The organism is Streptomyces sp. PA03-5A (assembly GCF_033792725.1).
GTDB lineage: Bacteria > Actinomycetota > Actinomycetes > Streptomycetales > Streptomycetaceae > Actinacidiphila.
The window spans coordinates 113,320-170,990 of the sequence record NZ_JARAVL010000006.1; the positions used below are offsets into that span (position 1 = coordinate 113,320).

Below are 57,671 nucleotides of genomic sequence, written 5' to 3' on the forward strand. Positions count from 1 at the left end.
TCCTCGGGATCGGTCTGCAGCGTGGCGAGGACCATGTCGCCGTTGGTCAGCTTGTAGCGCAGCGTCGGGAAGACCGGCACCTCCGAATTGTTGGTGTAGCTCACCTGCGCGGTGTGCGCCGTGGCGCGGTCCTCGGTGATGGACGCGGTGCTCGCCTTGACGGCGGTGGGCGTCCAGGTCACCGACTTGGTCTGCCCGGTGCGGCCGTGGCCTTCAACCACGGCGAGGGTGGCGGTGAGCTTCCCCGGCCTGGTCTCGACCGGGTCGGACTTCCAGGCGTACCAGGGCAGTTCGCCCGCGTCGACGGCGAGCGTCCGGTCCAGGTAGGTGCCGGAGGCGCCGCGGACGGTGATGCGCACCGTGCCCTTGCCCTTGACGGCCGTGGTCATCGCGGCCAGCGGGTTGCCGTCGAAGGCGTGGGCGTCGGAGTGCTCGGCGTCGCCCAGGACCAGCTTGGCGACGGTGAAGGAGCCGCCCGCGCTCCGGCCGCCGTACCTGACCTCCAGGGTCTGCTTCCCGGTGGCGATGTCGGCCGGGAGGGTGACGAGACGGCCCACGCCGCCGTCGTCGGTGGTGCGTCCGGTCGCCAGGACCCGGCCGCTGCCCTTCACCCGGATCTGGAAGTCGACGGCCGGGGTCAGGTCCTTCGCCACGACGACGGCGGACTGGCCCGGCACGGCGTAGGCGGGCTTGACGGCGACCGTGGGCCGGGCGCCGGGGGAACCACCGGGCGGGCCGGTACGCGGGTCACCGGTGACGGTCACGTACGTGGTCCGTCCGGTGTCCCCGTACGTGACGCGGCCGAGGTACACCGCTCCGGCCCGCAGGCCCTTCCAGGACAGGGTGACCGGGGTGGTGCCGCCCGCGTGCAGGGCCGCCGTGGCGGGCTGCGCGGTGAACGAGCCCTCCGCGCCCTCGTCGCCCAGGGCGAAGCTGGTCACCGTGAAGTCGAGCGGTCCGGACCCGGCGAAGAAGTCCACCTCGACCTCGTACAGACCGGGCTCGGGGTCCTCCAGGTCGAGCTGTTCGTCGGCGGACTCGGTGGCCGCCCGGTCGACCAGCGACGTGTCGCCGTACTCGTTGAGCCGGTACACCGACAGGTCCAGGTCGGCCGAGTCGTCGGCCGCGTCGAGGGCGAAGCGGGCGTGCTCCGTCCCGGCCGGCACCTCCACGACGTGGGTCCGCGCGGGTCCGCCGACCGTTCCCGAGTCCTGGACCCGCAGGCCGCGGGAGAGCCCGGTGAGGTCCAGCGGCACGTCGCGGTCCTCGCCGCCCTTGAGGGTCACGGTGGTCCGGCCGGTGCCGCCCGAAGCGGCGACCGCCGTGGGCGCCACCAGGGTCACCGGTCGTACGGCGAGCGCGCTGCGCACGCTCTGCTCACCGGCGCGCCAGGTGAGGTACCCCGTGGCGTACTCGCCCAGCGGCGCGGTGGTCCGGGTGAACGTCACCTTGAACGTCCTGGACTGCCCCGCCCCGGTGAAGGTCAGGGACCGCGGCTCGACGACGGTGTCCACGCCCGGGATCCGCACGGGGTCGGCGGTGAAGGTGCCGGCCCCCGTCGACGTCACGGTGCGGGTCACGGTCTGCCGGCCCGCCAGCGAACCGACGCCGATCGACGCCAGGTTGAGGTCGGACGGCGCGGGCGCCGTGCGGTCGCCCTTGACGGCGGCGACGTACCGCGCCCAGTCGTCGGGACCGTTCAGGTACAGCAGCCCGGGGTGCAGGTAACGGGTCGCGTCCACCTGGCCGTTGCCCTGGGCGAAGACGTCCTCCGACGCATCCCCCGCGCCCGTCACGGTGGGCCGGGTGGTGGTCATCAGCGCGGACTTGATCTCGGCCGGGGTCGCCTGCGGGTGCAGGCCGAGGTAGAGCGCGCCGAGACCGGCCACGTGCGGGGACGCCATCGAGGTGCCCGACATGAAGGTGAAGCTCGGCCGCCCACCGGCGGCGTTGGCGCCGTCGGCGAGGACGGCCACACCCGGTGCCGCCAGGTCGGGCTTGATCAGGTCGCCGCCGTCGGCCTGGACCGGGCCGCGCGAGGAGAACCCGGCGATCTGCGGGACCGCCGCCGACGCCAGCCGGTGCGGGTTGCCGTCCACCAGGGTCGCCGTGGGCGCGTCGGTGGCGGCGTACGAGACCAGCGCGTCGTAGCCGTCCGCGTCGACGGCGACCGTCGGGACGGCGTGGGTGTCGAGGTCCGTCGAGTCCGGCGAGGGGTTCACCAGGACCATTCCGATGCCGCCCGCACGCTTCACCTCGGCCGACTTGGCCGCCCGGTCGTACGTACCGCGCTCGCACAGCACGATCGCGCCCTTGACCTTGGCGCCGTCCAGGCTGTCGGGACCGCACAGCTGCGGCCGGACGGAGATCGCGGTCCCGGCGCCCGAGGCGGCGACCAGCGGGCCGGTCACCTTGCGGCCGTCCGCCGGGAGCGAGACGGACGCGCCGAGCACGTTCTGGCCGTCGCCGAGCTCCACCGTGGCCTCGCGGGTCGGCATGGTGCTCGCCGCCGCGGTGGTGATCCACGGCGAGGCGTTGTCGACGGTGCTGTCGCCGGGGCCGGAGTTGCCGCCGGCGGTGGCGACGAAGATGCCGCTCGCAGCGGCGTTGCGGAACGCCTCGTCCACGACCGAGTCGGTGGTGAGGGCGCTGCCGGCCGAGCCGATGGAGTAGTTGATCACGTCGACGTTGTCGGCGACGGCCGCGTCGATCGCGGCCAGCAGGTCACCGGTGGCGCAGCCGTCGTCCGTGGTGTCCTTCGCGTCGGGGCCGCTCCAGCAGGCCTTGTACGCCGCCACCTTGGCGGCCGGCGCGACACCGGAGACCGGGCCCATCGGCACGCCGCCGAGGTCGGCGGCGACGCCGTTGGCACCCGCCGCCGTGCTGGCGGTGTGCGAACCGTGCGCCTCGCCGTCCCGCGGCGACAGGTACTCGCCGACCGAGGGGCCGCCGATGTGGGTGGCGCCGAAGTTGTCGACGAAGTAGCGCGCGGACACCAGCTTGGTGGAGCAGTCCGCGGCGGTGAACTGGACGCCCGCGGTGCAGGTGCCGGTGAAGGTCCCGCCGTCCGCCTTGCGGAAGGTGACCACGGAGCCGTCCAGGTACGGCTCCTGACCGGGCGCGGTACCGAGCGGCGCACCGGCGAACGAGGGGTTCTCCGGGGCGATGCCGGTGTCGACGACACCGACGACCACGCCCTTGCCGGCACCTGCGACGCCGCCGTTGGCGGCCCACACCCCGCTCTTCCCGCTGAGGCCCAGGTAGTCCGTCGAGTTGACGGCGGCCAGCGGCTTGCGCAGGTCGTCCTTGACGACCGACACCACCGTGGGGTCGGCGCGCAACGCCTCGACCTGCCGCGGCTGGAGCTCGGCCGTGAAGCCGTTGAGCGCGGCGGAGTACGAGGAGATCACGCGGGCGCCGACCGTCTTGGCCGCGTCGTCCTGACGCTCGCGCAGGTAGGTGCGGTAGGCGCGGACGGGGGCGGAGCCGGCCTTCAGGCCTTCGCCCTCGCGGGGGGCCGTGCGGGCTTTGCCGGCCACGCCGCCGGTGTACGTCGCCGCGGCCGGCTCGCGCAGGGTGACGATGTACCGCCCGGCGGACGGCGGTTCGGCGTTTCCCGGGTCGTGCGCGGCGAACGGCGCCGGGACGGCGGGTGGCGTGGGGACCGGGGCCGCGACGGCCGGTGCCGGGGCGGCCGCGGTGAGGACCGTCAGGCTGACGCCGGCGACGAGGGCCGCGAGTGACCGCGGTATCGCCGACCGGCGCGCAGGCGGATGGGCAGGTGGTGCCACCAAAGCTCCTTCATCAGGGGGTGGCCGGACAGCCCGGCCGGATGGAACGCCGTTCGGGCGCACACAAGTTCTAGCCGGGTGATCCTTTGGTGACCAACGTCCTGCGCTGCCGAAACCGGCCAGTGGCCAGAAGGGGCCACCGCCTTCCGGTCAGATCCAGTTGCGGCGGGCCGCGGCGACGCCCGCGCCGAACCGGTTGGTGGCGCCGAGTTCGGTGAACAGGTCCTGGATCCTGCGGCGCAGCGTCCGGGGCGACATGCCCAGCTGGCGGGCGATCGCCTCGTCCTTGACGCCGGCCGCGAAGAGCGCGAGCAGGTTCCGCTCCTCGTCGGTCGGCGTGCGGGACCCGTCCGCTGCGTCCGCCGGATCCCCCGGGCCCGCCGTCGGCAGGGTGCCGGATCCCGGCTCACCGGTCAACGCGGAGGCGGCGGCCCAGTACTTCTCGAAGAATTCACCCAAGGCCTCCAGCAAGGGCGGCGATTCGGTGTACAGGTACTCGGCGCTCCCGACCGACAGGCTCAGCGACACCATCGCTGCCGACCGGTCGGCCATCGCCAGCTTGATCGGCAGCGCCGGCACGACCCTGGCCTCCTCCCCGCGCGACACGAGGCTGCCCAGCTCCTGCCACCCGCCGTCGGCCTCGAAGCTGGCGGCGGCGTAGACCGCCCGCACCCGCACGCCCCGCCGTACCGCCGCCTCGTCGAGCGGCTCGTTCGGGGCGAGCAGGAACGGCGGGCGGTCCAGGGCGCACAGCTCGGTCCGCGCGGTCTGCTTGAGCCGGTAGTAGCGGTCCCCGACGGCCTCCAGGCCGCTGATCACGGCGGTGCCGGGACCGCCGTCCCTGGCCCTCCTGGCCGCGTCGAAGAGCACCCCGAGCGGGCCGGCCGCCTCGCGCACCGCGGCCAGCTGGCGCTCGCGCGACTCGACGAGCGCGCGCAGCGCGTGCCGGGGGTCCACCGTGAAGAACTCGCCCGAGGAGCGGCGGCTCATCAGCCCCGCGTGGTGGAGCTGCTCGAGGACCGCCAGCCCCTCGCCCGGCGTGACGCCGAGGGCGGCGACCACGTCGTCGACGGTCGTGCTGTCGCGGGACAGCAGGAGGCGGTAGGCCCGCTCCGCCACCGTGTCCACCCCGACCCACGCGAGCGGTGCGTCATTCTCCACGAGAGCATCCATTCCTGCCGTCCACGTCGCCGACGAGATCGAACCAAGAACAGGCGGCAACTTCAAAGCCGTGGGTCAGGTGACGTCGACGACCACCTTGCCCCGGGAGCCGCCCGCGGCCAGCAGGCGCTGGGCGTCGGCCGCGCGTTCCAGCGGGTAGGAGGCGGCGACCCGCACGGACAGCCTCCCGGCCTCGGCGAGCACCACCAGCGCGGCGAGGTCCGCCCGGTCGAGGCGGCAGAAGACCGGTACGACCCCCGGCAGCCCGGTCTCCGCGACGGAGGCCACCCGGGCCCCCGTACGGGCGGCGTCCGCCGTCGCGGCGAGGGTGCCGCCACCGGCGGTGTCGAGCACCGCGTCGGCTCCGCGCGGTGCCAGTTCCCGTACCCGTGCGGCGGCCCCCTGTCCGTAGGCGACGGGTTCCGCCCCGAGTGAGCGCAGGTGACCCTGGTCGGCGGGGGAGGCGGTGCCGATGACCCGGGCGCCCCGGGCCAGCGCGATCTGGACCGCGAGGGAGCCGACGCCGCCGCCCGCGCCGTGCACGAGCAGGGTCTCGCCCGGCCGGACGTCCAGCGCGCGCACCACCGCCTGATGGGCGGTGAGCCCCGCGAGCGGCAGTCCGGCGGCCTCGGCGAAGCCCATCCCTTCGGGCTTGTGCACCAGGGTGCGCACGTCGGCGGCGACCAGCTCGGCCAGTCCGCCGTGCGCGCGCTGCACGTCGCCGCGGATGTACCCGATGACCTCGTCGCCCGGGGCGAACTCCGGGGCGGCGGGCCCGGCGTGCTCCACCACGCCCGCGATGTCCCAGCCCGGGACGACGGGGAAGTACGTGTCGAGGGCGGAGTCGAGCGCTCCCGCCTGGAGTGCCAGGTCGGCGGGGTTGAGCGCCGCCGCGCGCACCCGGACCAGCACCGAGTCGACATGGGTCCTGGGTGTGGGGAGTTCGGTGAGCTCCAGCACCTCGGGGCCGCCGTAGCGGCGGTAGACCACGGCCCGCATCACGCCCCCGGGAGGGCGATCGGCATGTCCATCAGGACGCGGTGGTGGACGATCTTCCACACGCCGTCCACCCGGTGCAGGTCGGTGTCGTAGTAGCCGGACTCGACCGGTTCCACCGTGCCCTGTGCGCCGAAGGCGCCCGCGGGCCACCCGCCGGCGGGCCGCGCGGCGGCGCGCGTCCGGAAGACGACGAACTGGGCGTTCATGTGGGCGCGGTCGCCGTCGACCTCGACGAGGTGGTCGGCGGTCACGTGGTGGCCGGCACCACCCTCCGGGTGCGGCGCCATGTAGTGCTCGACCGCGTAGGCCACGGCCGCCCCGCCGATGAGGGGCTCGCCGACGGGTTCGTGGCCGGCGGTACCGGTCCTGGCGTAGATCTGCACGACGGCGTCGTCGGTGAACAGGGCTCCCTGGCCCTTGCCGTCCCGTCGGTCCGTGGCGCGGACGTAGCGGGCCAGGACCTCCCGGACCTCCCGGACATCGCGCTCCGTGCGCTCCTCGCTGCTCATGTGTGATGGCTCCCTTTCTTCTCTTCCCGGACTCGGGCACCGGAGCGGCCCCCCGAGCCGTCGGGCGTGCGTTCCGTCCCAGTGGACCAGGGGCCGCGCGGGGGAGCCATGACGCTTCTGACATGCGGCGATACTCTGGAGGTATGGATCGCCTGGAGACTCGTGAGCTGGAGTACTTCGTGGCCGTGGCCGAGGAGCTGCACTTCAGCCGCGCGGCGGAGCGTCTGGGCATCGCGCAGCCGCCACTGTCGCGGGCGATCGCACGCCTGGAGCGCCGCATGGGGGTCCGGCTGCTGGAGCGGACCAGCCGCCGCGTCGCGCTGACCCCCGCGGGCGAGGTCCTCCTGGACGAGTGCCGGCGGCTGCTGCGGGAGCTGGACGGGGCCGTGGAGCGCGCCCGGCGGGCGGCCGCACCGGCCCGGCTCACCCTGGCGGTACGGCCCGGTACGGGTTCGGGCCTGCTGGCGGAGCTGGTCAGGTCGTACAAGGGCGCCGCCCCGGAGCTCGTCTTCACCTACGACCGGGTCGGCGCCCTGCGCGACGGCACGGCCGACGTCGCGCTGCTGTGCGTCGGCAGCGACGACCTGACCGGCCTCGGGACGGCCGACGTGGCGGAGGAACTGCCCGTCGTGCTGCTGCCGCGCGGGCACCGGCTCGCCGCCCGCGGTGAGGTGACCACCGCCGAGCTGCGCGAGGATCCCGCCTTCCGGGAGGAGTGCCCGCCGGTGGGTCTCGACGAGATCGTCGACCGGGTGGCGCTGGGCCGGCTGGTCACCGTCGTCGGCTCGGCCGCCGCGGACCGTCTGACCCGGGACGTGGTCGCGGTCGCGGTCGTGGACCTGCCCGCGACGACGCTGGCGCTGGCCTGGCCCCGGCAGGCCGGGCGCCCGGAGGTCGCCGCCTTCGCCCGTACCGCGCGGAGCATGGCGGGCGTTCGCGGGGCGGGCGTTCGCGGACTGGGGGACCGGCCGGCGTGACATTCGTCGCACGGTGGCCGGTGGACAGGGGTGCCCCAATGTTGTTTATTCTTCAACCAGTGAAGCGCGGCCCGCCCTCACGGGCCGCGGTGTCCCTGGACCACGCAACCCCGAATCGCGGGGAAGGTCCTCCCTGAAAGGAACCACCTTGTCGATCAAGCTCGCGATCGTCTACTACTCCTCCACCGGCACCATCACCGAGATCGCGAAGGAGATGGCCGAGACCGCGGAGAAGGCCGGCGCCGAGGTCCGCCTGCTCAAGGCAGCGGAGCTCGCCCCGCAGGCGGCGATCGACTCCAACCCCGCCTGGGCCGCCAACCACGCCGCCACCGCCGACGTCCCCGTGGCCACCCCCGCTGACGTCGAGTGGGCCGACGCCGTGATCTTCGGCACCCCCACCCGCTTCGGCAACATGTCCTCGCAGCTCAAGCAGTTCATCGACACCCTCGGTGGCCTGTGGGCGCAGGGCAAGCTGGCCGACAAGGTCTACAGCGGCTTCGTCTCCACCGCCACCTCGCACGGCGGCCAGGAGTCGACCCTCCTCGCCCTGTACAACTCCATCCACCACTTCGGCGGCATCGTCGTGACCCCCGGTTACACCGACCCCGCCAAGTTCGTCGACGGCAACCCCTACGGCACCTCCCACGTGGACGCCCAGGGCAACAACCCCGTCAACGACACCACCCGCACCGCCGCCCGCATCCAGACCGAGCGCGTCATCAAGCTCACCGCCGCGCTGAACCGCGGCCTCGCGGGCTGACCCCGAGCCGACGGCGCACCCGCTGAGACGGACGTTCACGGGTGCGCCGTCCATCCACTCGGCGGCGCCTCCTCCTGTCGTGCCGGAGGCGCCGCCGACCCGTACCCGTACCCCGTACCCGCGCCGCGTCAGGCGCAGGGATTGCTGAGGTACACCCACCCCAGCGGATCCCACCGCAGGCGGCGCACCTCGACACCGTCGATCTCGGCGTCGTCCTCACGTGCGGCGCGGGACCGGGGGAGCGAGGCCCGCGCCAGCGCGATCGCCACCGCGTCCTCGGCGTCGTCCGCCTCGCCGACGACGAAGAACTGCCGGCCGACGGAGCCCTGGGGCGTGCGGAAGCGGAAGCCCACGAACCACCGGTCCTGGTCCGCGCAGCCGCCGTCCCCGCGGACGTCGGCGGTCCCCCCGTGACGGTCTCCGGTGCTGGACATGGCGGGTTTCCCTGCTCCTCGGCTGCTGAGGTCCATCGGCATGCGTCGCGTCGCCGGTGGGCGACGAGACTTCACGGTGACACGGCGGGAGCTCGGCGAAAAGGGGACAAAGTCCTCCCCCCATCCGGGGAACATTCCCCGCCACCGTCCGGAGGGGCCTCAGTCCCGCCCCCTTCCGGGGCCGGACAGGTGCTCCCGGAAGAAGGGAACGGCCTCGGAGACCGCGCGGTCGACGTACTTCGGTACGTCGTAGAAGTCCATGTGGCTACCGCCCTCGACCACCACGAGCCGCGGCCCGGGCAGGGGTGACGGGCGTCCGCCGGACTCAGCGGCCGTCCGTGGGTGGTCCGACCGGCTGCTGGGCCCACACCGTCTTGCCCTGGGCCCGGTAGCGGACGCCCCACTGGTCGGCGAGGCCCGCGATGATGAACAGCCCCCGGCCGTTCTCGTCGACGGTGCGCGCGTGCTTCACGTGCGGGGCGCCGGGGCCGGTGTCGCTGACCTCGCAGGTCAGCATCTGCTCGAGGACCAGGCGCAGGCGCAGGGGTGGAGTGCCGTACCGCACCGCGTTGCCGACGAACTCGCTGACGATCAGCTCGGTGGTGAACGCCGTCTCCTCCGCCACGCCCCAGGCCGCCAGCTGCCGGCGAGCCGCCGCGCGGGCGATCGGTGCCGCCTCGGCGCCGGGCGGCAGCGCGCAGGTCAGCACCCGGTCCGCGGGCAGCGCCCGCGTACGGGCGAGCAGCAGCACCGATTCTTCGCCCGCGTCCGTGCCGGTGGACGCCGACCCGATGGCGTCGCGCACCTCCGGCAGGGGCCGGGCGCCCGCGCCGTCCAGCAGCGGCCGCAGCGGCGCGGACGGCGCCAGGACCCGCTCCGCGAACGAGGTCGTCGCCATGGCCAGGGTGCTTCCCGGAGGGAGGCCGACGGTGGTCGCGGGGAAAGGGGCGTTGTCCTGTCCGCTGAGCAGGGGACCCGCGGGGACGGCCAGGGTGGCCGAGGTGCCGTCGGGGAGGACGACGACCGGCTCCGGCAGGCCTGCCCGGGCGACGGTGCAGGTGAGTTCCACCGGGTCGTACACCGCGATGGCGCAGCCGATGTCGATCGGCTCGAAGTCCAGTTGCGGCAGTGCGGCGGACGCCGCGGCGAGGCGGGAGGCGGTCTCGCTCAGCCGGGCCAGCAGCTCGTCCGGGGGCAGGTCCAGGGCGGCGAGGGTGTGGAGGGCCGTCCGGACCAGCCCCATCGTGATGGCCGCGACGATCCCCCGCCCGGCCACGTCCCCGACGACCAGCGCGGTCCGTGCGCCGGGCAGCGGGATCGCGTCGGACCACGCGCCGCCGCCCTCCACACCGGGCTGGTGCAGCCGGGCGACCTCCACGGTGGGCCGTCCCGCGGGCTGTCCGGGGAGCAACCGGCGCTGAAGGGTCGAGGCGATGATCCACTCGCGCATGTACTGCCGGGCGTTCTCGATGGAGAGGGCGGCGTGCGCGCACACGGCGGAGGCCACTGCCAGGTCGTCCTCGTCGAAGGGCTCCCGGTCCTGTTCGCGGTAGAAGCTGACCACGCCCAGGGCCTGGTCGCGCAGCGTCAGCGGGGCCACGATCAGGGAGTGGGCGCCGGCTCCCAGAATGGCGTCCGTCCGGGCCGGGTCGGTGGCCAGCCACGGGGTGTGATCGTCGATCGGCACCAAGCGGGCCCTGGCGTCGGACAGGGCGTCCGTGAACGGGGTGCCGGGCGGGAGGGGACGCACCTCTCCGACCGGGTACGCCGACAGGCGGCCCCGGAACGCGGCCCGACGCAGGGGAACGTCCTGGTGCACCGGCACCTTGGGCGGTTCCTCCCCGCGGACGACCTCGTCGACCATCTCGACGACGGCCGTGTCGGCGAAGACGGGCACGACCGCGTCCACCAGTTCCCGCGAGACGAGGCCCACGTTGGGCACGTGCCCCACCTGTGCGCGCACCTGTTCCAGAAGGTCCAGGCGGCCCCGTGCCTTCTCCCGGTCGGTGACGTCGACCGCGGACGCCACCAGCCCGAGCACGTCGCCCCGGGAGTCCTCCAGGCGGAAGTAGCAGACGGAGCGCATGCGGCACCCGCGCCGGTCCGGTGACCCGGGGCCGTGGGCGAGCCGGTTCAGGACCGGTTCCCCGCTCTCCAGGACCTGCCGCGCCACATCCGCCTCCACCTCGGGGCCGGCGAGGTCGTACACCTCGGTGAAGTGCCGGCCCAGCGGGTTCCCCGCCCGCGCGCCACCCGCCGCGGTGACGCCGGCGCTCATCCGGATCACGCGCAACCGCCGGTCGAGGACGAGCAGTTCCATGGGGGAGTCGGTGAAGACGGCCTTCAGGATCGCCACGTCCTGTTCCGACAGGGCCGTGTCCACCGCGGCGCGCACCCGCCACAGCACCGAGGTGCCGCGCAGCACCGGCTCGACCCGTACCGCGACGCCGCCGGGGAACCCGGCGCGCGGACGTCCGGCGTCCGCGGCGATCCCGCGCAGGAGCGCGCCCAGGGACCGGCCGACGGCCTCCTCGGCGGCGCACCCGAACAGCTCCTCGGCCGGACGTCCCCACTCGACCACCCGGCCGTCCTCGTCGACGAGGAGCAGCACGTCACCGCTGGGCATGGACCACGCACCTCCGGCTCCATGCCTGCCCGTCCCGTCCCGGCGGCAGGCCCGTCCGCGCGACAGCTCCGCCGATCGGCTCAGCCCGTACCGCCGCCGGACATGGCACGGCCCTTCCGGGCGGCGCTCCCCGGTACGGGACGCGCCCGGAAGGGCCGGGTGCCGGCGCTCAGCCGCGGCGTACCGTGATCGTCCTCTCGGTGGTCACGCCGTTGACGGTCACGCGGAGCACCGCGGTGCCGGTGCGCAGCCCCTTGACCGTCGAGGTGGCCGGGTCGTAGGCGATGACGGGCGCCCCGTCGTGGTGCCCGTGCCCGTGCCCGTCGTCGGCGCCGGCCACGTCGACGCGGCTGCCGGACCATGCGGCGCCGACCGGCCAGGCCACCGGGACGGTACGGGTCCCGTCCTGGGTGACCGTCGCCGAGGCGTGGCCCACGCCGCCGACGGTGAGCGTGGCCGGGGCGACCATGTCCACCGCGTCGGTGCGGGCGTGCACCTCGGCGCGCAGCCAGGTCCCGGAGTCACCGGAGGGGACGTCGAAGGGGTCGGTGACCCGGCCGTGGCGCGGGTCGATGCCCAGCATCGTCCAGCCGGTGAAGCCGCCGTTGTCGGGCGTGCTCGCCGGATTCTTGCCGGAGTTGCCGTTCACCAGGTACGGGACGCCGTCGATCCGCGTCGCGGAGAAGGCGCCGACGTGGCCGGCGACGAACGCGGCGGACTTGTGGCCCTCGGCCCGGAAGTCGGCGAGCCACTGCTCGACCAGGGCGGCCTCCTTGCGGTCACCGAGCTGGCTGGCCTTGTCCGGCAACGGGTCCTCGGCCGGGTGGTGCTCGAACACCACGACACCGCTGACGGAACGGTCGGCGGCCGCGTCGCGGAGCTGGTCGTGCAGCGTCTGGAGCTGGGCGAAGCCGCCGCCGCGCAGGGTGCCGCTGGAGGAGTCCAGGGTGATGAAGCGGGTGCCCTCGACGTCGAAGACCGACGTGGTGTCACCGAAGGCGGCCTTGAAGTTGGAGGTGTTCCCGGGGCCCATCACCTCGTGGTTGCCCGGCACGTAGTGCCACGGGACGGTGCCCTTGGTGCGGGCGTCGAACTCGTCGAGCAGCGTGCGGGCGAGTGCGAAGTCGGCCGGGGAGCCCTCGTCGACGAGGTCGCCGTTGATGACCAGCAGATCGGGCTTGGCCGCGGCGATCTCCTCCAGGGTCCGGCGGGCCGCGGCGACCAGCGGGCTGCCGGGGTCACGGGCGACGAACTGGGCGTCGGACATGACGGCCACGCGCAGCGGACGGCCGTCGACGGTGCCGTTGGTCACGACCACCGGGTCCTCGACCTTCGGCCGCACCGGCAGCTCCACGTCGGGGGCGACCTTGACCCGCAGGTCGCTGACGGTGACCTCGCCGGTGTAGGAGCGGGCGGCGCTGGTCTCCAGCAGCCGGACCCGCTGGAACGTCAGCGGGTAGGGGGTGCCCACGGGCACGGGGAACTCGACCTTGCGCCAGCCGGTCCAGGTGATGGTGGGGCCGTCCAGGTTGGCGGTCACACCGGCGGCCGTGCGGTACTGCAGGCGCGGCCACTCGCCGTTGCCGTCGCCGTTGATCCACATGGTGACGGCCTGCGGCTGGCCGGGCAGCTGGATCTGCTGCGGCGGCACGGCGTACTGGCCGCGGGTGGCCGTCGACCGGGTGAAGTCGTACGTCAGCTTCAGGCCGGGGGTGCCGTCGTGGCCCTCGGCCGGGGTGACGGAGCCGCCGGGAGCCCGGTCGTTCGCGGAGGTCCAGGAGGCCGCGTCCGACAGGTCCGCGAACGACTTCTCGGCGAGGCCCACGGTGACGGCGACGTCGGTGGTCAGCTTCCCGACCGTCAGGTGCAAGGTGGTGGACGCGCCGTCGGTCAGGCCGCGCACGGTGAAGGTCGCGTCGTCCGCGGGCAGCACCGAGACGACCCCGTCGCCGCCGGTGACCTTGACGTCGGACGCGTCGATCGGGGCGGAGTCGCCGAGCGCGTCGTAACCGGTGACGGTCAGCCGGGCGGTGTCGTCCAGGCCGTCGAGGGCCACCAGGCTGCTGCCCGGCGCGATCCGCACCGCGGGGGCGAGCACGGTCAGCTCCGCCGAACCCGTGGCGCGGTGACCGGAGGATGCCGTCACCCGGGCGGTGCCCGAGCGCCTGCCGGTGACGACGGCGGATCCGTCGTGCCCGGAGCGGACGGTCACCCTGCCGTCGCCCTGCCACCGCACCCGTCCGGCCGGCACCGGCGCGTACGTCTCGTCGTGGGCGAGCGCCCGCACGGTGCGGTGCAGCCCGGGGAAGACCTTCTCCGAACCGTCCGCGGTGAGCGCGGGCCGCACGCGGAAGCCGCGGACCGCGCCCGAGCCGGGCGCGGCGAACAGGCCCAGGCCGTTGGCGACCTGCCGCTCCGAACCGTCCGACGGGCTGTTGACCAGGCCCGTCGTGCTCTCGCCCGGCAGCCGGGCGGCCATGGTGGTGGAACCGCCGCCGTCCATGTTCAGGGCGTTCCGGGCGCCGAGGGCCTTCATGAAGGCGCCGAGCTCGTTGAGGTCCATGCCGCGGCTGTCGGTCTGCTTGCCGTCGATGGCGACCAGGTACATGGTGCGCCCGTCGGCGGAGAAACCGACGCTGGTGCGGGAGGTGGCGGTGACGGTGTCGCCGTCCGTGTGGTGTTTGACCGTGCCGTCCGCGACGAGGACCTGGCCGCCGCCCACCGCGACCGCGACGTCGCCGAAGTCGGCGCGCGGCTTGTAGGCGACGGTGACGGCGTCGCCCGGCGCGAGCCCGGCGAGCGCGTCGGCGCCCGCCTCCCGGCCGAGCAGCACGCTGGTGCCCGCGGGGATCGGGCCGCTGCCGACGGAGGCGCGCACCTCGGTGACCTTGCCGTCGCGCAGCCGGACCTCGGTGACCCGGTCCGCACCGCTGACCGGCTTGGTGCGCGGGGAGACCCCCCACTGGTCGGTGAAGAGCCCGATCCCGCCGGCCGCCAGGACGGGGGAGTTGACCCCGGACAGCTTCAGGTGCTCCGTCCCGCCGACCGTGACGTCGCCCTCCAGGAACACCTGGGCGAGCCGGCCGAGACCGTCCGCGCCGATGGCGACGGTCTGGTTGCGGCCCTCGGTGGGCGAGTTGACCAGGCCGTCCTTGCGCGACACCGCCGCGCCGACCGGGGCCTCGGTGTCGTTCATGTCGAAGTAGTCGCCGTTGACGGCGGCGACGGCGCCGGTGCGCCGGGCCTGCTCGGTCACCCGGGACTTCCCGGTGACCGTGCCGGAGGATATGTGGTCCACGCTGAGCCGGTCCTCGGCGAGGTCCGCGACGAGCACCTGCCCCCGGACCCAGCCGTCGGTCTCGAAACGGTCGAAGCGGGTCAGGTTCAGCCCGGGCGCGATCGGCGTGCGGGTCTCACGGGTGACGATCGACTCGCCGGGGGTGCTCGGGATGAGTCCGTGGCCGGAGCTGCCCGGCTCCGTCGCGCTCGCGGGCGCCGACACGAGCTGTTCGGGCGCGAACGCCTGGGCGGTCGTCATCATCCCGGCGCCGATGCTGAGCGCGGTGGCCAGGGCGAGCACGGCGGCACCGCGTCGTGCCGCGGAACGCGGGCTCGGGACGGCGGGCTGGAGGGGGAACGGCACTTGCTGACTTCTTTCCCTGTTGGGGCGGTGGTCGCCGTTCAGTTGATGTGCCGTCGGTGTCGCAGTGCCGATAAACGGGTGGTCATCCGGGATGTGCAAGGTGAACATCCGTCACCGCCGGCCCTGTGAGCTGCTGCGACGCCCTTGGGTGCCGGCCGAGGGATCAGCCCGCGGGGGTGAGGTACGTCCAGGTCTCCACGAGCCGGAAGCCCAGGGATTCGTACAGGGGGCGGGACATGGGGGAGTTCTGCGTGAACGCGTGGCGCGCCCCCGACGCGACGGCGTCGTGGAGCCGGGCCGTCACCAGTGCGCGGTAGTGGCCGTTGCCCCGGTGCCGCGGCGGCACCGAACCGTTGAACAGCCCCACGTGGTCGCCGGCCAGGATGTTGAACCCGGTCGCGACGGCCTCGCCGTCCACGTCGAGGGTGAACGCGGTCATGTCGGGGGCGTCGAGCAGCGCCGGGCGGGCGAAGGCGTCCGCGACCTCTCCGGGCATGCCGAACCCCGCCGCGAGCGCGGCGGAGTACCGCCCGGCCTCGGCACCGGTGAGCTTGTGCACCGTGCCGCCCCCGGGCGGTACGGCGGGCAGATCGGCGAGCGACGCGGCGTCCCACGCCAGCAGGGGGAGCGTGGGGCCGGCCGTACGGCCGAACCGGGCCGCCAGCGCGGTCAGTTCCGGGCCGGCCTCGCCGCGGACCTGGATGCTCCAGGGCAGACCCGCCGCCGACAGCTCCTCGGCGAGGGCCTCTGTCTCCCGCAGGTCCCGTTCGTGACCCGCGGACACCGTGTTCAGGAGGGCGACCGGCAGGCCGGTGCACACCAGCCGCCCGCCCTTGGGGCCGCGCCGCGTGAAGGCGCCGGGCAGGAGGTCCGTCAGCCGCTCCATGGCCCCGTGCAGGGCGTCCACCGCGGCATGGCTGATCATCTCGGTCACGCCGCGGAGGATACCCGGCCCGCCCGTACGGCTACGCCGCCGCCCGGGCCTTGGACGCGAGGACGCCCCCGCGGCGGCGCGGCGAGGGGACGTTCACGAGCAGGGCGGCGACGAGGGCGCCGGCGAGCGTGAGGCCGCCGGCCCACCCGAAGGCGGTGGTGAAGCCGTGGACGACGCCGGCGTCGGTGATGGCGTGCCGCTGTGCGGCGGTCACCCGGTCCCCGCCGTGCGCGGCGAGGCGCGCCGCGACGTAGTGGCCCGTCGAGGTGGTGGCGACGGTGTTGAGCAGGGCGGTGCCCAGGGAACCGCCCACCTGCTGCGCGGTGTTCACCGCCGCGGAGGCCGTGCCCGCGTCGCCCGGGGCGACCCCGGCGGTCGCCGTGGCCATGACGGGCATGAAGACCAGGCCCATGCCGGACCCGAGCAGCACGGCGCCCGGCAGGACGTGGGTGGCGTAGGCCGAGTGCGTACCGAGGGTGGTGAAGGTGAACATGCCGGCCGCGGCGACGGCCAGTCCCGGCACGATCATCGTCCGCGGCGCCACGCGGGGCAGTAGACGGGCGGAGACCTGGGTGGAGGTGAGGACTATCGCGGCGGACATCGGCAGGAAGGCGAAACCGCTCTTGAGGGCCGAGTAGCCGAGGATGTCCTGCAGGTAGTACGTGAGCAGGAGGAACACCGCGAACAGGCCCGTCATCGCCAGTCCCAGGGTCAGGACCGGACCGCCGTGGGCCCGCGTCGCGATGATGCGCAGCGGCAGCAGGGGATGAGCGGCGCGGGACTGCCACCAGGTGAACCCGGCGAGGAGCGCCGTGCCCGCGACGAGCAGGCCGGCCACCGTGCCCGACCCCCAGCCGTCGGACTCGGCCCTGCTGAGCGCGTACACCACGGTGACCAGACCGCCGCAGCCGAGGACGGCCCCGGGGACGTCGAGCCGCACCGCGCGGTGCCCGGCGCGGTCCTTGAGGAAGGCGACCGCGCCGGCCGCGGCGACGGCGCCGATCGCCACGTTGACGTACAGGCACCAGCGCCAGTCCAGGTACTGGGTCAGGACGCCGCCCAGGAGCAGGCCCATCCCGCCCCCGGCGCCGGCGAGGGCGCCGAAGATGCCGAACGCCTTGGCGCGTTCCCTGCCGTCGGTGAAGGTCGTGGCCAGCAGGGACAGCGCCGAGGGGGCGAGCAGCGCGGCGAAGCACCCCTGCAGGGCGCGGGCCGCGAACAGCATGGCGGGGCCCGTGGCGGCGCCGCCGAGCGCGGAGGCGGTGGCGAAGCCGACGAGGCCGGAGGTGAAGGCGTGCTTGCGGCCCACGAGGTCCGCGATGCGTCCGCCGAGGAGCAGCAGTCCGCCGAAGGCGAGCGTGTAGGCGGTCACGACCCACTGCCGGCTGCCGTCGGTGAGCCCGAGGTCGCGCTGGGCCGACGGCAGGGCGATGCTCACGATCGTGGCGTCGAGGACCACCATGAGCTGCGCCAGCGCGATCACGCCCAGGGCCCACCACCGCCGGGCGTCGCGTTCCGCCGGGGGTTCCTGCCGCGGGGTTGTCACAGCCGGTGTGGTCATCTCGGTCTTCCTCACGGATGTCGACGAGGGCGCGGACGCGCCACGGGCAGGCTGCCAAGTGCTTGACGGGTCAAGTATATCCTGAAGGTGTCGGGCCGGCGTCCGCGGCGGACGTGCATCCGTCACCGCCTTGACAGGTTACGAAGTGCTGGGCCATGCTCGTCACCAGTCAAAGCGGTGACGATTAGAGAACTGGGAGAACCCGATGGACCTGAAGCTCGAGGTTGTGGTGCTGCCCGTGTCCGATGTGGACCGGGCCAAGGACTTCTACGCGGCGCTGGGCTTCCGGCTGGACGTCGATTACGTCGGCGACGACGGCTTCCGCGTCGTCCACTTCACCCCGGAGGGATCCGGGGCCTCGATCCTCTTCGGTGACGGCGTCACCACGGCCGCCCCGGGCTCCGTGCAGGGCCTCCACCTGATCGTCGAGGACATCGTGGCGGCCCGCGCCGAACTGGCGGCACGTGGCGTCGACATCAGCGAGGTGTTCCACGACGCGGGCGGCGTCTTCCACCACGCCGGCGAGACCGCCCGGGTCGCGGGCCCGCACCCGGCGCGCGCCAGCTACGGCTCCTTCGCGACCTTCGCGGACCCGGACGGCAACGGCTGGGCGCTCCAGGAGGTCACGGACCGTCTGCCGGGGCGCTGACCCCCGACCACCCCACTCGACGACCTCCCGACCTTCCCCGACCACCCGACCCCCGGGCTCCCGCGGTGCCGCGGATCCCCCCTCCGCGGCACCGCGGGCCCGTGACCGGGTCCCCTCCGGCCCCCTTTGGAAGCAGGTTTTGACTTCCCCCCTCCTTGAAAGGAGGGGGTTCCTACGGCTCGCGCTGTAGGGGTTCCTGCTTCATCGCCGACTGCTCGCCCGGAGTTCTCCGTTGAGGTCTTACACCGGCTCCACAGGCCGACACCGTCAGTCCGACGGCCAGCAGGTTCTTCGCGGCGTTCACGTCCCGGTCGTGGGTCGTGCCGCAGTCGCAGGTCCAGGTGCGGACGTGCAGCGGCATCTTGTCCTGCAAGGTGCCGCAGGCGGAGCACAGCCTGGACGAGGGGAAGAAGCGGTCGACCGCGATCACTTCCCGCCCGTACCAGGTGGCCTTGTACTCCAGCATGCTCCGGAACTCGGCCCACGACGCATCGCTGATGGGGCGGGCCAGGCTCCGGTTCTCGGCCATGTTGCGCACGGCCAGGTCCTCGATCACGATCGTTTGGTTTTCACGAACGAGTCGGGTGGTCAGCTTGTGCAGCCCGTCACGGCGCCGGTCGGCGATGCGGGCGTGGATCTTGGCGACCGTCAGCCGGGCCTTGCGACGGTTGGCCCCGTCGCCCTTGGCCTTCTTCGCCAGACGCCGCTGCGCCAGGGCGAGCCGGGCGCGGTCGCGGCGTTCGTGTCGCGGGTTGGTGACCTTCTCTCCTGTGGACAGGGTCAGCAGGTGGTCCAGGCCGACATCGACGCCCACGGCGTTGCCGCCCGCGGGCAGCGGCGCAACGGATGGGTCCTCGCACAGCAGGGACACGTACCAGCGGTCGGCCGCATCCTGGGACACGGTCACGGTGGACGGAGACGCGCCTTCGGGCAGCGGCCGGGACCACACGATGTCGAGCGGCTGCGCCATTTTCGCCAGGGTCAACCGGCCGCCCCGGAAGCGGAACGCGCTGGTGGTGTATTCCGCCGACTTCCTCGACTTTTTCCGCGACTTCAAGCGCGGGTACTTGGCTCGCTTGGCGAAGAAGTTCGTGAACGCCATCTGAAGGTGGCGCAGGGCCTGCTGGAGCGGTACGGAGGAGACGTCGTTGAGGTACGCCAACTCATCGGTCTTCTTCCAGGCCGTCAGCATCGCCGACGTCTGGTTGTAGTTCACCCGCACCTGGCGCGTCCACGCCTCGGTACGTGCCGCAAGGGCGAGGTTGTAGACCTTCCGCACGCAACCGAACGTGCGCGACAGCTCGGCCGCCTGCGCATCGGTCGGATAGAAGCGGTACTTGAACGCCCGCTTCACGAGGGTGGCCACGACTCACATGTTACCGCGTCAGTTTGCGGATTCTTTGGCGGAGCTGGGAGAAGGGGCCGCTCCGCCGTGGCGGCGAAACGGCTTTCGTTGCCCTGTTCCGCAGCGGTGCGATTCTTCCCCGCCTTGAAGGGCGGGGTTTCCTCGAGGGAGATGCGATGAAGACCGACGAAACGACGGATCAAGTGATGAGCGGTTCCTCCCGGGAGTACGACGTCGTCGTCATCGGCGGCGGACCGGTCGGCGAGAACGTCGCCGACCGGACGAGCGCCGCCGGACTGGCCACGGTGCTGGTGGAGGCCGAACTGCTCGGCGGCGAGTGCTCGTACTGGGCGTGCGAACCGAGCAAGGCGCTGCTGCGGCCCGTGGTGGCACGGGCCGACGCCCGCCGCATACCCGGCCTGAGGGGCGCGGTCGAGGGGCCGCTGGACGTGGCCGCGGTCCTCGCCCACCGCGACCGGCTCTCCGCCCACTGGAAGGACGACGGCCAGGTCGAGTGGCTGGACTCCGTCTCCGTCGACCTGGTGCGCGGCCACGGCCGCCTGGACGGGCCGCGGCAGGTCGTGGTGGACACGCCGGACGGCGGGACGGTCCGCCTGACCGCGCGGCACGCCGTCGTCGTCGCCACCGGGACCACGACGCTGCTCCCGGATCTGCCGGGGCTTGCCGAGGTGCGTCCGTGGACCAACCGCGAGGCGACGAGCGCCCACGAGGTACCGGGCCGTCTGGTGGTGGTCGGGGGCGGCGTCGTCGCCGTCGAGATGGCCACCGCGTGGCGGGCGCTCGGTTCCGAGGTGACCGTGCTGGTCCGGGGGAGCGGCGGACTGCTCGCCCGCATGGAGCCGTTCGCCGGGGAGATGGTCGCCGACGCCCTGCGCGACGCCGGTGTGGACGTACGGTTCGGCGCCTCCGTGACCGCCGTGGCGCGTGAGGTCGGCCCGGACGGTCCCGTACGCGTCACGCTGGCGGACGGCGGGACGCTGGTGGCCGACGAGATCCTCTTCGCGACCGGACGCGCCCCCCGCACCGCGGACATCGGCCTGGAGACGGTCGGCCTGGCCCCCGGCGACTGGCTGGCCGTGGACGACACGTTCCGGGTGACGGCCGTCGCCGACGGCTGGCTGTACGCGGCGGGCGACGTCAACCACCGCGCCCTGATGACGCACCAGGGGAAGTACCAGGCGCGCATCGCGGGAGCGGTGATCGGAGCACGGGCCAAGGGCGAGCCCGTGGACGACCGCAGGTGGGGCGCGCACGTCGCGACCGCCGACAACGACGCCGTGCCGCAGGTGGTGTTCACCGACCCGGAGGTCGCCTCCGTCGGCCTGACGACCCGGGAGGCGGAGGCCGCGGGTCGCCGGGTGGACGTCGTGGACTACGACATCGGGCGTCTCGCCGGGGCCGTGCAGTACGCCGAGGACTACCGGGGCAAGGCCCGCGTCCTGATCGACCCGGACCGCGGCACGGTCGTCGGCGTCACCTTCGTCGGCCCGGGAGTGCAGGAGTTGCTCTACTCGGCGACCGTCGCCGTCGCCGGTGAGATCCCGGTGGACCGGCTGTGGCACGCCGTCCCCGCCTTCCCGACGATCAGCGAGGTCTGGCTGCGCGTCCTGGAGACCTACCGGGACATGCGAGCGGCCTGACGGCGCGTCATACGGCGAGGACCCGCCTTCCCGAGGGGAGGCGGGTCCTCGGTCACCGTACGGGTTCGGTGCCGACCGGGGTCAGCGGTGATGACGGGTGACGACCCGGTGCACGGCGCCGGCCATGGCCGCCTCGCCCTGGGCGTTGGGGTGCGCCGGTGCCGCCGGGGTCGCGGGGGCGAGGGACTCGATCCAGCGCGTGCCCGCCGGCGCGCACATGTCGTGCCCGATGGTCGGGGTGTAGGTGTCGGCGTAGCGCGCGCCCGCCTTGCGGGCCTGGGTGGCCAGCATGGCGTTGAGCGCCTTCTCCGTGTCGCGCAGGTAGGAGAAGTCACCGGCCGCGAAGGGCACCGTGGCGCTGGTGCAGGCCGATCCGTCGTCAGGGAACAGGTCCGGATACCCGGCCACCACGACGCGGGCGTGCGGTGCGCGCCGGTGGATGTCGCGGATGACGGTGGCGACCTTGGGTGCGGTCTGCGCGACGCGCTCCGCGAGCTGGTCGTGGCCGCCCGCGGTGAAGTGGGCCCGGCAGGGGGCTCCGGTGGGGTCGGCGGACGTCAGGCCGGCGCAGGTGGCGATGACGCTGCTGAAGCCGATGTCGTTGCCGCCGATGCTGAGCGTGACCAGGTCCGTGCCGCGCTTGAGGGCGGCGAGCTGCGCCGGTGCGGCGCCCTGGGGCGCGATCATCTCCGCGGTGGTCGCCCCCGAGCAGCTGACGTCGGTGAGACGGGCGTTCTCGCGCGCCGCGACGAGCGAGGGGTAGTTGCTGCTCGACCGCAGGCACGTCGGGTCCACCTGGTCGGGGATGAGCGGGCCGGACGCGTAGGAGTCGCCGAGCGCGACGTAGTCCCGTCCACCACCCCCGTGGCCGGCCGGTGACGCGCCGGCGGTCCCTGCTCCGAAGCCCAGCAGCGTCACCATGCCCGTCAGGGCGGCAGCACCGAGTGCGACCCCGCGACGGGTGCCGGGCCGGGTCAGTGTTCTCTTCATCTGTGTCCGTTCGTCGTGGTTCCTGGCCGTCCGGGCCGCCGGACGAGGCGGCCCCCGGCTTCGCAGCGGTTCCTGCGGCGGCACCACGCCGCGCCCGCAAAATACTTGCTGCGCCAAGCAAGTAGATCATCGTGCCTTCGGGAGACGCAAACGCCGGTGCCCGGCGTGCCACCTGCCGGGCCGGCGCCCTGCACATCCCCGGCGGCCGTTCAAGCCACGCGATCTCGGGGCATGACAGCGCCTTCCGTCACCTGTCTGCTGGTGGCGAGAGAGCAGACAGGTCGACGGCCCCGCCACGACGAGGTGATCCCCATGAGCACGGACGATCCGGCACGGCTCCACGGTGCGCACCGCAAGGACCGGAGCGCCCACCCTCCCCGGCCCCCATGGCGGCGCGGGCTGCTGGCCTGCGTGCGCGCGCCCTGGACGGTCGCCTGGCTGGTCGTGGGGCCGGTGTACGAGTGGACGGTCCCCGGCCGGGCCCGCAGGCGCCGTGCCGGGGGACCGCTGCCCGCGCCGGCCTGAGAACCGGCGGCCGCGTGCGTCGGGTCAATCCTCGGCGGGTGTCTGCGCGTTCCGCCAGACCGTCAGGTCGACCGTGGCGTAGTCGTTGTCCGCATCCTCAGGGGAGTAGCCCCGTACCGTGACGAGCGCGATGTGACCGGCGGCGGTGACCACGCAGATCCGGCTGCCCCTGACCGCGTTCTTCCGTGAGATCTCCTGGGAGTACCGGGTCACGGAGCGGCACGTGGCCAGCGACCCGGTCTGACGGCTGGTGAGCAGCACCAAGGTGTTGCCTTCGGGGGTGGCGAAGCCCCAGCCGCGCGCGCCCCAGGCGTACCCGAAGTCCCCTTCGTAGTACGGGCCGACCCTGGGGTGGTACGGCTTGGGCGGCAGCTCGGAGAGGGAGATGGTGTACTGGTAGGGCACGTCGATGCCCTTGTACGACGTGGACGGCGGGTCCGCGTCCAGTGCGGCGCTTTCGCCGCCGCCGCCCGGAGCGGTCCGCGACGCGGAGTCGCGGTCCGGCGCTCCGGCCCCGCCCGGTTCGCCCGCCCCGTCCACGGTTCTGCCGTACAGAAGGAGCGCGCCGACGCACGCCGCCGCCAGACCGGCGATGACGGCCACGACGAAGCCCGGTCCGCGGCGCCGGGCCGAGCCGGGGGAGCGCGGTGGGGCGGGCGGGGCGGGCATGGTGGTGTGGCGGCCGATGTCGGCGGCGACGGCCGGCGGGAGCCAGCCCTCGGGGCGGCGCAATTCCGTCCGCGGTGAGATCCGACGGCAGATGTCGATGACCTCGGCGGGGGTGGGGTGGGCGGCCGGATCCTTCTTCAGGCACAGCCGGGCCAGTTCTGCGAGCTCATCGGGTACGCCGGACAGCTCGGGCTCCGCGTGGACGATGCGGTAGAGCGCGGCGTGCGGGGTGCCCTCGCCGAAGGCGGGCCGGCCGGTGGCGGCGTAGACGGCGACCTGGCCGAGGGCGAAGACGTCGGTGGGGGGCAGACAGGGGGCGCGGGAGGCCTGCTCGGGGGTCATGAAGGGGGGGTGCCGACGATGACGCCGCTGCGGTGAGCGAGGTCGCGTCGGCGGCCCGGGCGATCCCGAAGTCGATGACCCGCGGTCCGTCGGCGGCCAGCAGCACGTTGGACGGTTTGAGGTCGCGGTGCACGATGCCGACGCTGTGGATGGCCTGCAGGGCCTCGGCGATCCCGGCGACGGTCAGCGCCACGGCAGGCACCGGGAACGGCCCGTGCCGGCCGACGGCCGCCTGCAGGGAGGGCCCGGCCACGTACGCCGTGGCGAGCCAGGGGCGGTCCCCATCGGTGTCGCTGTCGATGACCGGGGCGGTGTAGAGGCCCTGCACCTGCTGGGCGGCGTGAACCTCCAGTCGGAACCTGCGGCGGAACTCGTGGTCCCCGGCCAGGTCCGGCCGGATCACCTTGATGGCGACCGGGCGCCCGCCGGGTGTGTACGACAGGTACACCGTCCCCATGCCCCCCTCACCGAGGCGGGCGGCGATCCGGTACCCCGCGACGGTGGCCGGATCGCCGGGTGCCAACGGCTGGAACACCGGGATCACCCGCTCAGTCCGCATCGAACCACCCTTGATGACCGGCCAGCCCCGCACGCGGTGGGGGGTCGCGCCGATGCCCGCACCGGAGGGGCGCTTCGCGGGACCGGGCCACGGCTGACGGGGGGCGACCGATGTGGCTCTGGGGATATGAGCATCGGGCACGCCGGCCGTCGACAGCAAGGGCGTGGACGGCCTGGGTGCGTCGGTGCGACACGCCGACCGAAGCACGTGGTCGCGCCCCACGAAGCGGCGCCCCCGGGCCGCCACCCGCGTCGGGACCGGACCGGTGGCGGCCGGGCGTGGCCCGCCCGACGTGCGGGGGCCCCGCCCCGCGCGCACGCTGGACCGTGGACGCACGGGGACGTCGCCCCGGCCGGTTCCCGTGGAGCGGCCTCCCGGAGTGACGCGCCCGAGGAGCAGTGATGGCACGCACGGTCGACGTCGTCGTCGTCGGTTCCGGTGTGAACGGCCTGGTCGCCGCCACCGAACTGGCCAAGGACGGCTGGTCGGTGGTCCTGCTGGAACAGGGCGACCGGCTGGGCGGCTTCATCGCCACCGAGGAACGCACCCTGCCCGGATACCTGCACGACACCTACTCCTCCTGGCACCCGCTGTTCGTGTCCGGAGGGGCCTACGCCGTCCTCGGCGAGGACCTGCACCGCCACGGCCTGGAGTACCGCAACGGCGACGGCTTCGTCACCGGCACCGTCACCGACGACGGCCGTGTGCTCCTCGTGCACCGCGACGCGGCCACCACGGCGGAGGCGTTCGGCCGGGCCGAGGACAGGGCTGCCTACCTGGCGATGCTGGGGCGCTTCCTCGACAACGCCGACGCCATCGGCGGCATGCTGAGCGGCGAGCCCCGCTCCCCACGGACGCTGCGGCACATCGCGAAGCTGGTGCGCCGCGAACGGTTCACCGGCACCGAGGCCTGGCTCCGGTCGGCCGTCACCAGCGGACGCTCCTACTGCCGCGGCGCGTTCCGGGGCGACGAGGCGGACCTGCTGTGGGTGCCCTGGCTGCTGCACGCGGGGCTGTCCCCGGACCACGCCGGGGGCGGCCTGCTGCTGCCCGTGCTCGCGGCCTCGCTCCACGGCTACGGGGTGCCCGTCGTGGCGGGCGGCGCCGGCAACTTCGTCCGGGCCTTCGAGACGCTCCTCGGGGAACTCCACGTGGACGTCCGCACCGGGTACCCGGTGGAGCGGCTGCTCCTCACCGACGGCAGGGTCACCGGAGTGGCCGGCGGCGGTGAGCACATCCACGCCCGCCGTGCCGTCCTCGCCTCGGTGACCCCGACCGCGCTGTACGGGGAACTGCTGCCGCAGGACGCCCCGGTCCCCGCCGCGGTCCGCGACCAGGCCCGGCACTACCGCTACGGCCGCGCCGCGATGCAGCTCCACGTCGCCCTCTCCGCCCCGCCCGGCTGGAACGACGACCGGCTGGCCGGCATCCCGCTGTTCCACCTGAGCGACGGATCGGCGAGCACCGGGATCGCCTGCGCGGAGGCCGAGGCGGGCCTGCTGCCGCGCCGGCCCACGGTGGTCGTCGGCCAGCAGTACGTCCTCGACCCGTCCCGCGTGCCGGAAGGTGCCGCGTCCCTGTGGATCCAGCTGCAGGAACTGCCCTTCGCGCCCGTCGGCGACGCGGCCGGCGAACTCGACGTCGGCGGCGGCTGGACGGAGGCACTGACCGAGGGCTACGTCGGCCGGGTCCTGGCCCGGGTGGCCCGCCACGCCCCCGACCTGCCCGGCAAGGTGCTCGCCTGGGACGCCGTCACCCCGGCCGACCTGTCCGGGCACAACCCCAACGCGGTGGCCGGCGACCCGTACGGGGGCTCGGCCGAACTCGACCAGAGCCTGCTGTGGCGACCGCTGCCCGGCGCGCCCCGGCACGCCACACCCGTCCCCGGGCTGTGGCAGATCGGCGCCTCCACCCACCCCGGCCCCGGCCTCGGCGGGGGCTCGGGCCACCTCGCCGCGCAGCAGCTCATCCGCGGCGCACGACGACCCGGGCGCCGCTGACCCCTGGCCCGCGCCGCAGCGGGCATGGTGCGCCGGACGGGCGCGTGGTCCCCTGGCTGCCGTGCGCTTCCCGCTGGGGCACCCGGCGGTCGCGAGCGTGGCGTTCTTCGACCATCCGGTGCCGGAGGAGTTCTGGCACGCCGTCAAACACGCCGGGGATGCTCCCGGAGCACGTGCCCACGCCGTGAGGGGTCGTACGGGCGCGGTCAGGCGGCGGAGTCGTCGCCCTCGGCCCGCTCCTCGGGGACGAGCAGCACCGCGATGCGGCTGGTGTGGGCGATGGCGTCGCTGACACGGGGGTTGAAGAACGCCGCGACCGAGCCGCGGTGGTGGGGGCTGACGACCAGGAGGTCAGCCTTGAACTGCTCCGCCGCGGCGGAGATCGCGCCGGCGATCTCCTGCGTGGTCACGTCGCGGACGAGCTCACCGTCGGCCTCCGCCACACCCATGTCGTGGAGCGTGGCGACGGCCTCGTCGACGACGGCGCCGGCGTCGGAGTCCCCTTCCAGGGTCATGACGGTGTCGAACGCGACCGTCGAGGCGAGCACGTGCACGACGTGCACCGCGGCGCCGCTCAGCCGGGCCATGTCTCCGGCCGTGCGCAGGGCGGACTGGCGGGAGGGGCTGGAGTCGACGGCAACCATGATGCGCTGGTACATGGACATCTTTTCTCTTCTTCCAGGGCTGAGCAGGGGTTCGCGGACTCAGTAGAGGCCTGCGGTGGTGGAGTTCCCCTGACCAGCGGTGTCGTACGGCGTGAACATTCCGTTCACAGTCTGCGCCGACCTGCGGGGGCCGTCCGCGGCGGGGGGGGTGCCCCCTGAGCCCGGTGGCTGCCGTACCCTGCGCCCCGTCAGCCGGGCAGCTTCGCCGCGAGGACGTCGACCGGGGTGATGACGGGCGGCACCGCGAACAGTTCGTCACCGAGCGCCTCGATGCGCTGCCGCACCTTGCCCCGCAGGTGCGTCTCGCGGTCCTCCTCGGTCTCGAAGGCGTCGAAGATGCGGAACGAGGACGGCGCCGGGCGGAAGGCGAACCACGCCAACGTGCCCGGCTCGGCGTCGACCAGCGCCTTGGCGTCGACGAGGAAGCGGACGACCTCGTCCTCCCGGCCCGGCCGGGCCTCGAACTCCACGAAGAATCCGTACGCGGGCATACCGGTGCTCCAGGTCGCAGGAGGGACGGCCCCTCGGGGCCGCTGGTGAGGGCGACGCTACCCGGCCGGCCCGGCGCCCCCCGCGAAGCCGGCCCGGCATTTCGCGGCGTCGTTCCGTGTGTCTCGGGCCTGCCCCACGGGCCGGGAGCCCGGATAGGCTCGCGGCCCGGGCGACCGAGCGGCCCGACGCGTCCGGCCCGACGGGGCCGGCCCCGGCCCCGTGCTGTGGCCGCACCCACCGCGTGGCTGATGGTGATGGCGCTGGTGCCTCGCGGCGACATCGCCCTGCTGCTCCGGCCGTTCGGCCTGCTGCCCGATGCGAGCACGGCGCCGGTCGTGACCGCCCTGATCAGTCGTGGTGCCGTCGCCGACGCCGCGCGGGAGCGTCCTCGCCGCCGGGGCGTGGCCGCCGCGGTCCGTGCCCTGGTCGTGGCGGCGACGGGAGTGCTCGGCTTCACCGTCGACCTCCTGGTGTCCCCGCCCGCCGCCGACCTCGACCTTCAGGCCGGCATCCTCCTGGGACTGCCCCCGGGCGCGGGGCTGTTCACCCGGGTGGGCAACCGGAGGAACCCGTCCGCGCCGCCCGCGCCGCCCGGCGGGTGACGCGGGCGGAACCCGCTGCCGGGGCGGCACGTCACATCGGCAGGCTCCGAGGGGGGCCCACTGCCTTGGGGAGGCGTCATGAGACCGCTCGTGCTGGTGGGTGCCGTCTGTCTGCTCGTGGGATCCGCCGGATGCGGAGCGCGGACGGTGTCCGCGGCGGACGACGACGGTGCGGCCACCGCGCGCATGCGGGAGGTCGCCGAGGCCTGGGAGGGCTCGGAGTCCGCACGATCGTGGCGGGAGGGCTTCTACCCGCTGGAGGACGTGGTCCGGCTCCCGGACAACGCCTTCCGTACGGACGCCGACAAGCAGGCCTACCTGACGCGGAACTTCGAGCACCGTGGGGCGCTGCCCCGCACCGAGCACGAGGGCCGCATCCGCTGGGCGGACGGGACGTCGACGCCCGTCACGCCGATGACGGCACGGGAGGCCTACGACGGGCTGGACGAGGGGCCGGAGGGCCGCGCGGACCCGCTGACCGTCACCAAGGCCACCTTCGGCGAGATGACCCTGCTCACCAGCCGCGGCGAGGCCCGCGTCCCCGCCTGGCACTTCACGCTCGACGGCTACGACACCCCGCTGGTGCGTGCCGCGATCAGCCCCGCGCGGCTGCCGGGCGCCCCGATCGCCGCCCTCTCCCAGGCCACCGATCCCGGGATGCCGCTGCACGGGCTGCGGAAGGTCGCCGAGGACGGCCGGAGCGTCACCGTCCAGGCGGAGCACGGCGCCTGTGACGACGGTCCGGCCGTCGACGTGCTGGAGACCCGCGACAGCGTGGTGCTCCGCGGCACGGTCCGCGGCGCGGACGACGGCCCGTGCACCGCGCAACTGCTCGTCGACCCGGTGACGGTCCGCCTTGACCGGCCGCTCGGTGGGCGGATCCTGCTCGACGCCTTCACCGGCGGGCCCGTGGAGCTCGGCGGGCGGTAGACCTCCGCCTGGCCCCCGTCACCCGGTACGACGACGGCCGCCGCGCCCCGAGGGGCGTGGCGGCCGTCGCGTGGTGGCGGTGCGGCGTCAGGCGGCGCTCCTGCGCCGTACGACGACGATGATCACGGCGCCCAGCCCGAGGGCCAGGATCGCGGAGCCGCCGAGGAGCAGCGCGCCGCCGGCGCCGGTGAAGGCGAGGCCGCCGCCGGAGTCGCCGCCGGAGGACGAGGAGCCGCCGTTGCCGGACGTGCCGGCGGAGCCCGACTCGTCGTCGCCGGAGGCGGTGGGCTCCGGGGTGGCCGACGGGCCACCGGAGGAGCCCTGCGAGCCGTCGCCGTCGCCGGTGGCGTTCAGGACGATCCAGGCGGTGTTGTTGGACTGCTCGGGCTCGACCGGGTTGTTCCACGCCGGCAGGGCGACCTTGCCCTTGGCGTTCTTCACGACCTTGTCGATGCGCAGCTCGAACGGGAAGCTCAGCTTCGCGTCCTCCAGCAGCGGGGTGTCGACCCAGCACAGGTAGCCCTTGACGCCCTCGTCGATGGTGGTGAAGCTGCAGCCCTTGGGGCTCTTGGTCACCTTCGCGCCCTCGGGCACGGCGACGGAGAAGATGATCGGCTCCCCGCCGCTGCGCAGAGCGCTGATCCAGGCCGGACCGTCGTTGCGGAAGCCGATCTCCGCCTTCACCGTGTCGCCGGCGTCGCCCCGGGCGGAGGCACCGGTGAGCACCAGGTCGTAGGTGTTGTGGCTGGGCAGGTCGAGATCGGTGTAGCGCGTGTAGTCACCCGCGGGGGCGCCGGGGACTTCCTCGAGGGTCAGCGGCGCGCCGGTACCCGGCGTGTAGCCGTCGTTCTCCAGCAGCGCCTCGGCCTTCTTCGCGCCGACCGCGGAGAACCCGTAGCTGAAGCCGTCCCTGAGGGCGAACGCGGCCGTCTTGACCTTCAGCGGTCCGGACAGGGTGTAGGCCGTGCCCGTCTTGTAGGTGCCGGCGAAGGTGCAGATCGCGTCGGTGCCCTGATAGAGCAGCGACCCCTCGGTGGTCTGCTTGTAGGCGCAGTTGCCGTAGCTGTCGGGGAAGCTCAGCCCGCGCGAGCCGTGGAAGTGGAGCACGGCGCCGTCGGCCGCCATGCCGCCGACGTTGCGGAACCCGACCGGCGCCTCGTAGGTGTCGCCGGCGGCGAGGCCCTTCGGCTCGGCGAGCTTGCGGCCCAGCAGTTCCGGACCGCCGACCAGCACGTCGATGGTGAGCGGCGTGAACTCGACGCCCTCGCCCTCGCCGGTCACCTTGATGGTGCCGAAGTCCCCGGCCGCGCTGTCGGCGTCGATGTCGAGGCGGATGCCGCCGATGCGGTTGTACGCCTCCCCGGCGTTGATGTCGTCGCGCTCGCAGACGGCGGTCAGGCCGGTCGCGTCGCAGGGCAGCTTCACGGCGGCGACGCCCTCGAGGCCGCTGGCGTCGATCTTGATCGTGTACGGGCCCTGGTGGACGACGGGGACCACCCCGTCGTCGTCCGGCTCGTCGCTGCCGGGCGCGGCGAGCCGCAGCGAGACCTGGGGCTGGCTCGGGTCGTCGTCGTCGCCCTGGAGCGACAGATCCACGTGGCTCGCGCCGGTGATCGCGACCGGCAGTGGGGCGCCGTCGTCGGCGAGCGCGGGTGCGGCTGAGCCGAACCCGGCGGCCAGAGCGGCGGCCGCCACGAGACCGATCGCTGCCCGGGAGACGGATCTGCGGACGGGACGTCTCATCAACGTTTCCTTGTCGGATGTCGGGGTCTGAAGCGGTGCGCCGCTCCGGGCGCACGCCCTTCAGACCTCCCGGGCATCCACACCGTTGTGCACGGGAAGATCACAGAGTGGTCACAGATGGGGCCGTCGTGCCGAAAGGGATCCGTGTGTGTCGGCACCAAAGCCAAATAAGCCGGGCAAATGCGTGTTTTACGGTTTCCGGGTGACGGAATAGTTGCCTCGGCATACGGGGTTGCAGCTCACGTACACGACACGCATGACCACCACCACGGTCCTACCTCTGCCCGGAGGCCTCACCCCATGACGCTCACGACGACCGACCTGCCCGCCCGGAGAGCCAGCGGGGCGGTCGTCCCGGTACTCGCCTTCGCGGGCATCGTTGTCGCAGTCATGCAGACCCTGCTCGTGCCGGTCATCAAGGACCTGCCGCAGCTGCTGCACACGGCGCCGAGCAACGCGACCTGGGTGCTGACCTCCACCCTGCTCTCCGGCGCGGTGGCCACCCCGATCATGGGCCGCCTCGGTGACCTCTACGGCAAGCGCCGCATGCTGATCACCAGCCTCGCGGTCATGGTGGTCGGCGCGGTGATCAGCGCCGTCACCAGCCAGCTGCTCACCATGATCGTGGGCCGTACGCTCCAGGGCTTCGCCATGGGCGCCATCCCGCTCGGCATCGGGCTCATGCGCGACATGCTCCCCCGGGAGCGGCTCGGCTCGGCGATGGCCCTCATGAGCTCCTCCATCGGCGTCGGCGGCGGCCTGGCGCTGCCCGGCGCGGCGCTGATCGCCCAGCACACGAACTGGCACGCGCTCTTCTACGCCGCGGCCGGTCTCGGCGTCCTCGCCATCGTCCTCGCCCTGGCCGTCGTGCCGGAGTCCCCGACGCGCGCGAAGGGCACGTTCGACCTGCCCGGCGCGCTCGGCCTGTCCACCGGCCTGGTCCTGTTCCTGCTGCCGATCACCAAGGGCAGCGACTGGGGCTGGTCGTCCGGCACCACCCTCGGGCTGTTCGCCGCAGCAGCCGTCGTCCTGCTGCTGTGGGGCGTGATGGAACTGCGGGTGAAGGCCCCGCTGGTCGACCTGCGCACCACCGCCCGCCGCGAGGTGCTGCTCACCAACCTCGCCTCGATCATGGTCGGGGTCAGCTTCTACGTCGTCTCGCTCGTCCTGCCCCAGCTCCTCCAGCTCCCCGCAGCCACCGGTTACGGCCTGGGCCAGTCCATGGTCGTCGCGGGTCTGGCCGTGGCCCCGCTCGGCCTGACGATGATGTTCACCGCCCCCGTCTACGCCCGCCTGTCCGCCCGCTTCGGCCCGAAGACCACGCTGATCATGGGCCTGCTGGTGATCGGCGCCGGCTACGGCGGCGGCCTCGGCCTGATGGACGCCGTCTGGCAGACCGTCCTCACCTCGGTGATCCTGGGCGCGGGCATCGGCCTGGCCTACTCCTCGCTGCCCGCCCTCATCGTCGGCGCGGTGCCGGCCTCCGAGACCGGCGCGGCCAACGGCCTGAACACCCTGATGCGGTCCGTCGGCACCTCGGTGTCCAGCGCCGTGATCGGCATGGTGCTGGCCAACACCGCCCAGCACGTCAACGGCGTCGCCATCCCGACCATGCACGGCTTCCGCGTCTCGTTCCTCATCGCCACGGGCGCCGTCCTCCTCGGCCTGCTGCTCGCCCTCGGCCTGCCCGGACGGCGGACCGGCCTGCAGCTGCGCGCCGGCAGCGAGGAGGAGGCCGGCCTGGCGCGTGCGGAGGAGGTCCTGCGTGGCTTCCGTGGCCGGGTCGTGGGTGCTGGGGGCGCTCCGGTCGCCCGTGCCAAGGTCACCCTGATCGACCGTCGCGGGCGGCAGGCCGGGGCGACGCTCTCCGCGGAGGACGGCAGCTACGCGCTCGCGGTCCCGGCCGGTGGCCCGTACGTGCTCGCCGCGCGCGCGGCGGGGCACGGCCCCCTCGCCTCGGCGGCCACGCACGCGGGAGACGAGCGCCTGGTCGACCTCGACCTGGCGCTGCCCGGCGAGACCGTCACGGCCTGACCGGTGGCCTGGGTGGGGCGGGCCTCAGGGGGTCAGCCCCGCCCCGTCAGCCGCGACCCGGCGGGCGTACGCCGGTACAGCACCGTCCGCCCCGACCGGGAACGGGTCACGAGACCGGCCTGGTGCAGCACCCCCAGGTGGTAGGAGACCGTGGCGGCGCTCAGGAAGTGACGCGCCGCGAGCTGCGTGGTGGACGCCGGCCGCGCCAGCGCCCCCAGCAGCCCCGCGCGGGTGGGCCCGAGCAGCCTGGCCAGCTCGGCGGAAGGGGCCGCCGGCGCGGCCGGCCTGTCCCGTACGGGATAGGCCACCATCGGCGGCCGCCGCCCGCCGCGCACCGGGTCGACGACCACGCTCGGCCCCGCCGCCACCAGCGACGGCACCACGATCACCAGGGGAGCGGCGATCCCCACCGAGAAGCGGCTCTCGACGCGCAGCGTGCCGCCGGTCCACCGGATCGCGGGGTGCAGCGAGTTGAACAGCCCCGCGGCGCCCTGCCGGGCCAGTACCCCCGCGCACCGGTCGACCTCCGCGTCGAGCGCGGCCCTCGCACCGGGCCAGTGCGGGGCGAAGGCGAGCTCCCAGTAGCGCCGCAGTTCCTCCGCGACCTGCCGGGCGACGTGTCCGCCGCCCCGCGCCATCGCGCGCCGCACCCCGGGCGGCAGCTCCGATCCGGCCAGCCCGTTGCAGGGGCGGCCGTCCCGCAACGCCGCCAACTCGCCCAGCACGCGCCCGGGCGGCGTGGCACGCACCCGCTCCAGCTCCTCCTCGACGGTGGGCGAGGGACCGGACGGATGCGGGCTGAGGAAGTCCGGTAGGTAGCCGCCCCCGTCGAGCGCCAGCTCCGACAGCAACGGCAGCCGTGCGCGGCGCAGCACCCGACGGGCCCGCGTCACCCACGGATCGGCCTCCGGGTCCGGGCGCAGGCCCCACGGCAGCAGCGTCGCCGCGACCTCGTGCAGCGGCGAGACAGCGAAGTGGGACCGGGCCAACCCGGCGGCGTCCACGGTGAGTTCGATCATCCTTCTCCCTGCCGCCCCGCATCCCGGGTTCCTTCGAACGTGCTCGAATCGTGGCACGGAGTCTCGCCGTGGCGAGCCCCCTTGGCGCAGTCTGATGGCCGACGGACGGCAGGGGCACAGAGAACGCCGGAGGGCGGGGGTGCGTGCGATGCGGGTGATGCGCGGGGCCGGAAAGGCACGGGGGACGCGGAGGTCCGGAGCACGGGCGGCGGTGGCGCTGGCCGCCGCCGGCCTGCTGATGGTGGCGGGCACCTGCACGTCGTCGGCACAGGACCGGGGGGCCGCGGGGCCGGCCGGGGGGAGCGGGGGGCTCTCCGGCACCGCGGCCTGCCCCGGCCTGGACGGCTTCAGCTGTGCCACGCTGACGGTTCCGCTCGACCACAGCGGCGCGGTACGGGGCCGGCTGGGCCTGAAGGTCGCCATGGGCGACAACGCGGACGCCCCCAAGGGCGTCCTGCTGTTCCTGACGGGTGGCCCCGGACAGCCGGGCGTCCCCTTCGTGGAACGGATGCGCAAGGTACTGGAGCCGGTGCTCAAGGACTACCGCCTCGTCATGATCGACCAGCGCGGCACCGGCGGCGACGCGCTGCAATGCCCCGCGCTGCAGGAGCAGATGGGATCGTCGGACCTGACGCCGCCCACCGCACGCGCGGTGCGGGACTGCGCCGCGGCCATCGGTCCCGACCGCCGCTTCTACGGCACCGGCGACACGGTCGCCGACCTCGAACTGCTCCGCCGCGCGCTGGGCGTGCGGAAGATGACCCTCGACGGTGTCTCCTACGGCACGTACACCGCCGAGCGGTACGCCCTCGCCCACCCCGGGCACGTGGCCCGGATGGTGCTGGACTCGGTGGTGCCCCAGACCGGTTACGACCCGATGGACCTGGCCGCGATGCGGGCCGCGCCGCGCGTGCTGACGGCGGCGTGCGCGAGCATCGGCTGCGCCACGGACCCGGCGGCTGACCTGGCCGAGGTCGTGGACACCTACGGCAACGGCGTCGACGTGCTGGACGCGCTCACCACCTGGGAGTTCGTCGACCCCGACTACGCGGACATGATCGACGCCCTCCACCAGGCCGCCGAGGGCGACCCGGGACTGCTCAACGGCCTCATCCAGGGCGTACGGCAGGGCAGCGCGGCGACCGCGGAGGAACTCAGCCAGGGGCTCCACGCCTCGACGTTGTGCCTCGACGGACGCTACCCCTGGGGCAGGTCGGACGCCCCGGTCGCCGGCCGGCGGGACGCGCTGGAGAAGGCGGGTGCCGAACTGACCCCGGCCGACCACGGCCCCTTCGACGCCGTCACGGCGATGGGCCTCGGCTCCATGCTCAGCTGCCTCGACTGGCCCCGCACCCCGGCCCCGCCGCTACCTGCCGCGCACCGGCGCCTCCCCGGCGTCCCGGTGCTGCTCCTCGGCGGCGACCGGGACCTGTCGACGCCTCTGGAATGGCTGTACGACCAGAAGAAGCTGACGCCGCGGGCCCAGGTCGTGGTGGTCCACGGCGCCGCCCACTCCGTGCAGAGCCGGGCGGCGAGCGACGAGGGCCGCCAGGCGGTCCACGACTTCCTGCTCGGGCGCTGACGGCCGCGCGGGCCGCAGGGGCGCCGCATCCGTCAATCCGGATGCGGCGCCCCTGCGGCCCGTGGTCTCCTGCACCCCATGACCGAGCCGTCCCCGCGTGACCGCATCGAGCGCTACTACGCCACGGTGCCGCTGCTGTTCGCCGAAGCCGAGAGGTTCGGCTCCCTGTGCCTGTTCGTCCGCAAGGAGCCCGGCACCCCCTATTACGGCGGGCCGGGCCACGCCCGCCCCGATGTGGTGGGCGGCCGCGGGGCGCCCTCCGCGGACGACATCGCCCGGGTCCGCGCCCGGCAGCGCGAACTCGGCGTGCCGCAGGCCTTCGAATGGCTCGCGGAGGTCACGCCGTCACTGCGCGGGAGCATCGAGGCAGCCGGTCTCCCGGTGGCGGAACGCCCCTTGATGGTCCTCGACCCCCGCCGTCCGCTGCTGCGGCAGCCCCTCCCCGACGGGGTCACGATCCGGGAGGTGCACGCCGACGATCCCGCGCTCCCCGCCGTACTTGCCCTCCCCGGGCTGGCGTTCGCCGACGAGGGCACCGCGACCGGGACGGCGGGCCGCGCCGAACTGGCGGCGGCCGCCGAGGCGCTGCGGGCGGACGCCACCGTGGCGACGACCGCCCCCTCGCTCCGCACCGGCCACAAGACGCTCTTCGCCGCCTTCGCCCCCGACGGTACCCCGCTCGCCGCGGGCCACCACCATCCTGCCGACGGCACCACGGAGATCGGCGGCGTCGGTACCCTACCCACCGCCCGCCGCCAGGGCCTCGGCGCCGCCGTGACGGCCGCCCTCGCCGCCCACGCCCGCGACCACGGCGTGCGCACCGTCTTCCTGGCCTACGCGCACCGGACCGTCGCCCGCATCTACGCCCGCCTGGGCTTCCGCCCGGCCGGTACCACCCTGCTCATCTCCGGTCAGCCGGCCCGCGGGCAGTAGCCGGCGAGGCCGGTCAGCCGTGCGGGTGGTCCGGCGCGCCGTCGACCCGGCGGGAGCCGCGGGCGTCGTCCATCCATCCCGGGCGCGTCCGGAGGAAGGAGAGGTCCTCGGCGGACGGGTCGGCCGTGTCCCGGAGGCGTTCGCCCTCCGCGGGGGTGAGGCGGGTGTACCAGGTCGTCAGGTCGTCGCCGCCGCCGGACCAGCCGGGGTACTCGTGGAAGCGGTGGAACCAGTAGGTCCGGCAGGCCGCGCAGCACAGCAGGGACTCCTGGTCGTGGTGGGACTCGTACAGCGTCCGCACCCAGGCGAGTTCGGGCCCGGCGCAGCAGTCGATGAAGCTCGGGTTCGCCACGGCGCGCGATCCTATCCCCCCGAGGACGGGCGCGTTCGGGGCGCCCGGTACCCTCTCGGCGTCCGGGCACGTGAAGCCCGTCACCCTCGACGAAGGCGGTACCCGGCCGTGGACCTCACCGCGACGTTCCAGATGACGGGACAGGAGTACCGCAGAGCGATCCGCAGTTCGCCCGCCATCCGTGGGGTCACCGTCCTCGGCCTTCTCCTGGCCCTGCTGGGCGCGCTGTCCCTGTTCTCGGACGAGCCGAAGAAGTGGCTGCTCTTCTACGGGATCGGCATGCCGTTCTTCCTCGAGGTCGTCGCGGTCCGTCTCGCCGTCCGCAGGATCGCGCGCCAGTTCGCCGAACCGTGGACCGTCCGGCTGACGGAGCAGGCCTACACGCTGCGCACGACCGTCTCGCAGGCGGAGGTCGGCTGGGACGCCTACCGCGAGGCGCGGGAGCGTGCGGGGTTCTGGTACCTGCGCCAGGTCAGCGGAGCCTACGGGTTCTTCCCCAAGCGGGCCTTCGACGAGACCCAGCAGGCCGTCGTCGCCGCCTTCTTCGCCCGGCGGCTGCCCCCGGTGAAGCGGCCCTGGTACCGGCCGTTCTCCTGACGGGGCGCGGTCGGGGGGCCGGCGTGTGCTGCCGGCCCCCCACCGGCGGTCAGGCGCGGGCGAGGAGTTCGAGGGTGTCGACGACCCGGTTGGAGAAGCCCCACTCGTTGTCGTACCAGGCCACCACCTTGATGTGGCGGCCGTCGACGCGGGTGAGGGCGGCGTCGAAGATGGACGAGGCCGGGTGGCCGGTGATGTCGCTGGAGACCAGCGGCTCGGTGGCGTAGTCGAGGATGCCCTTCAGCTTGCCGTCGGCGGCGGCCCGGTAGGCGTCCAGCACCTGCTCGCGGGTGACCTCGCGGGAGACCGTGGTGTTGAGCTCCACGATCGAGCCCACCGGTACGGGCACGCGGATGGAGTCGCCCGAGAGCTTGCCGTCGAGCTTCGGCAGCACCTTGCCGATGGCCTTGGCGGCCCCGGTGGTGGTGGGCACGATGTTCACGCCGGCGGCGCGGGCGCGCCGCATGTCGCGGTGCGGGCCGTCCTGGAGGTTCTGCTCCTGGGTGTAGGCGTGCACCGTGGTCATGAAGCCGTGCTCGATGCCGGCCAGGTCGTCCAGCACGGACGCGAGCGGGGCCAGGGCGTTCGTGGTGCACGAGGCGTTCGACACGATGGTGTGCCGGGCCGGGTCGTACTCCTCGGTGTTGACGCCGTACGCGAGGGTGACGTCGGCGCCGTCGGAGGGGGCGCTGACCAGGACCCGCTTGGCACCGGCGGCCAGGTGCGCGCGGGCGGCCTCCGCCGAGGTGAAGCGGCCGGTGGACTCCAGCACGACGTCGACGCCCAGCTCGGCCCACGGCAGCTTGGCCGGTTCGCGCTCGGCGAGCACCTTGATCCGGCGGCCGTCGACCACCAGCTCGGAGCCGTCCACCTCGACGGTGCGCCCGAGCCGCCCGAGCGCGCTGTCGAACTTGAGCAGGTGCGCGAGGGACTCGGGTGCCGTGAGGTCGTTGACGGCGACCACCTCGAGGTCGCTGCCGCGCTCGACGAGGGCGCGGAGGGTGTTGCGTCCGATGCGGCCGAATCCGTTGACGGCGATGCGGGTCATGGCGGGTTCCTTTCGTTGCCGCCTCCATGCTCCGCATGCGCGGGCCCTTGCGGCAGTGGCCTGAACGACAGCATGCGCAAGTATCCCGCCATACATTTCGCCATCGATCGCAAGGATCCCGCCACTCCCTCGCCACTTCCTCCCGGTCAGGCCGAGAAGGTGTTCCGGTACTCCGTGGGGGAGGTCCCGAGGATGCGGTGGAAGTGCAGGCGCAGGTTCGCGCCGGTGCCGAGGCCGACGCGGTCGGCGATCTGCTCCACGCCCAGGTCGGTGCGTTCCAGCAGTTCGCGGGCCAGGTCGACCCGGGCCCGCAGCACCCACTGCATCGGCGTGTAGCCGGTGTCCTCCACGAACCGCCGTGAGAAGGTGCGCGCCGAGACCCGCGCGTTGCGGGCGAGCGTCTCCAGCGTCAGCGGTTCGGCCAGGTGCGCCAGGGCCCACTCGCGGGTGCCGGCGAAGAGGTCGCCGAGCGGCTCGGGCACGCTCCGGGGGACGTACTGGGCCTGGCCTCCGCTGCGGTACGGCGCCGCCACCAGCCGCCGCGCCACGTGGTTGGAGAGGGCGACGCCGTGGTCCCGCCGCACCAGGTGCAGGCACAGGTCGATGCCGGACGCCGCTCCGGCCGAGGTGAGCACGTCGCCCTCGTCCACGAACAGCACGTTCTCGTCCACCCGCACCAGGGGGTGCCGCTCGGCGAGGGCCTTGGTGTAGTGCCAGTGGGTCGTGGCCCGCTTGCCGTCCAGCAGGCCCGTCGCCGCCAGCGCGAACGCCCCGGTCGAGATGGCCGCGAGCCGGGTCCCGCGCTCGTGGGCCGCCGTCAGCGCGCCGACGACCGCCGCGGGCGGTTCGGCGCCGGCCGGCTCCCGGTAACCGGGGATGAAGACGGTGTCGGCGTCCTCGAACGCCTCCAGACCCTCCGCCACGTGGTACGAGAGCCCGTCGCCGCCGGTCACCAGCCCGGGCGCCGCGCCGCACACCCGTACGTCGTAGGGCATGCTCGGCCGGTTGGAGAACACCTGCGCCGGGATCCCGACGTCCAGCGGCTTGGCACCCTCCAGCACGAGCACGACGACGTGATGGTTCTTCCTGCGGCTCAAGGGGCCTCCTCCGGCTCTCCCGCCCGGTGGCGTGGCCGACCACCACCGCAAGCATCCTGCCATCGGTCGCCCGGCGCGTCCCCGGCCCGGAGACGGCGATGAGCCGAACGCGGGATCTACGCGCGAAGAAATTTTAACATTCCATTGTCATGGACACTTCCCAAGGGGCCGGGTCCGGGGCTACCAAGTGGTAGTCAACTCTCCGCCCAGGGAGGTTCCGTGAGACGCACCACGTCGTTGTCGGCCCTGACCACCCTGATCGTCACCCTGGCCTTCGGCCTGCTGTGGTCCACCCCGGCACACGCCGCCGGGCCCGCCTACGTCGCGCTGGGGGACTCGTACTCCGCCGGCAACGGAGCGGGTAACTACGACAGCGCCAGCGGCAGTTGCCACCGGAGTTTCAGCGCGTACCCGTACCTCTGGAAGAACGCCCACGCCCCCTCCTCCTTCGCCGACACCTCCTGCTCGGGTGCGGTGACCACGGACGTGACCAACAACCAGCTCGGCCCGCTGAACGCCTCCACCGGTCTGGTCTCCCTCACCATCGGCGGCAACGACGCGGGCTTCTCGGACGTCATGACGACCTGTGTGATCGGCTCCGACACCGACTGCGTCAACCGGGTCACCCAGGCGGAGAACTACGCCCGCAACACCCTGCCCGCCCGCCTGGACGCCACCTACAACGCGATCCGCGCCAAGGCCCCCAACGCCAAGGTCGTCGTCCTCGGCTATCCCCGCGTGTACACCCTGAACGTGCTGTGCGTCGGCCTGTCCGACACCAAGCACCGCAAGATCGACGAGGCCGCGGACGTCCTCGACGGCGTCATCGCCGCCAGGGCCGCCGCCCACGGCTTCGTCTTCGGCGACGTCCGGGGGACCTTCAACGGCCATGAACTGTGCTCCGGCGACGACTGGTTGCACTCCCTGGTGGTCTCGCCGAGCTGGGAGTCCTACCACCCGACCGCCAAGGGCCACTCGAGCGGCTACTACCCCGTGCTGAACGCCAACAGCTGACCACCCACCTCCCCGCAGACCCCGTACGGCCGCGCCCGAAGGTCCGTGCGGGGTCGCGTCATGCCGTCACCGACAAGTGAGTCGGTCAGAAAGTGGATGAGTGGCTGTACCACTCCTTGCGGTCGGGCCCTCCCTTTGCCACTCTTGGCGGGCCCGGTCCTCCGCTCCACGACCGGGTGGTCCGCGCGCCTCCCTCGTCCCCCCATCGCCATGCCGTGCTGCCCGCGTACGGCGGCTGACGACCGAACAGGATGCGGAATGTCTCTGACGCGCCGAAGAATGCTGATGGCGACCGCCGTGAGCGTGGTGACCGCCACCGTCACCCAAGGCGGCCTCGCCGGCCTCGCGGCCGCCGCCCCCCGGACCACCGCCGACGACGGTTCCGTACCGGGCCTGTCGACCCTGGACCGTACGCTGCTGCGCGGCCCGGACCTCGGGTCCGGCTACCGCGGGATCGTCGCGGGGCCCGGCGAACCCCACCTCGTCCGCAAGGACCTGGCCAACGTCACCGCACCCACGGTGACCCGGTCGCTGATCGCCTTCGCCCAGATGTCCGACCTGCACATCGTCGACGACCAGTCACCGCTGCGCGTCGAGTGCCTCGACCGGCTCGCCGACTACGGCCCGCCGCACTACAACTCGTATCCCACCGAGTCCGCGTACCGCGCGCACGAGTTCCTGTCGACCCAGACGACCGACGCGATGTGCCGCGCCGTCCGGCAGGTCGGACGCGGACCGCGGACCGGCGCACCGCTGGCCTTCACCGTCGTCACCGGCGACGCGGTCGACAACTGCCAGTACAACGAGACCCGTTGGTACATCGACCTGCTGGACGGCAACACCGTCACCCCCGATTCCGGCAACCTCGCCCTCGACGAGAGCGTGAGCAGCGGGCGGTTCGGCACCGACGTCCACTACTGGCACCCGCAGGCCCGGCAGAGCCCCCCCGACAACAACGAGCTGGCCGGCTTCCCCCTGGTGACCGGTCTGCTCGCCGCCGCCCGCAGGCCCTTCACCGCGGGCGGCCTGCGCATGCCCTGGTACGCCGCCTACGGCAACCACGACGGCCTCGTGCAGGGCAACGTGGCGCCGGACGTCCTGCCGTTCGACCCGCTCAAGAGCATCGCCACCGGCTCGACGAAGATCACCCAGATCGAGGGCGTCCCCGACGTCTTCGACAACGGGCCCGCCTACTACATCGAGCTGCTGACGGACATCATCACCGGCGACTTCACCCTCGACACCGAGAAGGTCACCGCCGACCCGGCACGACGCCTGCTGGAGCGGCGCGAGTTCGTCGCCGAGCACTTCCGCACCACCGGCACCCCCGCCGGACACGGCTTCACCTCCGGCAGCGACCGGGCGTACTACGCCATACCCTCCGGCCCCTCCGACCTCGTCCAGGTCCTCGTGCTCGACACCACCAACCCGGGCGGCGGCGCGGACGGCGCCCTCGACCAGGCGCAGTGGGAGTGGCTGGACGCGCAGCTGAAGGCGAACAGCTCCCGCTACGAGACGGACCGGCCCAACGGCACGGGTCCCGGCACCGTCGTCACCCAGCCCGGGGTCAAGGACAAGCTGATCGTCGTCTGCTGCCACCACACGCTCGACTCGATGGACAACACGGACGACGACGCGCCCTACAGCGGCGCCGACCTGCGCGACAAGCTGCTGCGCTTCCCGAACGTCGTCCTGATGGTGGACGGCCACACGCACACCAACAACATCACCGCGCACAAGCCCGCCTGGACCTCCGCGCTCAGCGCCGGATTCTGGGAGGTGAACACCGCCTCGCACATCGACTGGCCCGTGCAGTCCCGGATCGTCGAGATCGCCGAGGGCGGCGGCCACCTGTCGATCTTCACCACCATGGTCGACGCGGACGCCCCGCTGTCGTACGGCGGGGACACCGGCACCCCCGCCGCGCTCGCCTCGCTGGCGCGCGAACTGGCCGCCAACGACATCCAGTCCGTCGCCCGCGGCATCGACCTGCGGCGCGGCGCACCGACGGCCCGCAACACCCAGCTGCTGCTCCCGCTGCCCTTCGCGCTGCCCACCGGCGCCGGCACGCCCGCGCCCGACTGGCCCCTGCTGCAGCAGGGCCAGAGCGGCACCCGGGTCAGGGCCCTGCAGTACCTGCTGAACGCCCGCGGGGTGGGGCTCGCCGTGGACGGCGTCTTCGGCATCACGACCGCCGCCGGTGTCCGTTCCTTCCAGACCTCGCGTGGTCTGCCCTCGAACGGCGTCGTCGGCCCCGCGACCTGGCAGCCGCTCGTCGTCGCGACGCTCAAGCAGGGCGACACCGGACCCGCTGTCTCCGCCGTGCAGTACCTGCTGAACACCCGCGGTGCGGGACTGTCCGTCGACGGAGCCTTCGGCCCGGCGACGGACACCGCGGTGCGGTCCTTCCAGTCCTCCCGCGGCCTGCCCGCGGACGGCACCGTCCGGACCGGGGCCTGGCTGAACCTACTGGCCCCCTGACCCGACGAGGGCGGCACCGCAGCAGGTGCCGCCCCGTCCCACGCCGGCGTCGTGCGCGGGTTGGTGCCCGGACCGCCGGCGAGCACCGCGGCCCGGGCCGGTGCCCGCACCCTCACGGGGTGCGGGCACCGGCGCATCGCGTGGGCTACTTCAGGCCGAAGGCCCGGGTGACGGTCTGGGTGATGCCGCCGCCGTTGTACTGCTTGGCGGTGACGCGGATGGACACGTAACCCGCCCGGGCCGGCGCGTGGAGCTGCGCCTGCCAGGTGTCCTTGCTCGCCTTCAGGTCCTGCGGCTGCCAGGAGGCCCCGTCGTCGTAGGACACCTCGAGCTTGACCGAGGAGACCGCGTCCTTGGCCGCGTCACTGCCGAGGACGACGGGAGTGACGGAGAAGGCCGACGTACGCTTCGCCTGCCCGGCGCGGTCCAGCTCCGTTCCGTAGTCGAGCTGGACCAGCGGGATGACCTGAGCGTCGGCGGTTCCGGACTGGAACCGCCATTCGGTGTGCGTGGTGGAGGAGTACGGGGTGACGTCGGTGTTCCCCTGCGTGTCGACCACGAGCCGGTAGGGGAGCGTCTGCGGGGCCAGGTCGACCGCGACGAAGTCGGCGTACGGCCCGCTCTGGTACACCTTCTTGTCCCCCTGGTAGAGGGCGAAGTCCCGGGACATCAGGCCGGTGCTGCCGCTGTGGGCGGCTCCTCCGTCACCGAAGCCCGTGATGATGCCCGTCATGACGTCGCCGAATCGCTGCGGGACCTCGAAGCTGAGCATGCGCGGCCGGATGAGGGGGCCGAACCAGTTTTGGCTCTGCACGCTGCGCGGACGGTAGCCGACGACGTCGGTGAAGCTTGTGAGGCCGTCGGCGACGCCGGCGTACTGCTGCCACTTCACGCCGTCGCCGGCGGACACCCAGTCGGTTCGGGGACCCGGTGCGACCGGCTCCCTCGGAAATGTCGGGTTGCGCGGCCCGAAGCTGTAGGGATGGCCGGCGGGGTACTGCTCGTACGGCGGGCTGTCCTCCCGGCTCTCCTTGATCTGCTTGCCGGCGGGCGTGGCGAAGACGTTGTCGACGCGGGCGAGGCTGCCGGGGTCCGTCGACGCGGAGGGGTCGTCGGGCACGCCGCCGTGGTGGTAGTCGGCCAGGTCGTACAGGTACCGCGGCGAGGGATGGGCCTCGACCGCCAGCTTGGTCCTCCCCGGGGACGTGATCTCCTTGATCAGGCCGGCGCCCTCGTCGACGGTGAGAGAGGCGACCGGGATGGGCCCGGTCGTGTAGCCGTCCGGGTCCCCGTACCAGTCGGTCAGGCGGCCGTCGATGCCGTTGACCACCAGGAGCATCGCCGCGCCCGCGGCACGTGCGGCCGCCGCCTGGTCCGCCGGGGCCACCCATGCGTCGGCGCGGACGACCACGGCCTTGCCGCGGGCGGACAGCCCGACGTAGTCGGCGGGCCTGCCGGTGCCTGCGAAGACGGCCTCGACGTGCGAGGTGCCGTCCTGGAACGGTGCGGAACCGGGCTGCACCAGCAGGGTCTCGTCGAGGCTGCGCCCGCCGTAGGTGATCTTCAGCGGGGTCTGCTTGGCGCGGATCCGGGTGGTGAAGACGAAACTGCCCTTCTTCACCTTGCCCTTGGTCGGAAGCGCCCACAGGCTGTCGTACTCGGGCGAGGTCATGACGATCTCGTGCAGGGCCTGTGTGTCCTTGTACGTGGGCTCGCTGGAGGTGAAGGAGCGGTACAGGTCGATCCTGCTGTTGGTGACGGTCGTGGGCTCGGGCGTGTCCACCTTGACCGGGCGGATGCGCGACGCGTCCAGTTCCACTTCCCGGTCGGACCTGAGGTCCACCTCGGGCGCGGTCAGTACGGCGTACCCGAGGGAGTGCGGGCCGTTTCGGCCTTCGACGTCGAGGGTGGAGACGACGGTGTAGGAGCCGGGGGCCCAGCGGCTGGTGAGCCTGCCGTCCGGGACCCACATGACGGAGGTGGTCCCGTCGGCACCGGTGATCTCGACCTCGCCACTGACGGGTTGCCCGGACGTGTCTTTCAGACGGACCGTCAGGTCGTACTTCTCGGACTCGACGGACATCCCCATGGCCGTGTGCACGGCACCGGCCGCGAAGCGTGCGGTGACCTGGGCGGCGTACCGGCCCGCCGCGAGCGCCCTGGGGTCCGCGACGACGTCGACCGTCGAGGTGCCGCGCGCCGGAACCGTGACACGGTCGGCGGCCACGGTGAACGCCCCCGCGGGCGAGTCGCCGCGGTCCACCGTGAGCCGCAACGTGACGGCGCTGTCGGTGGTGTTGGTGTAGGTGATCTTCCGCTTGACCGGATTCCGCTTCTGGTCCTTGGTCCAGCGTACGAGTCCCGCGTCCACGGACCCGGTCGCGATGACCTGGTCCTGCAGGTAGGCGGCCGCGACGTCCAGGCGGCCGGCGCCGGCCTGGTAGGGGGTGTAGGCGGGGGTCAGCGCGCTGGTGCTCATCAGCGCGTCCTTGATCTGCTGCCCCGTCCACACCGGGTGCTTCTGGGCCAGCAGGGCCGCCGCCCCGGTGACGTGGGGCGCCGCCATGGAGGTGCCGCTGTCGGTGCGGTAGTAGCCCTCCGCCCCCGGCACCTGCTGCGAGTTCGCCGCCAGCACGTCGACACCCGGCGCGGTCAAGTCGGGCTTGAGGCCGTCGTCCCCCAACCGCGGGCCGGCGCCGGACCGCGAGTAGAGGACGTCGGAGGAGTCCACCGCGCCGACGGTGAGCGCGGCGTCAGCGGTGCCCGGCGCGCTCACGCTGTAGGGGCTGGTTCCCTCGTTGCCGGCGGCGATGACGAACAGCGCGCCCGTCTCGGCGCTCAGCTTGTTGACCGCCTGGCTCATGGGATCGTCCTGGGTGTGCCACGTCGACATGCCCAGGCTCATGTTGATCACCTTGGCGTGCTCGGTCCGCGCCGCCCATTCCATGCCGGCGATGATCCCCGAGTTGGCACCCGAGTTGTCGTCCCCGAGGACCTTGCCCACGATCAGGTCCGCGCCGGGGGCGACTCCCCGCTCCTTCCCGCCGGAGGCGGCGCCGGTCCCGCCGACCGTGGAGGCGGTGTGGGTGCCATGGCCGTTGCGGTCGACGACCTCCTGGCCCTCGACGAAGCTGCGGGACGCCACGATGCGATTGGCCAGGTCGGGATGGGTGAAGTCCACCCCTGAGTCCAGTACGGCGACCCGGACGCCCGCGCCCGTGCCACCGGCCTTCCACGCCTCGGGGGCCCCGATCTGCGCCGTGGTCTCCGCCAGGGTCCCCTGCGCCTTGGCGTCGAGCCACACCTTGTCGACATCGGCGGCGAACGAGGGGGCGCCCGCATCGTCCGGGCTCCCCGCGGTCCGCGCCGCCGACCGCGGGGCGTCCTGTCCGGTGGTGCCGGTGAGCGCCGACCAGAAGGTGGCGGCCTTCGACCGCTGGGCCTTGACGGCTGCTCCGTTGATGGACGGAAGCCCCAGGGTGGCCGTCGCTCCTGGCAGAGCCGTACCGGACGGCAGTGCGTCCTCGGTGGCACCGCCCTTGCGGGCGGTCGCACCGCTGGACTGAGTGATGATCAGGGGCAGCGCGACGGTGTGGGCGTCGTCGTAGCCCTGGGCTACCAGCTGCGTGATGTTGAAGAGTTGCTTGTCGAGCCTGCCGGTCGCGATGTAGGGCATCGCCTCATCGGGATACACGTAGGTGTCGCCGTTCTCGACGGCGACACGCACCGAACCCTTGGTTCCCGACGCGCGCCGGACGTCGTCCACGGACAGCGTCCCACCGGGCTCCTGAAACGCCTTCACCTTGTCACCGGTGATCAGCGTGACCGAGACCGGTACGCGCTGCGCGCCGCCCGGTGCGGCCGCAGCGCCACGCAGGGGCTGCGAAGGCGCAGCGCCGGACGCGGGAGCGACCGTCACACCGGCAACAACAACCGCTGCGATCCACACCGCAGATCTTCGGGATATGGGAAACCGCACGTGCCCTCCTGGGTTACTGATTGACCGAATCTGATCATCAGTGAAGTGCGGATGTAAAGTGCTTGAATTCGCACTCAACTGGCGGTAGGTTCAGCGCGGCTGTCCGCTGCCGGCCACTATTCGCGGGGTTCTCGGGCGTGGGGTTTCCGTCCGGATTCGGCGGCATTCAAAGAAGCCTCGCGCGTCCCCGCCGAGCACAGGCCATGCAGGGTGAGTGGCGAACTCCGCCCCGGTGAACGGTCACATGAGACGCCGCCGCTCCCGGATGGAAGGGCGGCAAAGTGGACGCCACCGATCACTCCTCCGTGACGGCAGTTTTAACACTCGCGAAACCTGGAGGCGATGATCTATGTGTTGAGTAATTCCGGATTCTCAATTGTTGTGCCGGATGGCGCAAAGACGTGCGATGTCTGATGTGAATTCAGGGGAGGCTCCAGAGCGGCAGCTGCGTCACCCAGTTCGGCCTTCGGCCGGTGGACCCGGCCGTCGGGGCCGGTGGCCCCTGCCCGGGACCGGCGGCCGGCCCGCGGTGAACGGCGGGGGCGGGCGCGGAGTCCCTCCGCGCCCGCCCCCGCCGCCTTCAGCGGATCAGGCGAGCAGTTCCACCTCCGCCAGGGTCGACTCGGTGTCCAGGACCAAGCGGTACTGGGTGTAACCGCCCGGAGAGGCGACCGAGAAGGCCCGGGTCTGGCGGTCCCAGGTGAAGGACTCACCGGAGCGCTTGTCGAGGGTCTTCCAGTGCGTGCCGTCCGAGGAGCCCTGGAGGGTCCAGCCGGTGGGGGCCTTGGTGCGGTCCGACGACGAGGTCAGCGTGTACTGGACGGCCTTGGTGCGTCCGTCCACCGGAAGGTCGACGGTCGTGGCCGCCGCGTCCGTCGCCGAGGTGTTGTCGAACAGGGCGCCGTCGCCCTTGAGGGCGTCCGCGCGGGGCGCGGGCACCTTGTCGTCCTGGGTGATCGACACCGGCGCGGCGTTCTTGCCGGTGCCCCACGACGAGGGCTTCGGGCCCATGGCGAACTCCAGCACACCGCCCTTGGCGAGCAGCGAGTGCGGCAGCGAGGTCGACGTCCAGGAGCGGCCGTTGACCTTGAGGTCCTGCACGTACACGTTGCGCGTGCTGTTCTCGGGCGCCTTGACGACCAGGTCCTTGCCGTTCTCCAGGTGGACGGTCGCCTTGGTGAACAGCGGGGAGCCGACGGCGTACTCGCCGCTGCCCATCACCAGGGGGTAGAAGCCGAGCGCGGAGAAGAGGAACCAGGCCGACTGCTCGCCGTTGTCCTCGTCGCCGTGGTAGCCCTGTCCGATGGCGCTGCCGGTGTAGAGACGGGAGAGCACCTCGCGGACGTTCTTCTGCGTCTCCCAGGGGCGGCCGGCCGCGTCGTACATGTACGTGACGTGGTGGGCCACCTGGTTGGAGTGCCCGTACATGCCCATCCGGACGTCGCGGGCCTCCGTCATCTCGTGGATGACGCCGCCGTAGGAGCCGACGAACTCGGGCGAGGCGGTCTCCGGGGTGGAGAAGTACGCGTCGAGCTTCTCCGCGAGACCGCTGCGGCCGCCGTACAGGTTGGCCAGACCCCGGCTGTCCTGCGGGGCGGTGAAGGCGTAGCCCCAGCCGTTGGTCTCGGTGTAGTCGTAACCCCACACCCGCGGGTCGTACTTCGCGGAGTCCACCCGCCAGTCGCCCTTGGCGTCACGCCCCTGGAAGAAGCCCGCCTGCGGGTCGAAGAGGTTGACGTAGTCCTGGGCGCGGTTGAGGAAGTACGCCGACTCCTCCTTGTAGCGCTTCTTGCCGGTCTTCTCGTAGAGGGCCTTGCCCATCTCGGCGATGCCGTAGTCGTTGAGGTAGCCCTCCAGCGCCCACGACAGGCCCTCGTGGGTGTCGGTGCTCGTGTAGCCGAGGAAGGGGGAGGTCGTCATCCCCTTGCGGCCCACGCCCGACTGCGGCGGGACGACCGTCGCGTTCTTCACGGCCGCGTCGTACGCCGCCTCGGCGTCGAAGTTCACGCCCTTGACGTAGGCGTCGGCGAAGGCCACGTCCGAGGACGTGCCCGTCATCAGGTCCGCGTAGCCGGGGGACGACCAGCGCGAGGTCCAGCCGCCGTCCTTGTACTGCTGCACGAACCCGTCGACCATCTCACCGGCCTGGCCGGGCGTCAGGAAGGAGTACGCCGGCCACGTCGTCCGGTAGGTGTCCCAGAAGCCGTTGTTGACGTAGACCTTGCCGTCCACGATCTTCGCGCCGGTGTGGGTCGGGGTGTCGGGACCGGGCATCGCGGAGAACGGGGACGCGTACTGGTACGTCGACCCCACCTTCTCGAAGCCGGAGTTGGGGTACAGGTACAGCCGGTACAGGCTGGAGTAGAGGGTCGTCAGCTGGTCCGTGGTGGCACCCTCGACCTCGACGCGGCCCAGCAGCTTGTCCCACTGCTTCTGCGCGCGCTTCTTCACCGTCTCGAAGGAGGTGCCGCCCGGGATCTCCTGGCGCAGGTTGTCCTTCGCCTGGTCGATGCTGATCAGGGAGGTGGCCAGCCGCAGCGACACGGTGCGGTCCTCGCCGGCGTCGAAGCGCAGGTAGCCCTTGACGCCGCTCGACGTGCCCTCCGTGACGGGCGCGTCGAACTCGCCGTACAGGAACAGCCGGGTGGCGCCGGTGGACAGCCCGGACTTCACGTCGGAGTAGCCGGTGAAGGTGCCGGTCTCCTTGTCGAGCGTCAGGCCCGCCTGCTCGGTGACGTTGTCGAAGAGCACGCTCGCGTCGTCACCGGGGTAGGTGAAGCGGAGCACGGCCGCGTGGTCGGTCGGGGCCATCTCCGTCTTCAGGCCGTTCTCGAACCTCACGCCGTAGTAGTAGGGGCGCGCCGTCTCGTTCTCGTGCCGGAAGGCCAGGGCCCGTGCGCCGCGTGCCGTGTCCGGGGTGCCGGAGGCGGCCGACGGCATCACCTGGAAGGTCTGCCGGTCGCCCATCCAGGGGCTGGGCTCGTGGCTGGCGCTGAACGCCTGGATCGTGGGCAGGTTGTCGGAGTTGTTCGCCTTGGCGTAGTCGTACAGCCAGTTGAGGGTGCCCGCGTTGGTCACCGGCGTCCAGAAGTTGAAGCCGTGCGGCACTGCAGTGGCCGGGAAGTTGTTGCCGCGCGAGAAGCTGCCGCTGGAGTTGGTCCCGCGGGTCGTCAGCGCGTAGTCCGACAGGTGCGCCTTCGGCTTCTCCTGCGCGAGCGGCTCCAGCGTCACGTCGTCCAGCCAGCCGCGGAACTTCGCCGGGCCCTTGGGGGAGTCGTACGCCACCAGGATGCGGTCGACGGTCTTGCCCGCGGCGACCGACCCGATCCGGGAGACGACGTCGTTCCACTGGTTGACGTAGAGCACCTTGGCCGCGCCCTGCCCCTGCGGGGTGAGCGCGAAGCCGTGCTCGTCGGTGGCGCCCAGACGGCTGAGGGAGGTGCCGTCGGTGAAGACCAGGTCCACCGAGACGTTGGTGGCGTCGTAGTCGCGGTCGCCGTCCGCCATCGACGGGTAGATCCGGTACGACAGCGCGGTGTCCCGGCGGACGGGGACGTCGACGTCGAAGACCTTGTTGTACGAGTACGCCCTGCCGTCGCCGGTGTGCCGGCCCGCGTAGCGCAGCGCCCGCGTACCGGTGAAGCCGGCGCCCGACTTCGCCGTCGGCGAGCCGCTCGGGCCGCGGTCGACGAGCGAGAGCATGTCCTGCGGCACCGGGTCCCCGGTGGAGCCCGTGGACAGCTGCAGGTCGGCGAGCTGCGTGATGCCCGACGCGCCGTTGTTCCTCGATATGTCGATCCGGAAGTGCTGGTACTCGGCGGGCTCCGCGAGGTCGTACGACTTCGTCTGGAACCGCTCGGGGAAGGACTCGCCGGAGCGGGTGTCCAGGGTCTTCCAGTCCTTGCCGTCGGTGGAGCCCTGCAGGGTCCAGTCGCGCGGGTCGCGTTCCGCCGCGTCGTTGGCGGAGGTCAGCGCGTAGGTGACGACCTTCGCGGGGCCGTCGAGGTCGAACTCCACCCAGCCGGTGGGCTGGAAGACCAGCCACTTGGTCCCCGGCTCTGCGTCGACGAGGTTCTCCTTCACCTCGCCCGAGTCCGCGTACTCGCCGTTGGCGCGGATGTCAGTGACGTGGTCGTTGAGGTTGCCGGGGATGCCGGTGCTGTAGCCACCGTCCACGCCCGAGGCCCGCTTGGACCCGTCCGCCGCGGTGTCCACCGTGTTGCGCCAGTCGGGCGCCGGATCGCCCGACTCGAACGACGACGCGAAGGTGCCGACGTGCGGCCCCGGTTCGGGCACGGCGACCGCCGCTTGCTGCGTGGCCGCGGCCAGGGCGAGGGCGGTCACCAACACGACCGCCGAGGAAGTCCATCTGTGCCGGGCAGCTCTCTGCTGCATATGCGCGAGCACCCTTTCTGCGCCTAGACAACGTTGTCAAGTTCGCTGTGCAAGGGCTAGTAGGGGGTCAAGGCACCGGTGGTGTCAAGGGTGTTGGTGTGACTTTCGGACCGGCGGGGCTCGCGGACACCCGCCGCGGCCGGGCGCGGCAGGTGTGAAGCGGCGTCAGACCCGCGGCGGAGACGCCGTCACGTCGGCGACCGGACGCGTGGGTGTACGGAGGCCGAGCCGGCCTCCCGGCCGGCTCCGGGAAAGGGGAGGCCGCCGGGGCCCGGTGCGGACCGGGCCCCGGCGACGGCGGGCCGTCAGACCAGGTCGGGGCGCTGCCACTCCTCGCCCAGCACGTGGTGGGCCAGGAATCCGAGCACCGTCGCGTACCACAGGCGGACGTTGTTGGGCTTGAGGATCCAGTGGCCCTCGTCGGGGAAGTACAGGAACTTCGCCGGGACCTCGAACCGCACCAGGTCGTTCCAGAGCGCCAGGCCCTCGCCGATCGGCACCCGGTAGTCCTTGTCGCCGTGGATCACCAGCATCGGCGTGGTGATCTGCGCGGCCCGCAGGTGCGGGGACTCGCGCTCGTACCGCTCGGTGCTGACCAGCGGGTCGCCCTGGCGCCGCATCCAGTACGCCGGGAAGTCCGTGACCTGCGCGAAGCTGTACATGTTCCACAGGCTCGCGTGGGTGACGATCGCCTTGAAGCGGTCGGTGCGGGTGGCGATCCAGTTGGCCATGTAGCCGCCGTACGAGCCGCCCATCATCGCGGTGCGCCCGCCGTCCAGGTCGTCCCGCTGCAGCGCGGCGTCGGTCAGCGCCATCACGTCGTCGTACGGGGCGCCGCCCCAGTGCGCCCAGCCGCGTTCGTGCATCTGCTGGCCGTAGCCGGTGGACAGCGCCGGGTCCGGCAGCAGGACCGCGTAGCCCGCGGCGGCCGCGACCCACGGGCTCCAGCGCCAGTGCCAGGCGTTCCAGCTGGTCTGCGGGCCGCCGTGCACCCACAGCAGCAGGGGCGCCGGGGTATCGGCGCTCGCGCCGTCCGGCAGCACCAGCCAGGCCCGCAGGGCCGTCCCGTCCTCGGCGGTGGTGTGCACCTCGGTGAGGCTGCCCGGCAGCACGGTGTCCTGCCCGGGGCAGGGGAGCACAACGGGCTGCTGCCCGGGCGTCGCGGCGTCGAGCCGCACCGGGAGCGGAGGGCTGTCCACGGCGGAGCGCAGCGCGTACACGGTGCCGCCGTCCGGGCTCACCACCACGTCCGAATACGTACCGGACGCGGTGAGCGCGACCAGTTCGCCGCTGCCGGTGGAGAGCCGGAAGACCGGGCCGTGACCGCCCTCGTCGGCGGCGAAGTACACCACCGGGGCGCCGTCCTGACCGGGAACCGGCGAGACGACCGGGGAACCCGGCCACTGGCCGAAATCAGGCAGCAGGTCGCGTCCGGGGTCCTGGTCGTCCGTGGCGCTCGTCAGCCACAGCGTGACGTCACCGGGGGCCTCCCAGGTGACGCGCCGCCGTCGGGCGCACACCAGGTCCCGGCCGTCCGGGGTGAACGCCGGGGCGCCGAACTCCGCGTCGGGGGACTCCAGCATCCGCAGCGGCTTGCCCGTCTCGGCGTCCGCGACGACGACCACGGAGCGGACCTCGTCGGGGAGGGTGCCCACAGCCGTCGCGTAGGCGACCAGCGAGCCGTCGGGGGAGAGCGCCACACCCTCGGCGAAGGCGGCCCGGCGCGCGCCGCAGTCCACGAGGGCGGGCTGCTCCGCGGTGGCGTCCGCGACGGTGAACATGTGCGGGATGCCGGGGCCCAGGTCGTGGTCCCAGTACCGCACCGGCACCGACTCGTGCAGGATCGCCGAGACCTTGGCCTTCCGGCGGGCCTCGCGCAGCCGCTCGTCGTGCTCCGCGTCGGCCGCGCCGGGCAGCAAGGAGGCCCCCAGGGCGACCCGGGAGGCGCCGGTGGCCGTCGCGTACTCGCCGATCCCGCCGGGCCTGGCCAGCAGTTGCGCCGCCTCGCCGCCGCCGGCCGGCAGGCTCCACAGCGCCGCCTCCTGCCGGTCGTCCTCGCCGTCGCCGGGGTCGGCGACCGGACGCGAGGACAGGAAGAGCAGGGTGCCGTCGGGCAGGAACCCCGGGGCGGACTCGCCGCGCCCCGAGCGGGTGAGCCGCCGCGCCGGACGCTCCCCGGCCGGGTCCACCTCCCACAGGGCACCGATGAACCGGGTACGGTCGGCGGACAGTTCCTGCACCGACGTCACCAGACGGGTCCCGTCCGGTGACAGCGCGAGCGAGGAGACGCGGGGCAGCGCGAGGAACGCCGTCAGGTCGTGGAATGCAGTGGATTCGGGCATGAGGATCATCCTGAATCCCCGGGGCGGCCCCGCACCAGTGCCCCTGGCGGCAAATCGCGGTCAAAGACGCAGGCAGCGGCGGCCCACGACGACCGTCGGCGGCCTGTCGCGACCGCCCGCGCCGGGAGGCGGCCACCCCGGTCGCTACAACCCTGGGCGAACGTCATGTGTCTTCCGGGTGACGGAACAGCGGGCGTTGCCGGCCGGACGCCACCCGACCGCGGGCGACTCGACGCGGGCGCGGGGGACGCCGAGGGCAACCCAGGAGACCATGGAGGTTCTTCTGTGCGTCACAACAAGAGCGCGGCCCTCGCGGCCGCGGCACTCCTCACCCTCGGCGGGGGTGTGCTCCTCACGGCCCCCGCCGCACAGGCGGCGGTGCCCTTCCCGTCGATCGGGTGGCAGCAGCGCAACTGCGACTTCGACGGCAACGGGTACGACGACGTGCTGATCGGCGCCCCCGGAGCCACCGTGTCCGGGGCCAAGGGCGCCGGGTACGTCACCGTGCAGTACAGCGGGTCGGGCGGCCTCAGCACCACCAAGAGATCCGTCCTCAGCCAGAGCACCTCGGGCGTCGCGGGCGCCGCCGAGGCCGGCGACGGCTTCGGACAGGCCGTGGCCACCGGCGACCTGGACAACGACGGCTACGACGACGCGATCGTCGGCATCCCCGGCGAGGACCTGGGCACGCTCTCCGACGCCGGCGGTGCCGTCGTCTTCTGGGGCTCCCCGACCGGTCTGCACGGCGGCGACAGCTTCTGGCTGGAGGACCCCGACCAGCCGCGGGCCGGCGCGAACTTCGGGCGGGCGGTGGAAGCCGCCCGGTACTTCGCCCCGGATCCCTCGGACCCCGACGCCAACCTGCGCGACAGCATCGCCGTCCTGGAGAACGACTCCCTGCTGTTCTTCACCGCCCAGCCGGGGACCGCCGCGCCGCGCCTGCGGCAGGCCGACCGGGGAGTCCGCGCCCTGGAGCGCACGGCCCAGGACACCGGCCTCGCCCTGCGGAGCCTGAGCCACGGCAACTACAACGAGGACTCCTGGGCCGACCTGGCGATCTCCGGGGTGACCACGGGCGACCAGCCCGGGGTCGGCGTCACCCAGGTCCTGCACGGCGCACCCGGCGTCGAGGACCTCGGCGACGGCGGCACCTTCGAGGGCGGACCCGCGGTCGCCTCCGGCGACTTCAACCACGACGGCCAGGACGACCTGGCCATCGGCGACACGGGCACCGGCTCGGCGCTCGGCGGATCCGTCACCGTCCACCTGGGCAGGGGCGACCTGTCGGGACTCGACCCCACCCCGGCGCAGACATGGACCCAGGACTCGGCCGGCGTCCCCGGCGTCTCCGAGGCGGGAGACCGCTGGGGCGCCGAACTGTCCTCCGGCGACACCAACGGCGACGGCCTTCCCGACCTGGCCATCGGTGCCCCCGGTGAGGACATCGGCTCCGTCGCCGACGCCGGCGCGGTCTGGACCCTGCGCGGCGCACCGGGCGGGCTCACCGCCACGGGAGCGCGCAGCTTCGACCAGAACACCGCGGGCATCCCGGGCGCCGCGGAGGCCTCCGACCGCTGGGGCGGCCAGATCCGGCTGGTCGACGCCGACAGGGACGGCCGCTTCGGCCTCCTCGCGGCGGCCCCGGGCGAGAACACGAACGACGGCTTCGTCTGGGTCGTCCCCGCGTCGTCCTCCGGGCTGGTCGCCCAGGGCACCTGGACGTACGACGGCGCGACCCTGGGCGCTCCCTCGGCCAACGCGCAGTTCGGCGCGGCGATCGACGAGTAGGCGGAAGCACGAGGCGGGGTGTGGCGCCGTGCCCGGCAGGACCGGGTGCGGCGCCACGGCTGCGTCGCCGGGCTCAGGCGGGCGCGCTCGTGTCGCCCGCGTACCGTAGGTCCCGGAGCGGAACGCCGTCGTATTCCTCGACCTGCTCGGCGCCGTCGGGCGAGAACCCGGCGCGTGCGTAGAAGCGCCGTGCGCGGGCGTTGTCGGCGAGCACCCAGAACTCCAGCCGCGGGTGCCCGAGTTCGGCCGCCCGGGAGCGCACCGCCGACATCAGCCGGCGCCCGGTGCCGGTGCCGATGCGGTCCGGCCGCACGTAGAGGGCGTAGAGCTCGCAGGCGACGCCTGCGCCGGGCTCCCGGGGCTCCCCGGCGCGCGGCCCGAGGGCCGCCCAGCCGGTCACGACGCCGTCCTCGGTGGCGACGAGGTTCTCCACGCGGTTCCCGGCGGTCGTCAATCACTTCCTGCGCAGGACCGCGTCCTCCTCGACGCTCATCGCGTCCAGGTAGCTCCGCGGCACGATCCCGGCGTACGCCGCCTGCCGGCCCCTCACCCGGATCGTGGAGACGGCGTCGACGTCGTCCATGCGCATGGCCCGCACCTTGATCACGGTCGCATGGTAACCGTGTCGCCGTGCCCTGCGCGGCGGTTAGCATCGCGGCCATGCCGATACCCGAGGAAAGCAGGCGCGCCGAGGGGGCGGACCCCGGTCGGTGGCGCGTCACCGTGGTGGACCGTCACAGCGCGGTGGGCAGGCCGCCGTACCCGTCGCGGCCGCCCGAGGGGCGACCGCTGGCGCGGCGGGACGACCTGCGGATCCAGGGGACGACCGGGGAGATCAGCTGTGTCGACGTCTCGGGGCGGACGCGCTGGACCCATGCGTGCGCCGGCCGTCCCAACGCCGCGCACATTGCCGGGGGCAGGGTGCTGGTCACCACGGACTCCCTGGAGTACACGCCCTGGGGGTTCCTCGGTCCTGCCCTGCTGCTCGACCTGGCGGACGGCACCCTGGTCGCCGAACTGCGCGGGGAGCGCGGTGCCGCGCTGCGCGGGGGACGGTTCGTGCTCGGCCTGGCGGGCTACGACTTCTTCGACACCTGGGAGCACGACCGTGACGGCGCCACCGTGGACTCCTGGCGCAGTTACGGCCATTACGTCGTCGGCACCGGCATCCGGGTCGTCGAGGCCGACCGGGGCCACCCCACCACGAGCCGCGTGGTCCGGCTGCTGCCCGGTGGTGTGATCGAGCGCGGTCCCCGGCTCTCCGGCCCGGTGACGCCGCGGCCGGTGGTGCTGGAGGACGGGACGGTCCTGCTGCTCGACGCAGGGGTGCTCCGTGCCGTCGACCGCCGCCTCGACGGCACCGTCCTCGCCGAACTGCTGGCGATCGCCCCCGACAAGGCGTCCGGCTGCATCAGCTCGCTGCGCCGCGACGGCGACCGCCTCACCGCGGTCATCGCCGAACCCCGCCCGGACCACCCCACCACGAACACCGTCCACACCTGGACCCTCGCGCTCGACCGGCGGGACGTGAGGCACACATGACGGACGACGCGCAGCGACTTGAGCTCTTCCGTTTCGACGACCGGACGCATAGCGTCAGCGTCCGGATGGAAGGCGGTCCGCCCTTGGTCATCGGCGGGACCGGTACCACGGGGCCGAGATCGTGGTGGAGAGCGACTTCGTCAGCGGGTGCGTGAGGCTGGACGTCTCGGTCGACTACCTGGACGACTGGGCGCGCTGCCTCGACGCCCTCGCTTCCGGCGAGGGCGTCGAGTGGCCGCCCGACGGACGCACCGCGTGGCTGGACATCGTCCCCGACGACCCGGTGGAGGTGACAGTCCACGAGGCGCCGTCGACCCAGGTCGCGGTACGGGTACCGATCGACGTCGCCGAGAACTGTGGAGGAGAACCGCCTGCGGCTCGACGGCGTATGCCGGGCCCTGGGCTGAACCGCCGGGCGGAGGGTCGTACGGGACCTTGCCGGCGATTCGATCATGCTGTTACGCTGCGTTCGCGTCCTCGATCGCAAAAGGAGGTGGGAACCGTGAGCCAGCCAACTCTCATGTGCTCCCACCCCGTTCCGAGGGCGCCGAGGATCTGAACGGGAGCAGGTCGCTACCCGGAAGGACCTCGCGTGACCGATCTGGTCATCCGCCCCCTCGCCGCAGGCGAGGAAGCGCTTTTTGAATCCCTGCCCGATCCCGGTCTGGTCGGCTTCGCCGCCTTCGGCGACACCTACAGTGAGATGGCCGCCGCCGGTGAGTACCGCCCCGAGTGGACCTGGGTGGCACTGCGCGACGGCGTCGTCGTCGCGCGCGCCGCATGGTGGGCCGGGCCGAAGGACGACAAGCCGCTCGCCCTGGACTGGTTCGACTTCATCGACGCCGGTGCGGCCGTGGAACTGCTCCGCACCTCGCCGCTGCGTGCCCAGTACTCCCTCAAA

The 57,671-nt window shown here is 73.1% G+C and carries 41 protein-coding genes and 1 pseudogene (2 of these 42 only partly in view); 18 read left to right on the top strand and 24 right to left on the bottom strand.

What is annotated here, in order from left to right; genetic code table 11:
- From PV410_RS09270 to PV410_RS09285, 4 genes are all read right to left on the bottom strand, one after another.
- On the bottom strand, nucleotides 1–3,791 hold the 5' portion of the coding sequence (locus PV410_RS09270; protein ID WP_500323541.1) for a S8 family serine peptidase. The gene continues 754 nt to the left of window position 1, outside the view; the window shows 3,791 of its 4,545 coding nt (coding positions 1–3,791); its start codon is at nucleotides 3,789–3,791; the stop codon falls past the left edge of the window.
- A gap of 150 nt (nucleotides 3,792–3,941) precedes the next feature.
- Nucleotides 3,942–4,952 (bottom strand): LuxR family transcriptional regulator, encoded by a 1,011-nt coding sequence (locus tag PV410_RS09275; RefSeq protein ID WP_500323542.1) that lies wholly within the window; start codon nucleotides 4,950–4,952, stop codon nucleotides 3,942–3,944.
- A gap of 75 nt (nucleotides 4,953–5,027) precedes the next feature.
- Nucleotides 5,028–5,951: an NADP-dependent oxidoreductase gene (locus tag PV410_RS09280; protein ID WP_500323543.1), complete on the bottom strand. Its 924-nt coding sequence runs from the start codon at nucleotides 5,949–5,951 to the stop codon at nucleotides 5,028–5,030.
- Entirely contained in the window at nucleotides 5,951–6,460 is a 510-nt protein-coding gene (locus PV410_RS09285) for a nuclear transport factor 2 family protein (protein ID WP_500323545.1), read from the bottom strand. The genes PV410_RS09280 and PV410_RS09285 overlap by 1 nt, the downstream gene beginning before the upstream one ends.
- A 143-nt stretch (nucleotides 6,461–6,603) precedes the next feature.
- Here PV410_RS09285 and PV410_RS09290 point away from each other — a divergent pair, with 143 nt between their 5' ends.
- Together PV410_RS09290 and wrbA are read left to right on the top strand one after the other, a co-directional pair.
- Nucleotides 6,604–7,437 carry a LysR family transcriptional regulator gene (locus PV410_RS09290; RefSeq protein ID WP_500323546.1) on the top strand — a complete coding sequence of 278 codons (834 nt, stop codon included), beginning with the start codon at nucleotides 6,604–6,606 and terminating at the stop codon, nucleotides 7,435–7,437.
- Nucleotides 7,438–7,585: 148 nt separating this feature from the next.
- Entirely contained in the window at nucleotides 7,586–8,197 is a 612-nt protein-coding gene (wrbA, locus tag PV410_RS09295) for an NADPH-dependent FMN reductase family protein (RefSeq protein ID WP_499516111.1), read from the top strand.
- A gap of 128 nt (nucleotides 8,198–8,325) precedes the next feature.
- Here the strand turns inward: wrbA and PV410_RS09300 are convergent, their stop codons facing one another.
- From PV410_RS09300 to PV410_RS09320, 5 genes are all read right to left on the bottom strand, one after another.
- Entirely contained in the window at nucleotides 8,326–8,631 is a 306-nt protein-coding gene (locus PV410_RS09300; RefSeq protein WP_500323547.1) for a hypothetical protein, read from the bottom strand.
- Between the two features lie 325 nt (nucleotides 8,632–8,956).
- Nucleotides 8,957–11,257 carry a SpoIIE family protein phosphatase gene (locus PV410_RS09305; protein WP_500323548.1) on the bottom strand — a complete coding sequence of 767 codons (2,301 nt, stop codon included), beginning with the start codon at nucleotides 11,255–11,257 and terminating at the stop codon, nucleotides 8,957–8,959.
- Nucleotides 11,258–11,426: 169 nt separating this feature from the next.
- Nucleotides 11,427–14,900, bottom strand: coding sequence for a phosphodiester glycosidase family protein (locus PV410_RS09310; protein WP_500323549.1), 3,474 nt, complete (start codon nucleotides 14,898–14,900; stop codon nucleotides 11,427–11,429).
- A gap of 163 nt (nucleotides 14,901–15,063) precedes the next feature.
- Nucleotides 15,064–15,825 (bottom strand): GNAT family N-acetyltransferase, encoded by a 762-nt coding sequence (locus PV410_RS09315; RefSeq protein WP_500323710.1) that lies wholly within the window; start codon nucleotides 15,823–15,825, stop codon nucleotides 15,064–15,066.
- Between the two features lie 40 nt (nucleotides 15,826–15,865).
- Nucleotides 15,866–17,395, bottom strand: coding sequence for an MFS transporter (locus tag PV410_RS09320; RefSeq protein WP_500323550.1), 1,530 nt, complete (start codon nucleotides 17,393–17,395; stop codon nucleotides 15,866–15,868).
- A gap of 205 nt (nucleotides 17,396–17,600) precedes the next feature.
- Here PV410_RS09320 and PV410_RS09325 point away from each other — a divergent pair, with 205 nt between their 5' ends.
- A complete protein-coding gene (locus tag PV410_RS09325) occupies nucleotides 17,601–18,044 on the top strand; it encodes a VOC family protein (RefSeq protein WP_500323551.1) in 444 nt (147 codons plus the stop codon).
- 172 nt (nucleotides 18,045–18,216) lie between these two features.
- Here the strand turns inward: PV410_RS09325 and PV410_RS09330 are convergent, their stop codons facing one another.
- Entirely contained in the window at nucleotides 18,217–19,410 is a 1,194-nt protein-coding gene (locus PV410_RS09330) for an RNA-guided endonuclease InsQ/TnpB family protein (protein ID WP_500323552.1), read from the bottom strand.
- A 185-nt stretch (nucleotides 19,411–19,595) separates the two neighbouring features.
- Here PV410_RS09330 and PV410_RS09335 point away from each other — a divergent pair, with 185 nt between their 5' ends.
- On the top strand, nucleotides 19,596–21,050 hold the full coding sequence (locus PV410_RS09335) for a dihydrolipoyl dehydrogenase family protein (protein WP_500323711.1): 1,455 nt from the start codon (nucleotides 19,596–19,598) through the stop codon (nucleotides 21,048–21,050).
- 81 nt (nucleotides 21,051–21,131) lie between these two features.
- Here the strand turns inward: PV410_RS09335 and PV410_RS09340 are convergent, their stop codons facing one another.
- A complete protein-coding gene (locus PV410_RS09340) occupies nucleotides 21,132–22,040 on the bottom strand; it encodes an SGNH/GDSL hydrolase family protein (RefSeq protein WP_500323553.1) in 909 nt (302 codons plus the stop codon).
- A 312-nt stretch (nucleotides 22,041–22,352) separates the two neighbouring features.
- On the opposite strand from PV410_RS09340, the gene PV410_RS09345 reads away from it, so the two are divergent.
- Entirely contained in the window at nucleotides 22,353–22,565 is a 213-nt protein-coding gene (locus tag PV410_RS09345; protein WP_500323554.1) for a hypothetical protein, read from the top strand.
- Nucleotides 22,566–22,589: 24 nt separating this feature from the next.
- Here the strand turns inward: PV410_RS09345 and PV410_RS09350 are convergent.
- A pseudogene (locus tag PV410_RS09350) lies at nucleotides 22,590–24,135 on the bottom strand (serine/threonine-protein kinase).
- 401 nt (nucleotides 24,136–24,536) lie between these two features.
- Here PV410_RS09350 and PV410_RS09355 point away from each other — a divergent pair.
- Nucleotides 24,537–26,135, top strand: coding sequence for a phytoene desaturase family protein (locus tag PV410_RS09355; protein ID WP_500323555.1), 1,599 nt, complete (start codon nucleotides 24,537–24,539; stop codon nucleotides 26,133–26,135).
- A 206-nt stretch (nucleotides 26,136–26,341) separates the two neighbouring features.
- Here the strand turns inward: PV410_RS09355 and PV410_RS09360 are convergent, their stop codons facing one another.
- Entirely contained in the window at nucleotides 26,342–26,800 is a 459-nt protein-coding gene (locus tag PV410_RS09360; protein ID WP_500323557.1) for a universal stress protein, read from the bottom strand.
- Nucleotides 26,801–26,988: 188 nt separating this feature from the next.
- A complete protein-coding gene (locus PV410_RS09365) occupies nucleotides 26,989–27,291 on the bottom strand; it encodes a putative quinol monooxygenase (RefSeq protein ID WP_500323559.1) in 303 nt (100 codons plus the stop codon).
- Nucleotides 27,292–27,516: 225 nt separating this feature from the next.
- On the opposite strand from PV410_RS09365, the gene PV410_RS09370 reads away from it, so the two are divergent.
- Together PV410_RS09370 and PV410_RS09375 are read left to right on the top strand one after the other, a co-directional pair.
- The gene (locus PV410_RS09370; protein ID WP_500323560.1) at nucleotides 27,517–27,894 is read left to right on the top strand and encodes a hypothetical protein; all 378 of its coding nucleotides are present in this window, start codon (nucleotides 27,517–27,519) and stop codon (nucleotides 27,892–27,894) included.
- Nucleotides 27,895–27,972: 78 nt separating this feature from the next.
- Nucleotides 27,973–28,824 (top strand): hypothetical protein, encoded by an 852-nt coding sequence (locus PV410_RS09375; protein ID WP_500323561.1) that lies wholly within the window; start codon nucleotides 27,973–27,975, stop codon nucleotides 28,822–28,824.
- An 87-nt stretch (nucleotides 28,825–28,911) separates the two neighbouring features.
- Here the strand turns inward: PV410_RS09375 and PV410_RS09380 are convergent, their stop codons facing one another.
- Nucleotides 28,912–30,567 carry a hypothetical protein gene (locus PV410_RS09380; protein ID WP_500323562.1) on the bottom strand — a complete coding sequence of 552 codons (1,656 nt, stop codon included), beginning with the start codon at nucleotides 30,565–30,567 and terminating at the stop codon, nucleotides 28,912–28,914.
- A gap of 180 nt (nucleotides 30,568–30,747) precedes the next feature.
- On the opposite strand from PV410_RS09380, the gene PV410_RS09385 reads away from it, so the two are divergent.
- Nucleotides 30,748–32,601, top strand: a complete 1,854-nt coding sequence (locus PV410_RS09385) for an MFS transporter (protein ID WP_500323563.1) — start codon at nucleotides 30,748–30,750, stop codon at nucleotides 32,599–32,601.
- A gap of 32 nt (nucleotides 32,602–32,633) precedes the next feature.
- On the opposite strand, the gene PV410_RS09390 is transcribed toward PV410_RS09385, so the two are convergent.
- Nucleotides 32,634–33,620, bottom strand: coding sequence for an ArsR/SmtB family transcription factor (locus PV410_RS09390; RefSeq protein ID WP_500323564.1), 987 nt, complete (start codon nucleotides 33,618–33,620; stop codon nucleotides 32,634–32,636).
- Between the two features lie 211 nt (nucleotides 33,621–33,831).
- On the opposite strand from PV410_RS09390, the gene PV410_RS09395 reads away from it, so the two are divergent.
- Together PV410_RS09395 and PV410_RS09400 are read left to right on the top strand one after the other, a co-directional pair.
- Nucleotides 33,832–35,202, top strand: a complete 1,371-nt coding sequence (locus PV410_RS09395) for an alpha/beta fold hydrolase (protein WP_500323565.1) — start codon at nucleotides 33,832–33,834, stop codon at nucleotides 35,200–35,202.
- Between the two features lie 78 nt (nucleotides 35,203–35,280).
- On the top strand, nucleotides 35,281–36,135 hold the full coding sequence (locus PV410_RS09400; protein WP_500323566.1) for a GNAT family N-acetyltransferase: 855 nt from the start codon (nucleotides 35,281–35,283) through the stop codon (nucleotides 36,133–36,135).
- Between the two features lie 13 nt (nucleotides 36,136–36,148).
- Here PV410_RS09400 and PV410_RS09405 read toward each other — a convergent pair whose 3' ends face one another.
- Nucleotides 36,149–36,487, bottom strand: coding sequence for a hypothetical protein (locus PV410_RS09405; RefSeq protein ID WP_500323568.1), 339 nt, complete (start codon nucleotides 36,485–36,487; stop codon nucleotides 36,149–36,151).
- A 108-nt stretch (nucleotides 36,488–36,595) separates the two neighbouring features.
- Here PV410_RS09405 and PV410_RS09410 point away from each other — a divergent pair, with 108 nt between their 5' ends.
- Nucleotides 36,596–37,084: a YcxB family protein gene (locus PV410_RS09410; RefSeq protein ID WP_500323570.1), complete on the top strand. Its 489-nt coding sequence runs from the start codon at nucleotides 36,596–36,598 to the stop codon at nucleotides 37,082–37,084.
- 49 nt (nucleotides 37,085–37,133) lie between these two features.
- Here PV410_RS09410 and gap read toward each other — a convergent pair whose 3' ends face one another.
- Both gap and PV410_RS09420 read right to left on the bottom strand, forming a co-directional pair.
- Nucleotides 37,134–38,132: a type I glyceraldehyde-3-phosphate dehydrogenase gene (gene gap / locus PV410_RS09415; RefSeq protein WP_500323571.1), complete on the bottom strand. Its 999-nt coding sequence runs from the start codon at nucleotides 38,130–38,132 to the stop codon at nucleotides 37,134–37,136.
- A 146-nt stretch (nucleotides 38,133–38,278) separates the two neighbouring features.
- Nucleotides 38,279–39,229, bottom strand: a complete 951-nt coding sequence (locus PV410_RS09420; RefSeq protein WP_500323573.1) for a GlxA family transcriptional regulator — start codon at nucleotides 39,227–39,229, stop codon at nucleotides 38,279–38,281.
- Nucleotides 39,230–39,448: 219 nt separating this feature from the next.
- On the opposite strand from PV410_RS09420, the gene PV410_RS09425 reads away from it, so the two are divergent.
- Nucleotides 39,449–40,243, top strand: a complete 795-nt coding sequence (locus PV410_RS09425) for an SGNH/GDSL hydrolase family protein (RefSeq protein WP_499516136.1) — start codon at nucleotides 39,449–39,451, stop codon at nucleotides 40,241–40,243.
- Nucleotides 40,244–40,528: 285 nt separating this feature from the next.
- Nucleotides 40,529–42,724 carry a TIGR03767 family metallophosphoesterase gene (locus PV410_RS09430; RefSeq protein ID WP_500323575.1) on the top strand — a complete coding sequence of 732 codons (2,196 nt, stop codon included), beginning with the start codon at nucleotides 40,529–40,531 and terminating at the stop codon, nucleotides 42,722–42,724.
- Between the two features lie 145 nt (nucleotides 42,725–42,869).
- Here PV410_RS09430 and PV410_RS09435 read toward each other — a convergent pair whose 3' ends face one another.
- From PV410_RS09435 to PV410_RS09445, 3 genes are all read right to left on the bottom strand, one after another.
- Complete coding sequence (locus tag PV410_RS09435; RefSeq protein ID WP_500323577.1) at nucleotides 42,870–46,643, bottom strand: S8 family peptidase; 3,774 nt, start codon at nucleotides 46,641–46,643, stop codon at nucleotides 42,870–42,872.
- Between the two features lie 648 nt (nucleotides 46,644–47,291).
- The gene (locus PV410_RS09440) at nucleotides 47,292–51,098 is read right to left on the bottom strand and encodes a GH92 family glycosyl hydrolase (RefSeq protein WP_500323579.1); all 3,807 of its coding nucleotides are present in this window, start codon (nucleotides 51,096–51,098) and stop codon (nucleotides 47,292–47,294) included.
- A gap of 305 nt (nucleotides 51,099–51,403) precedes the next feature.
- Nucleotides 51,404–53,440, bottom strand: a complete 2,037-nt coding sequence (locus PV410_RS09445; RefSeq protein ID WP_500323581.1) for a S9 family peptidase — start codon at nucleotides 53,438–53,440, stop codon at nucleotides 51,404–51,406.
- A gap of 285 nt (nucleotides 53,441–53,725) precedes the next feature.
- Here PV410_RS09445 and PV410_RS09450 point away from each other — a divergent pair, with 285 nt between their 5' ends.
- Complete coding sequence (locus PV410_RS09450; protein WP_500323583.1) at nucleotides 53,726–55,228, top strand: FG-GAP repeat protein; 1,503 nt, start codon at nucleotides 53,726–53,728, stop codon at nucleotides 55,226–55,228.
- A 73-nt stretch (nucleotides 55,229–55,301) separates the two neighbouring features.
- On the opposite strand, the gene PV410_RS09455 is transcribed toward PV410_RS09450, so the two are convergent.
- Together PV410_RS09455 and PV410_RS09460 are read right to left on the bottom strand one after the other, a co-directional pair.
- Nucleotides 55,302–55,682 carry a GNAT family N-acetyltransferase gene (locus tag PV410_RS09455; RefSeq protein WP_500323585.1) on the bottom strand — a complete coding sequence of 127 codons (381 nt, stop codon included), beginning with the start codon at nucleotides 55,680–55,682 and terminating at the stop codon, nucleotides 55,302–55,304.
- A complete protein-coding gene (locus tag PV410_RS09460) occupies nucleotides 55,683–55,835 on the bottom strand; it encodes a hypothetical protein (protein WP_500323587.1) in 153 nt (50 codons plus the stop codon).
- Nucleotides 55,836–55,888: 53 nt separating this feature from the next.
- Between PV410_RS09460 and PV410_RS09465 the strand changes: the two genes are divergently transcribed.
- The 3 genes from PV410_RS09465 to PV410_RS09475 all read left to right on the top strand — a co-directional run.
- Nucleotides 55,889–56,770 (top strand): hypothetical protein, encoded by an 882-nt coding sequence (locus PV410_RS09465; protein ID WP_500323589.1) that lies wholly within the window; start codon nucleotides 55,889–55,891, stop codon nucleotides 56,768–56,770.
- 124 nt (nucleotides 56,771–56,894) lie between these two features.
- Nucleotides 56,895–57,329, top strand: coding sequence for a DUF5959 family protein (locus PV410_RS09470; protein WP_500323712.1), 435 nt, complete (start codon nucleotides 56,895–56,897; stop codon nucleotides 57,327–57,329).
- Nucleotides 57,330–57,362: 33 nt separating this feature from the next.
- Nucleotides 57,363–57,671 carry the 5' end (the start) of a GNAT family N-acetyltransferase gene (locus PV410_RS09475; protein ID WP_500323591.1) on the top strand. 600 nt of this gene lie beyond the right edge of the window, so only the first 309 of its 909 coding nucleotides appear in the window; the start codon lies at nucleotides 57,363–57,365; the stop codon falls past the right edge of the window.

Coding starts and splice junctions, on each gene's coding strand:
- PV410_RS09355 (WP_500323555.1), top strand. CDS start 24,537: ATGGCACGCACGGTCGACGTCGTCGTCGTCGGTTCCGGTGTGAACGGC.
- PV410_RS09375 (WP_500323561.1), top strand. CDS start 27,973: ATGAGACCGCTCGTGCTGGTGGGTGCCGTCTGTCTGCTCGTGGGATCC.
- PV410_RS09440 (WP_500323579.1), bottom strand. CDS start 51,098: ATGCAGCAGAGAGCTGCCCGGCACAGATGGACTTCCTCGGCGGTCGTG.
- PV410_RS09400 (WP_500323566.1), top strand. CDS start 35,281: ATGACCGAGCCGTCCCCGCGTGACCGCATCGAGCGCTACTACGCCACG.
- PV410_RS09345 (WP_500323554.1), top strand. CDS start 22,353: ATGAGCACGGACGATCCGGCACGGCTCCACGGTGCGCACCGCAAGGAC.
- PV410_RS09365 (WP_500323559.1), bottom strand. CDS start 27,291: ATGCCCGCGTACGGATTCTTCGTGGAGTTCGAGGCCCGGCCGGGCCGG.
- PV410_RS09335 (WP_500323711.1), top strand. CDS start 19,596: ATGAGCGGTTCCTCCCGGGAGTACGACGTCGTCGTCATCGGCGGCGGA.
- PV410_RS09285 (WP_500323545.1), bottom strand. CDS start 6,460: ATGAGCAGCGAGGAGCGCACGGAGCGCGATGTCCGGGAGGTCCGGGAG.
- PV410_RS09360 (WP_500323557.1), bottom strand. CDS start 26,800: ATGTCCATGTACCAGCGCATCATGGTTGCCGTCGACTCCAGCCCCTCC.
- PV410_RS09385 (WP_500323563.1), top strand. CDS start 30,748: ATGCGTGTTTTACGGTTTCCGGGTGACGGAATAGTTGCCTCGGCATAC.
- PV410_RS09380 (WP_500323562.1), bottom strand. CDS start 30,567: ATGAGACGTCCCGTCCGCAGATCCGTCTCCCGGGCAGCGATCGGTCTC.
- PV410_RS09325 (WP_500323551.1), top strand. CDS start 17,601: ATGGACCTGAAGCTCGAGGTTGTGGTGCTGCCCGTGTCCGATGTGGAC.
- PV410_RS09315 (WP_500323710.1), bottom strand. CDS start 15,825: ATGATCAGCCATGCCGCGGTGGACGCCCTGCACGGGGCCATGGAGCGG.
- PV410_RS09290 (WP_500323546.1), top strand. CDS start 6,604: ATGGATCGCCTGGAGACTCGTGAGCTGGAGTACTTCGTGGCCGTGGCC.
- PV410_RS09320 (WP_500323550.1), bottom strand. CDS start 17,395: ATGACCACACCGGCTGTGACAACCCCGCGGCAGGAACCCCCGGCGGAA.
- PV410_RS09280 (WP_500323543.1), bottom strand. CDS start 5,951: ATGCGGGCCGTGGTCTACCGCCGCTACGGCGGCCCCGAGGTGCTGGAG.
- PV410_RS09390 (WP_500323564.1), bottom strand. CDS start 33,620: ATGATCGAACTCACCGTGGACGCCGCCGGGTTGGCCCGGTCCCACTTC.
- PV410_RS09430 (WP_500323575.1), top strand. CDS start 40,529: ATGGCGACCGCCGTGAGCGTGGTGACCGCCACCGTCACCCAAGGCGGC.
- PV410_RS09300 (WP_500323547.1), bottom strand. CDS start 8,631: ATGTCCAGCACCGGAGACCGTCACGGGGGGACCGCCGACGTCCGCGGG.
- PV410_RS09305 (WP_500323548.1), bottom strand. CDS start 11,257: ATGCCCAGCGGTGACGTGCTGCTCCTCGTCGACGAGGACGGCCGGGTG.
- PV410_RS09465 (WP_500323589.1), top strand. CDS start 55,889: ATGCCGATACCCGAGGAAAGCAGGCGCGCCGAGGGGGCGGACCCCGGT.
- PV410_RS09340 (WP_500323553.1), bottom strand. CDS start 22,040: ATGAAGAGAACACTGACCCGGCCCGGCACCCGTCGCGGGGTCGCACTC.
- PV410_RS09445 (WP_500323581.1), bottom strand. CDS start 53,440: ATGCCCGAATCCACTGCATTCCACGACCTGACGGCGTTCCTCGCGCTG.
- gap (WP_500323571.1), bottom strand. CDS start 38,132: ATGACCCGCATCGCCGTCAACGGATTCGGCCGCATCGGACGCAACACC.